This window comes from Kitasatospora sp. CB01950 (assembly GCF_001905465.1).
Classification (GTDB): Bacteria; Actinomycetota; Actinomycetes; order Streptomycetales; family Streptomycetaceae; genus Kitasatospora.
Genome location: NZ_LISX01000003.1, coordinates 261,402 through 319,072 on the forward strand (window position 1 = coordinate 261,402; position 57,671 = coordinate 319,072).

Below are 57,671 nucleotides of genomic sequence, written 5' to 3' on the forward strand. Positions count from 1 at the left end.
ACCGTGCCGGCCGCGAACACCGCCGCGCCGAACGCGGGCCAGCCGGCGGCGGGCGGCAGCAGCACCAGCGCGGACGCGGCGGCGAAGGCCAGCAGCTGCGGGTGCGGGCCGTCCGGACCGAACAGCACCGCGGCCGCGAGGGCGCACTGCAGCGCCCACGTCCAGCCGTACCCGGGCGGGCGCACCCCCGGCGGGCGGGGCAGCGAGTGGTGCACCTGGAGGCCGGTGACGATCGTCAACGCGGCCAGGCAGAGCGCGAGTTGACCGCCCGGGAGGGCGAGGTCGAGGAGGAGGGCGACGCCGGCCGCCAGGTAGCCGAGATGGACGGCGATCAGGACGGGCAGCACCGGCGCGGGCATCGGGCCGTCCGGCGCGGGGGCCGTCGGCGGTGGTTCGGGTGTCGCGCGGACCCGGGCGGCGGCCCGGCGGGCGGTGGCCGCGGCGGCGGCGGCGTCACCGTCGGCGGCCAGCCGCAGCACCGCCGCCAGCGGGACGCCGATCGCGGTGTGCAGTTCGCGGGCCGCGCGCTGCCGCTCCCGGGAGACCTGTGCGGCCGCCAACCGGTCGCGGGCGGCGTGGAGTTCGGCGTACAGGTGGAACAGCCGGGTCAGCGCGTACACCGTCAGGCCCTGGGCGAGGGCGTTGCTCGCGCCGTTCGCCGCCCGGTAGCCGCCGTCCCCGGCGAGCGCCGCCGCGCCCGCCACGATCAGTGCGAACAGCACCCAGCGCACCGGCCGGCGCACCAGCAGCAGCACCGAGGCGGCCGCGAAGCCGGGCACGCCCGACCAGGGCGCGAGCAGCAGCTGGGCGGCCAGCGTCCACGCGCCGCGCAGCCGGGTCGTCCACGGCAGGCAGTGCACCGCCTGCACGGCCAGCGCCACCAGCGCGGCGGGCGCGGGCCACCACCCGCCGTAGGCCGGCGCGGCCATCCCGAACATCGCGCCCAGCAGCACCAACGACAGCACCACCGGGCCCGGAAGGCCCTCGTCCTCGTCCTTCGTTCCCCCGAACACCCCGCCATTGTGCCCGAGTTGATCATGCCGTCGGCACCCCGCCACCCCGGCACCCCGGCACCCCGGCACCCCGGCACCCCGGCCGGCCGGTGGACCGCGCGGGCGCGCGCCGGTGCGGCAACGGCGGGAGGGTGGAGAGGAGCCACGGAGTCCGAGGAGGTCGCCATGACTGGGCATGCCCGTTGCGGGCCGGAAGGGGACCCGGAGTTCTTCAAGGATCTGGACGCGGTGTTCGCGAAGCACCCGGACGCCGCGCGACGGTACTCGGTGCGGTGCCTGGCGCTGGAGACCGACCTGTTGAAGGTGGACTTCGCCAAGCAGGTCGGGGTGTCGCGCATCGAGGCGGGCCGGATCGTGACCGAGTTCCGCAACCGCGACGAGTTCGGGAACGACGGCGAGGACGAACCCCTCTGCTGCGAGTTCGCCGGCGAGGCGCCGCACGAGTTCTGCGTCAGGTACTGCGAGCTCTGACCGCCCGGGGGCCCGCACTCGGGGGTTCCGCACCTGGGTTCCGCACCTGGGTTCCGCACCCGGGGGACGTGCAGAATGCATGCCGACGGATGCGCCTGGCACTGCCCCGACCGCCCTGCCCGGAGCCATCGTTGACGCATGATCAAGCGCCGCACCGCCGCCGTCCTCGCCCTCGCCGTCACCGCCCTGCTGCCCGCCGCCGCGCCCGCCCACGCCGCCGTCCCGGCCCCGCTGGGGGAGCTGATCGACCGGACGGTGACGGCGCAGCTGGGCCGCGACCGGATACCGGGCGCCGCCGTGGCCGTGGTCGGCGCCGACGGGAGCGTGCTCACCCGGGGCTACGGCGTCGCCGACACCGCCGCCCGGACGCCCGTCGACCCCGAACGCACCGAGTTCTACCTCGGCTCGCTGGCCAAGCTGTTCACCGCGCAGGCCGCCGCCCAACTGATCACCGACGGGAAGCTCGACCCCGCCGCCGACGTCAACCGGTACCTGCCGCCAGCCAACCGCATCCCCGACACCTACCCCGGCCACCCCGTCACCACCGGCCACCTGCTCACCCACACGGCCGGCTTCGACAGTGACCTGGTCGGCGTCAACTCCGCCACACCCCAAGGCCTTTCGAGCCTGGAGGACAGCCTCGCCGAGCACCGCCCGGCCCGGGTCCGGCCGCCCGGAACCGTCGTCGCCTACGACAACTACGGCGCCGCCCTCGCCGGCTTGGTCGTCGAACGCGTCAGCGGCCGCCCGTTCGCCGAACAGCTCCGCGCGGCCGTCCTCGGCCCGCTCGGCATGACCCGCACCTCCTTCGCCCAACCGCACCCCGACGGCCTGCCACCCGCCCGCGGCTACCGGCCCGACGGCACGGACGGCTGGGTCGAGGAACACGGCCAGTACGGACCTTGGACGCCCAGCGGCCCCGGCGGCGTCACCACCGCCGCCGACATGGCCCGCTGGATGCGCGCCCAACTCGCCCCCGACGCCGCCGCCCGCCTGATGCAGACCACCCACTACCGGCAGCACCCCGACCTGCCCGGCGTCGGATACGCCTGGGAAGGCTGGACGCGCGACGGGTTCACCGGCTGGTTCAAGGACGGCGACCTGCCCGGCTTCCACGGCAACCTGCTGATCCTGCCCGAACAGGGCATCGGCATCTACGTCGTCTACAACGGCGACGGCATCGACGGCAGCGCCAACTGGGACGGCAAGGAGCTGATCCGCGCCGTCGTCGACGCCCTCCCCGGCGCCCGGCCGCCCGCCGCCGGCGGCAGCAGCGGCAGCCCCGCCGACGCCGACCGCGTCGCCGGGACGTACCGGGCCGCCCGGGTCAGCCGCGACAGCCTGATGCGCACCGAGGAACTCTTCGGCTCCGTCACCGTCACCGCCGAAGGCAACGGACTGCGCACCGACGGCCTCGCACTCGACCCCCGGCACCCCGAACAGCACTGGCTGCCGCTCGGCGGCGAGCGCTACCGCGAACGCGACGGACAGGCCGAAATCGCCTTCCACGACGGCGTGTTGAGCGTCTCCGACAACCCGTCCACCGCGTTCGAGGCACTGACCTGGCGCGAGCGGCCCGGCCCGCGCCTGGCCGTCCTGTTCGCCGCCCTGACGGTCCTGCTCGGCGCGGCCGTCGCCGTCCCCGCCACCGCACTCGCCCGGCGACTGCGCCGACGCCCCGCCCACCCGCGACCCGCACAGGCCGCCCGGGCCGCCGCCGCCCTCGCCGGCGTGCTCGCCGCCGGATTCCTCGCCGCGCTGCTCGCCCTGGTCTCCGACGGCAACGCCATGATGGAAGCCGTCCCGCTCGGCACCCCGCTCGCCCTCGCCCCCACCTGGTGGGGCGCGCCCTTCCCGCTCGCCGCCCTCGCCGTCACCGCCGGCGCCGCCGCCGGCTGGCTGCGCCACTGGTGGCGACTGCCCGGCCGCCTCGCGATGACCCTGACCGCCCTGGCCTGCTGCGCGTTCACGGCGTTCCTCGCCCACTACCACCTGATCGCCGGGCCGCTCGGCGCTCTGCTGGGCTGACGCGACCCTGCTGGGCCGGCGCGGGCGGGCGCTCGGGCAGGGGCTTCGGCCGGGGCGTTCGGCGCTCTGGTGGGGGTGACGCGGCCGGGGCCGGCTCAGGCCAGGTGGAGAGGCAGAACGGCTGGCGCCCGACGAGGTGCGCCACGCCCTGCTGCGGCGTACCCGCGAACTCCTGGACGGCAACGCCGGCTGACCGTCAGCGCTGGAGAGTGCCGGCCAGCAGGTCGACGGCGGCGGCGGACGGGGAGCCCGGCTCGGGGATGTACAGCAGGATGCGGTGGTCGCTGCTGTCCGAGGGGCGCAGGTTCTCCAGGCCCAGGTCGAGCTCGCCCACCAGCGGGTGGTGGAAGGACTTGGTGCCGGCCGTGCACTCGCGCACCGGGTGGCGGGCCCACAGCGAGGCGAACTCCGGGCTGTGGATGGCCAGATGACCCACCAGCTCGGCCAGCTGGCGGTCCTCCGGGTACCGCCCGACCGTCAGCCGGAGAGCCGCCACGGCGACCTTCGTCTCGGCCTCCCAGTGCGTGAACAGCTCCCGGGTGTGCGGGTCGAGGAACAGCAGCCTGGCCAGATTGGGACGCTCGGCCGGGAGGTCCGGCGCGGACGGGTCGAGGTGCCCGGCCAGCAGGGCGTGCCCCAGCGGGTTCCACGCCAGGAAGTCGTAGCGGTGGTTCAGGACCACGGCCGGGATGCGGTCCATCGCCGCGATCAGGTGCCGCGTCGACGCCCGGACCTGTTCCGGCCTGGGCGCCGAACTCCGGCCCGCCGACGCCCGGTCGGGACGGGCCAGGGCGCGCAGGTGGGCGTGCTCGTCACCGTCCAGACGTAGCGCGCGGGCCACCGCGTTCAGTACCCCGTCCGAGGCGTTGACGCTCTGGCCCTGCTCCAGCCGCGTGTAGTACGCGACGCTCACCCCGGCGAGCAGCGCCAACTCCTCGCGGCGCAGCCCCGGCACCCGGCGGCGGGTTTCCGTCGCGTTCAGACCTACGTCCTGCGGCTGCAGCAACGCCCGTCGGCTGCGCAGGAACTCACCGAGATCCGCCGAAGTGTCCATACGCATCAGTGTGCCTCGGGGGACCGGGCGAGTCTGCGGCCGAAGGTAACCCTGCGAGTGCCACCCTGCCGGCCGGTGGCCGTCGGGCTCCCGGTGGTCGCTGCGGCCGTGCCGGGGGCCCCGGTGCGGCCCTCGGTGCGGCCCCCGCCGAGGGCCCCGGCGGGGGCCCCGGCCGGGGGCGGGGGCGTGCGGGGCTACACTGGGCGACGGTCGTGACGCCCCGGTGCGTCCCGAGAATGCGGAGGTGAGAGCAGTGGAGTGCAGTAGTCCGGGCCGAAGTCGGCCCCGCTCCGGGCAGTTCTCACCCACTCCCGGCACCCGGAACCCTCGCCCCCGCACCGCCCGCTGAACGCGGGCCCTGCTGTCGCGCGGACCGTCCGGTGTCGCCCGTCCCCCCCCGCCGTGCGGAGGCGTGACGGAACCAGACCCGTGGAGGTACCCGCCATGTCCGACTGGCGTGTGCGCGCCGTGCGCGCGAGCAAGCGACCCTTCAGCCGCAGCCCCCGGCTGGTGGCCGACCACACCGCCGCGCCCGAGCACTCCATGGACCCGCGCTCCGAGCAGAACTCCGACGACCGCGGTCCCGCCTCCGTCGAGGGCTCCGTCGTCGACGCCGCCGTGTACCGCGACGGGCGGCGGATAGAGACACCGGCCGGCCTCGCCGAGATCTACCGCGAACTCCCCGGCAAGCCCGGCACCATGGCCTGGATCGGCCTCTACCGGCCCGCCGAGGCCCAACTCGTCGAAGCCGCCGAGAAGTTCGACCTCCACGAACTCGCGCTGGAGGACGCCATCGTGGCCCACCAGCGCCCCAAGCTGGAACGCTACGGCGACACCCTGTTCGTGGTGCTGCGCGCCGCCCGCTACCTCGACGACGTCGAAGAGGTCGACTTCGGCGAGATCCACCTCTTCGTCGGCCCCGACTTCGTCCTGACGGTCCGTCACTCCCAGTCGCCCGACCTGTCGATGATCCGCGGCCGCCTCGAAGCCGACCCCGACCTGCTCGCGCTCGGCCCCGAGGCCGTCCTGTACGCCGTCCTCGACGCCGTCGTCGACGGCTACGCCCCCGTCATCGCGGGCCTCCAGCACGACATCGACGAGATCGAGACCGAGGTCTTCGGCGGCGACCCCCGGGTCTCCCGCCGCATCTACGAACTCTCCCGCGAGGTCATCGAACTCCAGCGCGCCACCGGCCCGCTCCTGGAGATCATGCGCGCCCTCGAAGCGGGCTTCCAGAAGTACGGCACCGACGAGGAACTCCAGCGCTACCTCCGCGACGTCGCCGACCACGCCACCTACGCCGCCGAACGCGTCGACGGCTTCCGCCAGATGCTCCAGAACATCCTCACCGTCAACGGCACCCTGGTCTCCCAGCGCCAGAACGAGGAGATGAAGCAACTCGCCGAAGCCGGCCACGCCCAGAACGACGAGATCAAGAAGATCTCCTCCTGGGCCGCCATCCTCTTCGCCCCCACCCTCATCGGCACCGTCTACGGCATGAACTTCGAGGAAATGCCCGAACTCAAGTGGGCCTTCGGCTACCCCTTCGCCATCGCCCTGATGGGCGTGGTCTGCGGCGGCCTCTACCTCATCTTCAAGAAGCGCGACTGGCTGTAGGGCCTGCCCGGCCGAAAGCCCGGGAGCGGCCCGGGAGCGGCCCGGGCCCGGTCCGGTCAGTGGCCGAGGACGCCGCGGATCCAGCCGTCCACCGTGCCGGTCAGGTCGTGCCCGCCGGAGGTGTGGTCCAGTCGGAACGTGCGCACCGAGTCGCCGCTGCGGAACATGCCGCGCTTGTCGAACTCCAGCACCACCTCCACCTGGTGGGGCGAGGTGACGAAGGACAGCTCGACCTCGTTGCACCGGCGGGCGAACTGCGGCGCCGCCCGGTACTCGATCTCCTGGTAGAACGGCAGCGTCTGGCCGGTGCCATGGATCCGGCCGGCCTCCAGATCGGCCCGGTGGAAGTGGAAGCCGAGCGCCGCCATCGCCTCCAGCACCCGCTGCTGGACCGGCAGCGGCTCCACCGCGAGCGGGTCGCTGTCCCCCCGGTCCAATTGGCCCGCGATGTCCACGTCGGTACGGACCCCGAGCGCCATGCCCGCCAGGTGGTGGCCCCCGACCGCCGTCAGCGGCGTCTCCCACGGCACCGGCAGCGCGAACGGGACGGCGCGCTGCTCCCCGGAGGCCAGCCGCAGCGGGCCGCAGACCTGCGCCCGGGTGAACTCCCTGACGGCGTGGCTCTCCCCGTTCTCGTGCTCGATCTCGACCCGGGCGACCAGCCCGAGCGTGATGCCGTTGATCTGGGCCTCGCGCTCACCGCCGACCAGGTTCACCTGCCCGTGCACAGTGCCGCCCGGCTGGACGGCCGGGGAGGACAGCACCGTGTCGACGCCGGGTCCGCCGACGCCCAGGGCACCGAGAAGCCGCTTGAACACCATCCGGGGGCACTCCTCACAGATTCGGGTTTCGAACGGCGACAAACGCGTCACATGCTCTGATGTCGCCCGCATGCGGGTCGGGATGTCCAGCGAGTTGGCGGAAGCCGAAGAACGCCGGCACACCGATGAGGACACCGGCAATTGCCAAGCGGAATCCGAGCCTTCCGCCTCTCCCGCTCTCCTTCTTGTCGGGTGTCCCGGCATCCCCGTCCTGAGCAGTTGCCATCCGGTCCCCCTCGGCCCAGCGCTTGTCTCGGCAAACTCATCGTAGGACCCTGGCAAGACTTGGGTAAACACGCCAACTTCCTTGTCCCACAACGCCTTTGCCAGGAGTTCGCTGTGGCACGTCGCAAGACCCGGGCCGCTGGCCCCTCGGACGAGTCGCTGCGCATCGCGCGAACGATCGTCGACTACGAGTCGTGTCTCGACCACGAGGTGCCGCACGCCGTCGCCCGGGGGCTGTGGGCCCACGACATGAACTCGCCCTTCGCGGCCGGTGAGCACGTCTCCGTAGGCGCTGCCGGACTGCTGGAGGAGCGCGCCCGCCGGGAGGCAGTCCAGCGGGCGAGGCGCTCAGCAGGGTTTTCAGCCGGCCGGGACGAGCAGGGCCAGGTCGCCGTCGAGGCGGCGGTAGAGGAGGCGGCCGCGGCGGGTGGTGGGGTCGGTGAAGAAGAGGTACGGGAGTTCGGCGGCGGTGAGGCGGGTGGCGGCCTGCTGCTCCGTCAGGGGCGGGGCCGGGTGCGGGCTGAGGGTGAGCGGTGTGGCGGGCCGCTGCGGTGGTGCGGCGGGCCGGGTGCGGGCCAGGCGGTAGCCGGTCGGGCCGACCCGGTGGACCACGGCGTCGGTCTCGGTGGCGGGGTCGGTGAACAGGTGCACGTCGTAGTCCATGGCGTCCAGGGTGCGGACCGCCGCGTCGGGTGAACACCACACCAGCGAAGGCGACTTGACGCGGACGATGCGCTCGCTGCCGGTCGCGGGCAGGTCGACGGCGCGGGCGGTCGCGGAGGGCCAGGGCCGGGGCCGCCAGCTCGCGGAGACGGCGCGGATGCGCTGGCGCAGTTCGTCGGCGAGCCGGTCGGCGGCCTCGCCGATGCCGCGCGCGGCCAGCTGCACCCGGACCCGGCGTCCGTCCACCTCGGCGTTGACCTGGGCGAGCACCCGTCCCGGCGCTCCGGCCAGGCGGATCCGGACGGCTTCGACCAGCGCGGAGCCGTCCTGCGCGACGGTGGCGATCCGGGCCCGGGCGAGGGCGGCCGCCTCGCCCGGCAGTCCGGCCGGGTGCAGGGTGATCGACTCGGCGACGTCCATGGCTGTGCTTCCTCCAACGCGGGGGGTCAGTGCGGGCGGGTGCGGTTCAGGGCGACGAGCAGGATCAGCAGGCACAGCCCGACCGACCCGGCGACGGTCACCACCGCGGAGCCGGTCGGCCCCGGGCGTCCGGCGAGCAGCGTCGCGGCGGCGGTCGCGGCGGCCACCGCGAGTCCGCCCGTCACCCAGCCGACGGTGGCGGCGGACGGCCGCACGCCCCGGACGGTGGGCAGGTCGTACGGCAGGGAGCCCCAGGCACGGTCCTGTTCGCGCCGGTCGGCGCGCCGCTCGACGGCGGCCAGGACGCGCAGCGCCGCACCCGACAGCGCGCCGGTCAGGGCCGCGCCGAGCGGAACGTGCCAGCTGAGCGGGGCGGTGAGCAGCACCGCGGCCGCGGCCAGGCCGGCCCACCACAGCAGGCAGCCGGCGGCGGCGAGGCGGGCGGTGCGCGGACGGTCCGCGCCGGCCCGCAGGTCGAGCAGCGCGGGCAGGTACCAGGCGCTGCCGGCGGCGGTCACGGCGGCGGTGCCGAGGGCCAGGACGGGGTGGGCCATGGCGGGTTCCTCCAGAGCTGAGGGGGTGCCGTCCCCGCCCCGCCCGGACCGGGAGATACGGCGGGGCGGGGACGGCGTTCGATGGCCCGTCGGGCTGTGGTCCGACGGACGGTGGAGCCGGTCAGTCCTCGGAGGAGGACGCGGCGAGGCGACGGCGCTCGCGCTCCGGCAGGTCGAACGTGGCCGGGGTGACGTCGCCGAGGTGCGGCGCGGGCTTGCCGTGGTTCTCCAGGTAGTCCAGCGCGGCGATCTCCGGGTGGTGCAGGTCGAACGCGGGGGACTCCGAGCGGATCTTCGGCAGCTTGGTGAAGTTGTGGCGGGGCGGCGGGCAGGAGGTCGCCCACTCCAGCGAGCGGCCCCAGCCCCACGGGTCGTCCTCGGTGACCTTCTCGCCGTACTTGGCGGTCTTCCACACGTTGTAGAGGAACGGCAGGATCGACAGGCCGAGCAGGAACGAGCCGATGGTGGAGAAGGTGTTCAGCGCGGTGAAGCCGTCGGCGGCCAGGTAGTCGGCGTAGCGGCGCGGCATGCCCTCGGCGCCCAGCCAGTGCTGGACCAGGAAGGTGGTGTGGAAGCCGATGGTGAGCGTCCAGAAGGTGATCTTGCCGAGGCGCTCGTCCAGCATCTTGCCGGTGAACTTGGGCCACCAGAAGTGGAAGCCCGCCATCATCGCGTACACCACGGTGCCGAACAGCGTGTAGTGGAAGTGCGCGACCACGAAGTACGAGTCGGAGACGTGGAAGTCCAGCACCGGCGCGGCCAGCAGGACGCCCGTCAGACCGCCGAACAGGAAGGTGACCAGGAAGCCCGTCGCCCACAGCATCGGCGTCTCGAAGGACAGTGAGCCCTTCCACATGGTGCCGACCCAGTTGAAGAACTTCACGCCGGTCGGGACCGCGATCAGGAAGGTCATGAACGAGAAGAACGGCAGCAGGACTTGGCCGGTGACGTACATGTGGTGCGCCCACACGGTGACCGACAGGCCGGCGATGGCGATGGTGGCGGCGATCAGGCCCGAGTAACCGAACATCGGCTTGCGGCTGAACACCGGGATGATCTCCGAGACGATGCCGAAGAACGGCAGCGCCAGGATGTACACCTCCGGGTGGCCGAAGAACCAGAACAGGTGCTGCCACAGCATCGGCCCGCCGTTCATCGGGTCGAAGACGTGCGAGCCGAATTTGCGGTCCATCTCCAGGGCGAGCAGCGCGGCCGCCAGCACCGGGAAGACCATCAGCACGAGCAGCGAGGTCAGCAGCACGTTCCAGGCGAAGATCGACATCCGGAACATGGTCATGCCGGGCGCGCGCATGCAGATGATCGTGGTGATGAAGTTGACCGCGCCGAGCACGCTGCCGAAGCCGCTGAACGCCACGCCCATGATCCACATGTCGGCGCCGACGCCCGGCGAGTGCACCGCGTCCGACAGCGGCGCGTAGGCGAACCAGCCGAAGTCCGCCGCGCCCTGCGGGGTGAGGAAGCCGGCCGCCGCGATCAGCGAGCCGAACATGAACATCCAGTACGACAGCATGTTCAGCCGCGGGAACGCCACGTCGGGCGCGCCGATCTGCAGCGGCATGATCCAGTTCGCGAAACCGGTGAACAGCGGCATCGCGAACAGCAGCAGCATCACCGAGCCGTGCATGGTGAACGCCTGGTTGAACTGCTCGTTCGACAGGATCTGGGTGCCCGGGCGGGCGAGCTCGGCGCGCATCACCAGCGCCATCACACCGCCGATCAGGAAGAACCCGAACGCGCTGACCAGATACATCGTGCCGATCGTCTTGTGATCGGTGGTGGTGAGCATCCGCACCAGCGCGCTGCCCGGTGTGCGCCGGGGTACGGCCTCGGCCGTGTCCCGACTCGCCTCAATGGCAGCCATCGGCCGCCCTCCTTCGTCCTTGCCGAACCTGGTGGCGCCGCCGCCCGACCGGCCGTCACCTGCCTTGACAGGAGACCGGTGACGTCGTCCGGATCCGGGCGGCGGCGCAGTGCCGGACCGCTCGGTCCGGGGGTGCTTCCGGGGAGTGGAGCAACCCCCGCCGAGCGGCGGCGCTCCATGCTCGTTCCTGCGCAAGGCCCCGGACTTGGGCCGATGGTCCCGCCCGGGACGGCCGGGCGTCCCCGGTCCCCGGGCCCCCACGAGCCGAACGGCCCGGGGGCGGGAGGGACTGACGGACCGCCAGGCTGCGGCGGTTGTCGGCGGCGGTCGGCGGCGGTCGGCGGGTGCGCGGTGGTACGCGGCGGTGGCGCGGTGATCAGGTACCTGGTCGCGAACGGTGCGCAAACATGCACGTATCGGACGCAAGAGGGCGTAGTCGGACGAGAAGCGGTCGGAAAGAGACACGCCTGTGCGTCGGAGGGAAGTGGCGGTGCGTCAGGCCGCGACGGGGTGCGCGTGGTGGTGGCGCGCGTCCGTGTTGTGCAGGGTGCGCAGGCCGGCCGTCAGCAGGGCCGGGTCCTGGCGCAGCCACAGCCGGACGGCCGCGCCCAGCGCCGCGCACGGCGAGCCCGGGCGGACGCCGCTCAGGTCCGTCATCCGGTCGGCGAGCGCCGGGAGCAGTTCGGCGAGCTCCGGCGGCAGCCACACCGTCAGCGCGCAGGGGGCGAACCGACGGAGCTCGTCGGCGAGTTGGGGCGTGCCGCCGGTGAGTACGGACGGCAGGACGTCCAGCAGGGCGTCCGCCACCACCTCGGACACGTCGCCGCGGTGCCCGTGCGCCAGGCGCCGCAGCAGCGTCCGGTCGGCGGTGGTGAGTCGGACAGCCAGCATGACCTCGTCGGATTCCATCGCACGGCCTCTCCGGGCACCCACGCCCAACCCGACCGGCCCGCGGCATGCGGGCCGGAAACACACAAAACGCCGACCAGATGGCCAGGGTTGTCACTGTCCCCAAGCCGGAAACCGCGGCGGAAGGGCCGAACGGCCCCGTTCGGCGGGGCCTGACGGCGAACCGGCCGGTGGGCCGGGTGGCGAAACCGGCCGGTGGGCCGGGCGGCCGGCTCTGGTGAACCGGCCGACGAGTCCGGCGGTGGGCCGGGTGGCCGGTCGCGGCGGACCGGCCGGTGGAACGAGCGGCGGGCGGCCCGGGAAGCGGGCGGTCGGCCGCGGCGGGGCGGCCCCTCAGCGGGAGCCGCGGGTCGCGCCGTCGTAGCGGATCCGGTGGTCCGGCACACCCGCGTCCAGCAGCAGCGAACGTGCGCCGGCGACCATCCCGATCGGGCCGCTGAGCAGGGCCAGGCCCGGCAGGCTCTGGTGGCCGCGGAGCAGCGCGGCCAGGCCCTCCAGGTCCGGTCCGAGCACCGGCGTCAGCTCCAACCACGAGCGGTTGGCGGCGAGTTCGACCATTGCCGGCCAGTCGTACAGGTCCTCCCGGCCGCGCGCCGCGACCACCAGGCGCACCCGCCGGCCGCGCGCCCGGTGCGCCGCCGCGAACTCCTCCACCAGGGCCTTCATCGGCGCCAGGCCCGTCCCCCCGCCGATCAGCAGCAGGTCGCGGTGCACGTCCGACCCGTCGCCGTCCAGCGAGAGTTCGCCGCGCGCCGGGCCCACCCGGACCTGGTCGCCGACACCGGTGCCGTCCACCAGCGCCGCGCTCAGCCCGCCCGGCGAGGTCCGGCGGACGTGGAACTCCAGCACCCGGTCCTCGCGCGGCGCGCACGCCACCGAGTAGGTGCGCCAGGTGTGCGGCAGCAGCGGCGACTCCAACGCCGCGTACTGGCCCGCCCGGTACGGGTACGGCTCGCCGGTGCGCACCCGCAGCACCGCCAGGTCCGGGCGGCGCCGCTCGTGGCCGACCACCTCGCCGTGCCAGAACGGCGGCTCGGTGGACGCGGCCTCCGCGCCCGCGACCATCGCCGCCACCGAGAACCGCAGCATCCGCAGCCACGCCGCCTCGACCTGCCCGGTCCAGGCCCGCCCGCCGCGCACCCGCAGTGCGGTGGTCAGCGCCTCCTCGAACGCCTCGTAGTGCGCCGGCCACACCCCGAGCTTGCGATGGTCCGCGCCCAACGCCCGTAGCTTGCCGTCGAGTTCGTCCGGCCGGTCGAGGTGGTCGATCAGGTGCTGGAACATGTGCCCCAGGTGCTGGCGCTGGAACTCCATCGACTCCGGGAACAGCCGCCGCAGGTACGGTCGGCGGAGGAACATCGCGTCGTACAGCACCTCGATCAGGGAGTCGAACGGCAGCAGCGGCGTGAGGTGACGGACGATCAAGTCCCGGTCTCCGGGCTCGGGCGGCTCCACCGACGGCCGCTGTGGGCCGGACGACCGGCCGGGCGGGGCGAGGATGCTGCGACGCAAGCGCATCGCGTGGTGGCGGGCGAGCAGCCGGTCGTACTCCGGGCTGAACGCGTCCTCGTCGTAGGCGCCGACGGTGAGGACGTGGGCGGCGGTGAGGGCGGTGGGGGTGGCGGTGCGCGGAGCGCCGCTGCTGATGAACTCCATGAACGCCAGGCTAACCACACGTGTAGACGAGATGATCATGGACTGTTCGGCCGCCCGAAGCCGGGACGTTCGGCCCTTGACCTGCGACGATACGGGCGGCTGCGGGCGGTCGCGGGCGGCTCGGCCCGGGAGCATGGGCACGCGCGGGGGCGTGTCCTACGCTGGAGTGCATGTCGAACCCCGATGGGCTGCTCGTCCAGATCGCCTCGATGGTCGAATCCGAGCACAGTAACCAGATGTCCCTCACGGTGGTGGTCCCCGGCGCTGTCATCACCGGCAGGCTCGCCCCGGTGGCCCTGTGGTGGGAACGCGTGGCCGACGTCCTGGAGGCCTCCGACCACCTGAAGCCCTTCGCCGCCCTCTTCGCCCCGCCCGTCGAAGGCCCGCCGGCCCGCCCCACCCACCTGCACCTGCACCGGGCGAGGATCCTCCAGGGCAACTTCGGCCTCCCGCACACCGGCGGCATGTACCGCATCGCCATCGGTGACATCAGCGCCTGGTCGGTCGGCGACCTCAGCTACTCCGACGCCTGACCGTCCCGGCTACGGGTCCGGCCGGCCGGTTCCGGCGCCGGCCGCGACGGGCTCGCGGGCGGGGCGGGCCGGCCGGTTCCGGTGCCGGTCGGGTGACGGCCGGGAGCCGTTCAGGCATCGGTGGGGGGGGGGGGGGGGGGGGGGCGAGCCGGGCGACCACGTCCGGCACGCGTCCCGCGCCGTCCTCCTTCGCCATCCGGGCGGCGGCCGGACGTCGGTCCGCTCCATCTCGACGGCCCGCTCGGCGACCTCCACCGGCTTCTGCAACTGGGCGATCTGCGCGTTGAGTTGGCGGTGGGCGGGCCCGGCCGGGCGATTCGACGGATCCGCGAGGTGGCCTTCGCGCAGTGCCGTGCCACCGGACGAGGTCGGGTGCTGTGCTCAGGCCCGCCCGGGTTCCGACAGCAGCCTGGCGTTCCGGCGGACCCAGTCGCCGATGCCGGTGGCCGGGCGGCCGGTGACCTGCCGGACGCCGTCGGCGTGGCGGTCGTAGCGGTTCTCGGCGTGCAGGCGGGCCATGGTGGAGATGTGCTGGAAGGCGTGTTCCGGCAGGCCGAGCGGCCTCAGGTCGCGCTCGATCCACTCGTCCAGCGGGACGTCCGTGTACGCGACCGGCCGGCCGAGCGCGGCGGAGACCTCGGCGGCGATGGCCGGGCCGTCCAGCGTGCGGGGGCCGGTCAGTTCGTAGGCGCGGCGGAGGTGCGGCTGCGGGTCGGCCAGGATCTCGGCGACGACCTCGGCGACGTCCGCCGCCGCCACGGGGGACGTCCGGGCCGTCGGACCGAGCGGGAGTCGGACGGCGTCGGCGGTGGCGACGGCGGACAGGCCGGCCCGGAACAGCGGGTTCTCGAGGAACACGGTCGGCCGGACCTCGACCACCGGGAGCCCCGACCAGCCGAGGGCCTGCTCCACCAGCCACTGCTGCCGCTGTTGGTGCGACTCGCCGGTGTCGGACACCCCGAGCTCGGAGACCGTCAGCTGCGACATGTTGACGAACACCTCCAGCCACGCCGTCTCGCGCGCCACGGCCGCCGTGGTGAGGGCGGCCTGCAGGTACTGGTCGGACACCCCCATGCCGAAGTAGACCCGCGCGCAGCCGGTCAGCGCCCCGGCCACGTCGCCGGTGCGGGTCAGGTCACCGACGACGACCTCCGCACCGGTGGCACGCAACGCGCGCGCACGTTCGTCGTCACGGCGCACCAGGGCGCGGACCGGCAGCCCGCGTCGTCGCAGCGTCTCGACCACGGACCGGCCGACGGCGCCGACGCGACCGGCGGCGCCGGTGACCAGGATCGGTTGCACAGTATCTGTCCTCCGTAGCACAGGAGTTGACGTTGCGTCAGGTTGATGCGGTGGTGGTGACGCGAACGGGTTGGAGTGGCCGACCGTCCGTGCCCCCGCTCCCGGTGGCGGCGTTGGGAGCGGTGGACCCGCGTGGAGACCACGCGGGTCCACCCTCCGACGGTCAACGAGGAAGGACACGGAGATGGCCACGTACAACACGGAGATCCACACGGGTGGCGGCGGCTGGCAGGACGACGCGCCGCTGACCCTCAGCATCGCCAACCGGAACGACGTCGCCCCCGGCGACGGCGCGCCCGCGACGGGCACCACCGTCACGTGGAACGGCGACGCGGGCAGCGGCAGCGTCACCTTCTTCGACAACGGCAGCAGCTTCCAGGGCACCGCGCAGTTCCCCAACGAGGGCCCCGTCGGCTACCGCGGCACCCTGGCGGACTGACGGCCGACCGCGTGACGGGCTGACAGCCGGCCGCGCGGCTGCGGCCCAACGCATGCGAGCCGCCCGGCGATCGGCCGGGCGGCTCCCCTCCCCAGCACACTGGCCCTGGTTGCAGCAACGTTCACCGGCGCCATGTCCCGTAGCGCCTGAAGCACCTTCTTCCGAGAGGTTCACCTCACGTGGTGCGCACCGTGCTGGGCCCGGTCAGAAGAGGCTGGTGTACACGTGCTGCCAGTCCGTGACGGCCTGGGCGATCGCGGAGGTGGCGCCGATGGCGGTCAGGGCCAGGCGGGTCCTGTTGCGGAGGCGGTGTTCGGTCGGGTTGGCGGCGGCGTCCGAGACGTCGGCGAGGCTGTGCAGGAGGTCGGCACGGGCCTGGTCGGCGAGGGCGGGCTCCTGCTGGATCGCGGCCTTGAGGGCGTCGATCGCCGCCGCCGCGTGGTCGTCGACCGGCTATGCGAACGTCATGAGGGCGCCGAGGGAGACGTTCGGGCCGGCCGTGACCCACGGGTCGGGGGAGGGGCCGCGGACGGGGCCGAAGTGGACGGGGACGGGGCCGTTGGTGCCGCAGGCCGGGTAGCCGTCGACGTCGGAGATGGCGACGGAGCCTCCCGGGGTGGAGAAGCCGGCGGCGCTGATCGCCTCGGTGCTCTGCCACAGGCCGGCGGTGGAGAGGTGGGCGAGGGTGACGGTGCCGTCGGTGGCGACGTAGCCGATGGCGGTGCCGGAGGCGTTCTTGGCGGCGGAGAGGACGGCGCCGTCCGGGACGGTGCCCGCCGGGGCGGTGGTGTTGGGCTGGAGGGCGCCGCTGCGGCCCGCGCCGGCGCTGATCGTCGCCTGGTTGAGGCGCCCGTCGCGGCCCGCGTAGAACACCGAGAAGTTGCTCGACGAGGTGCCGGGGGCGATGGCGATGCCCGCGTTCGGTCGGGCGCTGCCGGCCGGGGCGATGGTGTACGTGGTCATGTTGCCGCTGGCCTGCGACGTCCAACTCACCGTCACCGCACCGGAGTCGCCGACGGTGAGGATGCCGGCGCGGCCGGCGATCGGGTAGGTGGCGGACTCCGTGGCGGTCGGGTAACCGGCGGAGGGCGGGAGTTGGCGCCAGTCCACCGCGTACTGGAGGCACGGGTCGGTGAACAGCGAGGCGGTGGCGGTCGGCGCTGCCGCGAGGCCCGCCCAGCCGGCGGTGGCCAACGTCAGCTGGCTGCTCGCCCAGGCCACGGATATCCGGCCGCCGGGCTGGGCGCTGCCCGGGTTGCTGAGGGGGTACGGATCGGTGGTCGGGTGGTCGCCGCAGTACTGGAGGACCGAGCCGTCCGTCGCGGTGAAGTACACGGCGGGCCGGTGGCCGGGCAGCCGTATCGCGGCCACCCGCGCACCGGGCGGGGCGAGCGAGGCCGGGCCGATCCGGGTGGCGGTGGTCCAGCTGTTGGCGGTGGCCGAGTAGTGGTAGCTCCACAGACCGCCGTCGGCCCCGATGTAGTACGCGTCGGCTTCATTGCCGGCCGCGACGGCAGCGGGCGCCGGGCCGGCGAGCAGTGCCGTCGCGGCCAGGATCAGCAGGGTGAGCAGGGCCCGGAGCCGCTGGGCGAGCGGTCTGCGTGGGGTGAGCTCGGGCATGGCGCGTTCCTCTCCAACTCGGGTGCGAGGCACGAAGTTTGACAGTTTCATGGCAATGCATCCAGGGTGCGGGAGGGGCGGGCTCGCGATGCCTGGGGCGCGCGGCGCTACAGCAGGCTGAGCGTCACGTTGATGCAGACGCCCACCACCACGACGGCCAGCAGGATCCGGAGCCAGGGCGGGCGTTCCTTCGGCGGTTGCCAATCGGACATCGGCGGCTCTCCTGTTCGCTGAGCGGTCGGTGCGGCGGAGGACCGTCCGTCCGCCGTGCAGCGAAACTAACGCCGCCGGGCCGGCCTGCGCACTCGCGCGGACTACCGTCTTTGAGGTGCACTTTTCTGCACCCTCCCGGCGGGTGCTGCGCTCAGTGGGAGCAGCGCTCAGCGGGGTGCCGCGCTCAGTCGGCCCGGGTGTCGAGGGAGTTGAGGTAGGTCAGGACGGCCTGCACCCGGCGGTGGCCGCCGTCGGTCGCCGGGAGGCCGAGCTTGGCGAAGATGTTGCCGATGTGCTTGTTCACGGAGGTCTCCGCGATGAACAGCAGCCCCCCGATGGCGCCGTTGCCGTGCCCCTCCGCCATCAGCGAGAGCACCTCGCGCTCGCGCGGGCTCAGCGCGTCCAGCGGGTCGTTCCGGGTCCGGCGCACCATCAGCTGGGAGATCACCTCCGGGTCCATGGCGACCCCGCCGCCCGCCACCCGCTCCAGCGCCTGGAGGAACTCCTCCACCCGCCCGACCCGGTCCTTGAGCAGGTACCCGACGCCCGACGCGCCGTGGCTCAACAGCTGGGCGGCGCGGACGTGTTCGACGTACTGGGAGAGCACCAGCACCGGCAGGTCGGGCAGCTGCTCCCGGGCCGCCACCGCGCCGCGCAGCCCCTCGTCCCGGTACGTCGGCGGCAGGCGGACGTCCAGCACGGCGATGTCCGGACGGTGGTCGAGCAGGGTCGGCAGCAGCCCGTCGCCGTCCTCCACGGTCGCGCAGACCTCGTGGCCCACGCTCGTCAGCAGCAGCGCCAGGCCCTCCCGCAGCAGGGCGTTGTCCTCGGCGATCACGATCCGCACGGCAGCTCCACTCGAAGTTCGGTCGGCCCGCCGGGCGGGCTCTGCAGGTCGGTGACGCCGTCGAACGCGGCGACCCGACGCCGGATGCCGCTGATCCCACTGCCCGGCTCCGGCCCCGGGCCGGCCCCCGCGCCGCCCCTGCCGTCGTCCCGCACGCAGATCCGGATCCCGTTGCCGGCGATCCGCAGGCGCACCTGGGCGGCCGCGGCCCCGCTGTGCTTGGCGACGTTCGTCAGCGCCTCCGACATCACGAAGTAGGCCGCAGCCTCCACCGCGACCGGCGCCCGACTTCCCCCGGCGTCCTGCTCGACGTCGAGACTGGTGGGCACCGGGCAGGCCGCCACCAGCGAACGGGCCGCCTCCGCCAGACCGTGGTCGACCAGCACCGGCGGATAGATCGAACGGACCGCCCCGCGCAGCGACTTGACCGCCTGATCGGTCAAGTCCCGGGCCTGGTCGATGAGTTCCGGCAGCTTCTCCGGATGGCTGTGCAGCACCTGCTTCATCACCGCCAGCCGCAGCGCCACCGACACCAGCCCGGCCTGCGCCCCGTCGTGCAAGTCCCGCTCGATGCGCCGCAGTTCGGCCGCGTGCGCCTCCAGCGCCTCGGCCCGGGTGATGGTCAGCTCCACGACCCGCTCGGCCAGCGAGGTGCGGCGCTTGCGCGGACCGAGCAGCGCCCGCGTCAGCAGCGCGTGCAGCTGCGCCCACCACGGCAACAGCCAGCCGGCCAGCGCGCCGTAGGCCGCGCCCGCCAGGCACGCCGCCAGGGCAGCCCCCCACGAGTCGATCTCCCAGACCATGAACTGCGGGGGCTCGGGCGCCAGTTGCCACCACAGCGGAACGGTCAGCCAGCTCGCCGCCCCCGTGCACAGCCCCAGAACCAGCGCTGCGCCGACCGTGCCGAACACGGCATGCGCGAGCAGCCACAGCAGGTCGGTCCAGGTCGCCCGGTCCGCGAGCATCGTCTGCGCCCGGGCCAGCACCCCGCCCTCCACCCGCCGGTACGACGACGGCACCTCGCAGCCCAACCACCGCCCCGCGCGCAGCCGATGGGCATCCGCCACCCGCCGCAGCCGGGCCAGCGCGAGCGGCACCAGGGCCAGCCCCGGGCCCACCAGGCTCAGCGCGAACACCGCCAGGAGCGCATACAGGCCGAACAGCGCCAGCACCGCCGTCCCGCCGACCGCCAGCAGGTACCGCAACGACCGGACCGCCCGCCGCACGAACTCCGCCTGCCCCGAACGCCGTTGCTGCCGGGCAGCGCCCTCGCTCGTCGTCAACGCCCCCCACCACCCCTTTTCCGCCCACGCTACCAGCGACGGACGGCGGGCCGCCGCCGGGCGAAGGTGCAGTCGACTGCACCCGAGGACTCCAGCGAACGCCGTGTTCTCCGACGCCTCCCGACTCCCACCGTCGGCAGCGACCCGTCGTCGGCGGGGTGCGGGAGAGGAGACACGATGACGCGCAGCGAGGCAGCGGAACAGCCGGTCGGTGAACGAACCCCCGTCACGCCCGGTCCCGGCTCGGGTGTGATGTCGTGTGCGGTGACGTCGGTTCCGCAGGTGTCGCAGGTGTCGCAGGTGAGTCTGGCGTGGGCCTCGCCGGTGCAGTCGCGATGCCGGTAGCGCGCGGGCGGCCCGTCGGGGGCCAGGTAGGCGTCGCCCCAGTCCCTGATCGCCATGAGGATGGGGTGGATGTCGTGGCCCTTGCGGGTCAGGCGGTATTCGACGTGGTCGCCGTCGTCGGCCTGCCGGCGGGCCAGGATGGTGCTCGGCCAGCGGGGCGAGCCGGTCCTGCAGCCGGCTGCGGGAGATTCCGAGTGTGCTCTGAAAGGCGTTGAACCGGAGGATGCCGGCGAACGAAGCCTTCAGGATCAGCAGCGTCGGGCTGTTCGCGGGTGGTGCGGAACGCGTTGACCGGGTGGTCGGGGCCGGGGTGGCCGAAGGAGATGCCGGCCACCATGCGCCGGTTGTCGGGGATGCCGACGTGGTCTCAGATCCGCGCCGCCCCGGACCAGGCCCTGGTCCGGGGCGGCGCGGACGCCGGGGCGGCGCGTCAGTCGTTCTCGGCGAAGCCGTTCTCCGCGGCGTGCTTGTCCTCGTAGGAACGGTCCGGGTCGTACTTCCCCTGCAGTTCCTCCCACGTCCTGGGACGGTTGTGGCTCAGGTGGGCGATGACGTTGCCGGAGTACTTGCCCTGCTCCGTGGTGCACTCGCGGCACGGCCCCTCCAAGGCGTCCGGAACGCCTTGCTTCAGCTCGGTGGCGGTGGAGCCGCAGGGCCCTTGGTCGAGGAGGCACTTGACGTGAGCCCCGGCGTCGCGGTCGCCGGCATCGGTCGAGAGCTCCTCGTAGCGGGCGTTGTCGCTCGCGGTGGCGAGGCGGTGGGTCGCGGCGGGGTTGTCCTGGTGGGGCGCGAAGGCGGTAGTTGCGGCGAGGGCCGGGACGGCGAGGGCGGCGACGAGGAAGGCTGTTCTCGATGGCACGGGAACTCCGATCGGAGGCGGTATCAGGTCCGGGCGCGGTTACGGGCGGGTGACGGTGAACTCCGCCGGGCCGTCCTGGGTGGCGACCAGGCCGGTGATGGAGGTGACCCGGGTCCCGTCCGCGCAGATCAGGTTGGTGCTGACGCCCTCTCCGGAGTAGGAGCTGAAGAAGATCTGTCCCCGCCCTGTCGGGTCGGTCCGCACTTCGAAGTCGGCGGTGGTCTGGCGGCTCTGTCCGGCCGTCACGATGTCCACGCTGAGCATGTTGTCGTCCGCCTTGACGGGGGCGACGGTCATGGCCCTGGAGACGCCGTCCAGCACGGCCGTGCCGACGAACGGGGCGTCCACGACCAGCGCCCCGACGTAGTCGGTGTAGCGGCCCCCGCAGCTGTAGGTGACGGCGGACGCCGGCATGGGGGCGGTGGCGAGTGCGAGCGCGGCGGCCGTGCAGCACGCGGCGCCCGTCAAGGCACGGTGCATGGCGAGTTCCTTCCTCGGGTTGTCGCGCCGGTGGCGCGGAGCTGAGGTCCATCGAAGGCGGGTCCTCGCCAAGGCGCAGGACTGCAAGGGCCGAACGGCCGAAGGCCGAAACGGGCGCGGTGACCGGTGTCGGTCCGTCCGGAGCAGCGGGGCGGCGTTGCCGTCGAGGGCGGCGAGCGGTCGGCACCGCTGCGACGCGATGAGGAGCGCGATCGAACTCCGGGACCTAGGGTGACGGTCAGTTGCTGAGTATGATAATTGGACGATAGGAGAAGCAAGTGACCGGATCATTTCGTGCTGCGGGGGTTCCGCTCGGGCTGGCCTCGCTGGTCGCCGCCTGCACCGGAATCTCCGCCGGCGCGCCGGCCGTGGCGGCGGACCTCACCAGGACGGAGGTCGTCTGCACGGCCCAGGCCGAGGAGGACTACAGCCCCGCCATCACCAGTTCCGTCCACGACAGCGCGATCACCGGAACCATCAAGCTCCTCAGCTGCACGGAGAGCCTCATCGACGTGGACACCGGGGCCACCATCTCCGCGACTTCGCACACCGGAACCCTCGCTGATCCGGTGGCCCTCGGCACGTTCGACAACGTGGTCCTGAAGGACGGCACCTGCACCAGCCTGCCGGTGTCGCCGCCGTCCATCAGCGGCCAGGTCGACTTCACCTGGTACGACCCGACCGGCGGGACCGGCGTCCTGCAGATCAACAACCCGCTGACCAGCACGGTGGACGGCGACATCGTCTTCGCCGCCACCCACGACGACTTCACCGCGACCAGTACCCGGTACCCGGGTTTCCACATCGTCGCCGCCGGCCTGGGCGATCCCATCCACGAGGGCTCCTGCGCTCCCGGCCAGAGCGGCGTCACCAAGGTCACCGGAGCCATCCAGTTCACCTTCACCTCGCCCTGACCCTTCCGCCGTTTCCGTGCGCGGCACCTGGACGCCCGCACGGAACGACAGGTCCGGGCAGACCCGCCTTCAACGGCCGTCAGCACGCCTGGGCGTGCCGGCGAACGGTGGCCCACACCTGATCGACCGTCGCTTCGGACGCGTAGGGCGACCCGAACACGGCCCGCAGCACGGGGCGCCCCTCCACCTCGGCGGGAGTGCACACCAGGCCGGTGTCGGCGGCCAACCGGGCGGTCAGGGCGCGGGTCTGTTCGTCGGTGCCGTATCGGAAGGCGACCAGGCCCAACTCGTGTGCCACGAGGTGGAATCCGGGTTCCCGCTCGATCGCGCGGGCCAGGCGGTCGGCCAGGCCCACATCGTGGCGGATGGCGGCCCGCAGGCCTTCGAGGCCGTGGGCGCGCAGGACGTACCAGAGCTTCAGGGCGCGCATGGGGCGTCCCAGCGGGATCTGCCAGTCCCGGAAGTCCACGACGGCACCGGACTCCGAGGCGGGGTTGTGCAGGAAGGCCGGACGGATCGCCATCGCCTCGGTCAGCGACGCCCGGTCGGAGGTCCACAGGATGTCGCAGGGAGTGCCGGTGCGCATCCACTTGTGCGCGTTGACGGCGTAGGAGTCGGCGCCGTCCAGGCCTTCGTTGACCGCGCGGTGCTCGGGGCACAGGGCGGCGGAGCCGGCATAGGCGCCGTCCACATGCAGCCACACGCCGTACCGGCGGCAGACGTCCGCGACGGCGGGCAGTGGATCGAACGCGCAGGTGGCCGTCGTCCCCGAGGTGGCGACGACCACGGTCGGGACGAGGTTCGCGCGGCGGTCCGCTGCCAGACGGGCCGCCAGCGCGTCGGGGTCCATCGCGCCGGTGCCCGCCGTGGTGGCGATCTCCACCGCTTCGCCGAGCCCCGCGATGCGAACCGCTTTGGGGACACAGGAGTTGGCCTGCTCGCTGCAGTAGGCCCGGTAGCGGCCGTCCACGCCGTCGGTGCGCCAGCCGCCCCCGGAAGCGCGGTGCAGCGCGGCCACGACCGCGACCAGAACCGCGGACGAGGCCGAGTCCTGGATCACCCCGCCACCGGTGCCGCCGCTGTGCAGGAAGGACTCGGGCAGGCCCAGCGCCTTGGCCAGCCAGTCCACGACCACCTGCTCCAACTCGGTGGCCGCAGGCGAGGTCGACCACATCATGCCCTGCACGCCCAGCCCTGCGGTGACCAGCTCGGCCAGTACCGAAGCGGGCGAGTTCGCCGTGGGGTAGTAGCCGAGGAACGCGGGGTGCTGCCAGTGCACCAGGCCCGGGACGATCACCGACCAGGTGTCGGCGAGGATCCGCTCCAGGGGCTCGCCCTGCTCCGGCGCCGAGGCGGGCAGCGCGCCCGCGGTGGCACCCGGTGGACGGGCGGGCTCCACCGGCAGCGCCAGCGACTCCAACGCCGCCCAGTGCGCGGTCAGCCGTGCCACGGCCTCGGCGGCCGCCGACTCGAAGTCTTCACTCACAAGGCCGACCGTAGGCGAGGAACGGCGGTTCCTCCTGTTGGGTCGGAGACATGGAACAACCCGCACTGTGTCTCGCGCCACCGCAGCTCCTGCCCTCCTCCCTCCAGGCCCTGCGCAGTTCCGGGGCCTGCGGCGCGCCCTGCTCCGGTGCCCTGCACGAGCCGCTGGAGGACAGTCAGGAGGCGGACTACGACGCCTTCTTCGGGATCGTCCGCTGCGGCGAGGCGCCGGCCGCCCGTCTCCTCGCCGCCCTGGAACGGACGCTGGCCACCGTGCTGCCGCTCGCGGACGGGAAGGCCGCAGGGCGCTTCGAGCGGGCCATGCGCGGTCTCGGGCTCCCGCTGCCCCCTCCGTCCGGGGACGCGCTCACGGCGGAGGCCGGCCCCCAGGCCCGGTGGATCCACGGACACCGCCTGTTCCTGACGCTCACCCAGGCGGCCGTCGTCGGCCTGCAGCACGCCTCCACCGTGCCCGCGCCGTCCGTGGCGGACGGCGTCGAGGTCGCCGCGGCCTTCCTGCGGGCGAGCTCCGCGGCACTGCGACTGACCGCCTCGTTCACCCGCGACGAGTATCGGACGACCGTGCGGCCCTCGATGGCACCGCCGCAACACTCCGTGCCCGGTTTCAGCGGGCTCTGGTCGGCCGACCACCGAGTCCTGATCGAGAGGCTCCGCAGCTGGGGCGAGGCGCCCCAGCAGCCCGGGGACGGGCGGAGACGGGCGGACCCGGTCCTGCGGAGGGCGCTCGACGAGGTCTACCGCTCGCACATCGGCGTCTGCGCCCGCTTCGTCGGCAACGCCCCCTCGCTCCTGGGCGGCTCGAGCGACTCCCTCGCGACGCTCGGCAGACTCGCCCGCGTTCGGCGCAACCTCATCGACGGGCCGGGACGATGTCCCGAAGACGGACACCGCTACCGGCAGTAGGGGCCGTTGGGTCACCCTCGGCGTCGGACCGGCTGGGCCCGGGCTCAGTGCGGGTGTGGTGGGTTGTCCGGGTCTGAGCCGGTCAGGCGGGCGGCCAGTTCTCGTTTGAGGATCTTGCCGCTGGGGCCGAGGGGGAAGGCGTCCACGAACTCCACCCGGCGCGGGTACTTGTACGGCGCCATCCGTTCCCTGCTCCAGGCGACGATCATGGCGCCGAGGGCCGGGTCCGGCGCCGTGCCGGGGCGGAGCCGCACCACCGCGCACACCTCTTCGCCGTGGACGGGGTGGGGGAGCCCGATGACGGCTGCCTGGGCGATTGCCGGGTGGCGGGCCAGGACGTCCTCCACCTCGCGGGGGTAGACGTTGTATCCGCCGCGCAGTACCACGTCCTTCTTGCGGTCGACGACGGAGAGGTAGCCCTCGTCGTCCTTGACGCCGAGGTCGCCCGAGCGGAACCAGCCGTCCACGACGGCCTCGGCGGTCGCCTCCGGCCGGTTCAGGTAGCCGGCCATCACGTTGTGCCCCCGGATGACGATCTCCCCGGTCTCGCCGGCGGGCAGCAGTTCGATCCTGTCCTCCAGCTCCGCTCTGGCGATCTCGACCTCGACGCCCCAGATCGGCCGGCCCACGGTGCCCGGCTTGAGCGGCCACGCCTTCTGGTTGTAGGCCACCACCGGAGACGTCTCGGTGAGTCCGTACCCTTCGAGGACCGGGCAGCCGAACGTCTCCCGGAACGCGTCCAGGACCGCCACCGGCAGCGCGGCGCCGCCGGAGAACGCGCGGTCGAGCGGGGGCCTGCGGGGGTCGGCGCGGGCCGCGTCGAGGAGCGCCGTGTACATCGTCGGGACCCCCATGAAGACGGTGCAGTCCTCCTGCACCATGAGGTCCAGCGCGCCCGGTCCGTCGAACCGCGGCATCAGCACCAGGGTCGCCCCCGCCCGGAAGCAGGTGTTCATGCCGCAGATCTGGCCGAAGGTGTGGAACAGCGGCAGACAGCCGAGCAGGACGTCGTCCGCGGTGAAGTCGAACGGCGACAGCATGGTCGTGTCGACGTTCATCACCACGTTGAGGTGCGTGAGCAGGGCGCCCTTGGGGCGGCCGGTGGTGCCGGAGGTGTAGAGGACCAGCGCGATGTCCTCGGGGTCGCGCGGCACCTGACGGTCGATCGGGGTGCTCCGCGCCGCGAGCGCGTCCAGCCGCGGCGCGTGGGCACCCCCCTCTTCGTCCGCCATGACGGTGAGCACGGGCGTGCCGGTCGTCTCCGCCGCCCGGCCGCCCTCGGCGAGGAGCGGGGCGGCGCAGATCAGTGCCGCCGCCCCGGAGTCCTTCAGGACGTACGCGATCTCGTCCGCCCGGAGCAGGGCGTGGACCGGGACCGCGACCGCGCCGAGTGCGAGCACGCCGAAGTAGGCCAGCGGGAAGTGCGGTGTGCTGGGCAGCAGCAGCGCCACCTTGTCGTCGGGGCCGATGCCCCGCGCGCGCAGCGCCGCCGCGTACCTCCGCGCCCCGTCCCACAGCTCGCGGTAGGTGATCTTCCGGGTGCCGGACACGATCGCCGGGTGCTCCGGTCGCCGTAGCGCGGACTCGGCGAGGATGGCTGCCACGGAGAGGGTCATGGGGGTTTCACCCGCTCGCTTCCGCGGCCAGCCGCGCCTTGTCCGGTTTGCCGACGCCGGTGAGCGGCAGCGTGGGGCGGACGTGGATCTGCGCGGGGACGTGCTTGGGCGAGAGGGTGGCCCGGACGTGTTCCGCCAGGTCGGCGGGGCCGGCCGTGCCCGCCTCGCGCAGCACCACGGCGGCGTGCAGGTACTCGATCCGGTCCTGGTCCCGGACGCAGAAGGCGGCGGCCTGCACGACATCGGGATGGGCCAGCAGGGCGTTCTCCACCGTCACCGGGTGGATCTTGATGCCGTTGGTCTTGACCACCTCGCCGATCCGGCCGCGCAGGTGGAGGTAGTCGTCACCGTCTACGAAGCCGAGGTCCCCGGTGTGCACCCAGCCGTCCCGTACGGTCCGGGCGGTGAGTTCGGGCTCGGCCACGTACTCCTTCATCGTGAAGGGCGACCGTACGCAGACCTCGCCGATCTCGCCGGGCGGCAGGTCGCGGTGGTCGTCCGGATCGGTGATCCGGACCCAGCCGGGCATCGGGCGGCCGACCGTGACCCGCAGCCGGGGGTCGAGGTGCTCGGCGGGCGAGAGCATGCTGACGAAGCCCGCCTCGCTGGTCGCGTACACCTGGATCAGGACGTCGCCGAAGACCTTGACCGCCTCGGCCAGTCGCTCGGGGGACGCGGGGGAGCCCACGTACGTGACCATCTGGAGGCTGGAGAGGTCGGTCGAGCCCACCTCCGGGCGGTCCATGAGCAGGTACAGCTGGGGAGGGGAGAGCAGCATCCGGGTGATCCTGTGCTGCGCGATGGCGCGCAGCGCGTCGCCCGGGTCGAAGCCGTCCTGCAGGACCACCGAGCCGCCGGACGCGAGCGAGTCGTCGGCCGCTGCGCCGCTGGAGTGGCTGAGCGGGAGGAAGGCCAGGTAGACGGACCGCCAGCGCATCTGGAGTCCGGCGGAGATGAAGCCGTTGCGGGTCCGGAAGTCGAAGGCGATGCCCTTCGGTGCGCCGGTCGTCCCGCTCGTGTAGGTCACCACCGCGGGCCGGTCGAGCCCGATTTCGATGCCGGCCGGATCCAGCGCGTCCGGGTCGCCGGTCGTCAGGTCCAGGACGTCGGGGCCGAGATCGCCGAGGGCGACGAGGGCGAGCGGAGTGCCCAGCTGCTCGCGCAGCTCACGGGCGGTCGCGAGGTTCTCCGCGTCGACGGCCAGGTGCGTCGCACCGGTCTCCCGGAGGATCTTGAGCTTGGCGCCGGCGGCCATGTGGTCCGCCGGATCGACCGCGTTGGTGGTGTGCAGGTGGACCACCGTGGCCCCGACCAGATTCGCGGCGTACCGCAGGACCAGGGTCGGGGCGGTGTTGGTGACGGTCAGGATGGCGACCACGGCCCTGCCGCCGCTCCCGCCGCTCCCGTCGACGTGCCGGTGCAGGGCCTGCGCGGCCGACCGGACCAGGGTGGTCAACTCCGCCGCGGTCAGTGTCCGGTCGCGCCAGGACAGCACCACTTTCTCCGGTTCTGCGGAGATCACCTCAAGGATCTGGCTGACATACGTTCCGTCCGACGGCATAGAGAGCTCCAGTGGCGTCGTTCCGAGGAATTTCCGCACAGCGTACAACGCGAATAGCGGGTCTGTCAGGAACGAATGAGCGAGTGTAATTGTCGCAGGCCGCGCCATCGAAGTGATATCCCGTTCTGGGACAATTCCCTCTACCGGTCCGGCGCCGCATCGGCGCAGTCCTCGGAGAAAAGGGTGGCCATGAACCATTACCTGGAGCTCTTCTCGCGCCATATGAAGGAAGGCGGGTCCGCGGAGGCGAAACGGGAGTTTCTGGAGATCGGCCGGCACGCCGGGAAATTCCCGGCGGCCCGGAGCGTGCGGGGCGGGATCACGTCCGAGATCAGCGTGTGGTGCAGCAACGACTACCTGGGGATGGGCCAGCACCCGCTGGTCCTGGCGGCGACCCGCGAAGCCCTCGACGACCACGGCGCGGGCTCGGGCGGCTCCCGGAACATCGGCGGGACCAATCACTACCACGTGCTGCTGGAGAAGGAACTGGCGGATCTGCACGGCAAGGCCGACGCCCTTCTCTTCACCTCCGGATACACCGCCAATGACGGAGCCCTCACGGTCCTGGCCGGCCGGCTGGGGAACTGCGTCGTCTTCTCCGACGAGATGAACCACGCCTCGATCATCGACGGACTCCGCCACAGCGGCGCCGAGAAGCACATTTTCCGCCACAACGACACGGCGCACCTGGAAGAGCTGATATCCGCCGTCGATCCCGACCGGCCGAAGATGATCGTCATGGAGTCGGTCTACTCGATGGCGGGTGATGTCGCCCCGCTCGCCGAGATCGCCCGGATCGCCCGCGAGTACGGCGCGATGACCTTCCTCGACGAGGTCCACGCGGTCGGGATGTACGGGCCGGAGGGAGCGGGCATCGCCGCGAGCCTGGGCATCGCGGACGAGTTCACCGTGATCATGGGAACCCTCGCCAAGGGATTCGGCACCACCGGCGGATACATCGCCGGTCCCGCCGAGCTGGTCGACGCGGTGCGCGGCCTGTCCCGCTCCTTCATCTTCACCACCGCCCTGCCGCCGGCGGTCGTGGCGGGCGCGCTCGCCGCGGTCCGGCACCTGCGCAGCTCGGACGAGGAGCGCGACCGGCTCCACGAGAACGCGCGACTGGCGCACCGGCTGCTCACGGAACGCGGCATCCCCTTCGTCTCCGACGGGTCCCACATCGTTTCGATCTTCGTCGGGGACGACGCACTCGCCCGGCGGATCTCCGCCCTGCTGCTGGAACGCCACGGCATCTACGTGCAGGCGATCAACGCGCCGAGCGTGCGCACGGGCCAGGAGATCCTCCGGAGCGCACCCGGCGCCGTCCACCAGCCCGCGGAGGTCGAGGAGTTCGTCGCGGCCCTGGACGGGATCTGGCAGGAGCTGGGGGTGGCACGGACTCCGATCCCGCAGCGGTCCGCCGGAACGGACGGCTGACCTGCCCCAACGGGGTGCGCGCGGTGCTCCCGCCGCCCCCGCGACCCGCCCGCTCCCCGTGCCCGCGCCGTGTCGCGGCCTGCGATATCGGGACGCTATGCGGCGTGGGCAAGATCGACGTCGCACGCCCGGCAGCGGCACCCGCCGGACCTGACGAAGGCGTCCCGGCCGACGCGCGACCCGTGGGAGCGGGCACCCCGCCACGATCCGGCGACTGATGGTCCTGACCTCCGTGAAGGAGTCCGAAGTCACGATGACGCACCCCGACGGTACGGAAGCACCGCTGCTGTGGACACTGGCCGGCAGCGGCAAGGAGTCGCTGGCGGCCGGCGCGCGCGGCCTGCACGCGTACCTGGCCGGTCGTGACGACTGGAGCCCCCAGGACATCGCGTTCACCCTCGCGCGCACCGCATCCGAAGGGAGCCGGCGGGCGGCACTGGTGGCGGACGGCCGGGACGGCTTCCTGCAGCGGCTGGACGCGCTCGCCGACGGCAGGAGCATGCCCGGCCTGCTGGAGGGCGCCGCAGGGGCAGACCGCCGGGTCGCCTTCGTCTTCCCCGGACAGGGCGCGCAGTGGCCCCGGATGGCGGTGGACCTGTTGGACACCTCCACGGTGTTCCGCGACCGGATGGACGCGTGCGCGCAGGCCCTGGAACCGTTCGTCGACTGGTCGCCGATCGACGTGCTCCGCGACCCGGACGCGCCGGGCGCACCCGCCGGGGACCGGGCCGACGTGGTGCAGCCCCTGCTGTTCGCCGTGACGGTGTCACTCGCCGCGCTGTGGCGCTCCCACGGCGTGGAACCGGCCGCAGTGCTCGGGCACAGCGTCGGCGAGGTCACCGCCGCCGCGGTCAGCGGCGCACTGTCCCTGGACGACTCCGCGCGGGTGGTGGCCCTGTGGAGCCAGGCCCAGGCGACCCTGGCCGGGCAGGGCGACATGGTCTCCGTGATGGCCCCGGCCGGCGAGATCGAGCCGCGGCTGCGCCGCTGGGACGGCCGCCTCGTCGTCGCCGCGCACAACGGCCCGCGGTCCGTGATCGTCTCCGGCGACCGCGACGCCGCAGCCGAACTCCTCGCCGACCTGGCCTCGGACGGGGTGCACGCACGCCGGATCGCGGTGGGTCTGGCCGCCCACTCCCCGCACATCGATGCGATCGTCCCCCGGATGCGCGCCGACCTCGCACCGATCCGGCCCCGCACACCGCAGCTGCCCTACTACTCCGGACTGACCGGGGGACGGCTGGACGCCCCGGTACTGGACGCCGACTACTGGTGCCGCAACCTCCGAAACCCGGTCAGGTTCCACCAGGCGGCCGGGGCCCTGCTGCAGGACGGACACGGGATCCTGCTGGAGGTCAGCCCGCACACCGTGCTGACCTCCGCCCTCACGGACTGCGCGGAGGAACACGGCGCGCAGGCCGCCGTCCTCGGGACGCTGCGCCGCGACCAGGGCGGTCCGGGCCGGTTCCTGACCTCGCTCGGCGACCTGTACGTGCACGGAGTCACTCCGGAACGGGAAGCGCTGTTCTCCGGGCAGCACGCCCGGGTGCGGGAACTGCCGACGGCTGTCCTGGCGGCGCTCGCGGAACCCGGCCCGACGGACGCGAACGGACCGGACGAGGCGGGCGGTGGTCGGGATGCCGGCACCGCGTTCCGCGCGGAGCTGGCCGGACTGGACGTGCCGGAGCGGCGTGCCGCGCTGGCACGGCTGCTGGACGAGGAGATCGCCGCGCTGACCGGGCGGTCCGATCCGGTCCCCCCCGACCTGGCCTTCCTCGACCTGGGATTCGACTCCGTCACCGCCGTCGAGCTGCGCAACCGGCTGAGCGCGGCGACGGCACTGCACATCCCGGCGACGGTCGCCTTCGACTGCCCGACCCCGACAGCCCTGATCGCGTACCTCTGCGCCACGATCGGCGGCGAGCGACCCGACACGGACTCGGGCACGGACGTGTACGGGCCGGTGCGGCGGGCCGAGGACGACGACCCCGTGGTGATCGTCGGCATGGGCTGCCGCTACCCCGGCGGGGTCGGCAGCCCCGACGAACTCTGGGAGCTGGTGTCGGCAGGCGCCGACGCCGTCTCCGCGCTGCCCGACGACCGCGGTTGGGACACCGCCGGACGGTACGACCCCGCACCGGGCACACCGGGCCGGTACTACCAGCGGGAGGCGGGCTCGCTCGCCGGCGCGGCCGACTTCGACGCGGAGTTCTTCGGCATCTCGCCGCGCGAGGCCCTGGCCATGGACCCGCAGCAGCGGCTGCTGCTGGAGACCACCTGGGAAGTACTGGAGCGCGCCGGGATCGACCCGGCCACCCTGCGGCGGACCCCGACGGGCGTCTACGTCGGGGCGATGACCATGGACTACGGGCCCCCGCTCGAACAGGGCGCCGACGAGGGCGGCCACCTGCTGACCGGCAACACCGGAAGCGTCGTGTCGGGCCGACTGGCCTACACCCTCGGCCTGGAGGGCGCGGCGGTCACCGTGGACACGGCGTGCTCGTCCTCGCTGGTGGCCCTGCACCTCGCGGTCCGGGCGCTGCGGTCCGGCGAATGCTCGCTGGCGCTGGCCGGCGGCGTGACCGTGATGTCCACGGTCGGCATGCTCGTGGAGTTCAGCCGCCAGGGCGGTCTGGCCCCGGACGGCCGCTGCAAGGCCTTCGCGGCAGCCGCCGACGGCTTCGGCCTGGCCGAGGGCGCGGGGATGCTGCTGCTGGAGCGCTTGTCGGACGCGCGGCGCAACGGGCACCCGGTGCTGGCCGTCGTCCGGGGTTCGGCCACGAACCAGGACGGTGCGAGCAACGGCCTGACGGCCCCCAACGGTCCGTCGCAGCAGCGGGTGATCCGGGCGGCGCTGGCGGACGCGGGGCTGGCGGCGTCGGACGTGGACGTGGTGGAGGCGCACGGCACGGGGACGCGGTTGGGCGACCCGATCGAGGCGCAGGCGCTGCTGGCCACGTACGGGCAGAACCGTCCGGCGGACCGTCCGGTGTGGATCGGCTCGCTGAAGTCCAACATCGGCCATGCCCAGGCTGCGGCCGGAGTGGGCGGTGTCATCAAGTCGGTGCTGGCGCTGCGGCACGGTGTGATGCCGAAGACGCTGCATGTGGACGGCCCGACGCCCGAGGTGGACTGGTCGGCGGGAGCCGGCCGACTGCTGACGGAGGCCCGGGCGTGGGACGACACGGGCCGCCCGCGACGGGCCGGTGTGTCCTCCTTCGGCATCAGCGGGACCAACGCCCACGTGATCCTGGAGTCCGCGCCGGCCGAGGCTCCGGCCGGGGCGGCGGTGGGTGCCCGGCGTCCCGGGCCGATGGTGTGGCCGGTGTCGGCGCGCAGCGCGGAGGCCCTGCGGGCGCAGGCTGGGGCGTTGGCGGCGCGGGTGGCGGCGGAGCCCGGGCTCGACACGGCGGACGTGGGCTGTTCGCTGGCGGTGGGGCGTGCGTCCTTCGAGCACCGTGCCGTGGTGGTGGGCACCGACCGGAGCGAGTTGCTCGACGGTGTGAAGGCGCTGTCGCAGGGCGCTGCGATGTCCGGCGGCGGGTTGGTGTCCGGTCGTTCGGTGCTGGTGTTCCCGGGTCAGGGTTCGCAGTGGGTGGGGATGGCTGCGGAGCTGCTCGGTGAGTCGGAGGTATTCGCGGGGCGGATGGCGGAGTGCGGGCGGGCTCTGGCGCCTTACGTGGATTGGTCGTTGGGGGAGGCGCTGGGCTCGGAGCAGTTGCTTGCACGCGTCGACGTGGTGCAGCCGGTGCTGTGGGCCGTGATGGTCTCGCTGGCGGAGGTTTGGCGGTCGTTCGGCGTCGTTCCGGACGCCGTGGTGGGCCACTCGCAGGGCGAGATCGCGGCCGCTGTGGTGGCGGGCGGTCTGAGCATCGACGACGGGGCGCGGGTGGTCGCTTTGCGTTCCCTGGCGATCCGCGCGTTGGCGGGCCGGGGTGGGATGGCGTCGGTTCCGCTGCCGGTCGAGTCGGTGCGGGAGCGGATCGCGCCGGCGTTGTCGGTGGCGGCGGTGAACGGTCCGTCGTCGACGGTGGTGTCGGGTGACGCGGACGCGGTCGCGGCCTTGGTGGACGAGCTTGTGGCGGAGGGCGTGCGGGCGCGTCTGATCGAGGTCGACTACGCGTCGCACTCCGCGCACGTGGAGGAGATCCGCGAGGAGTTGCTGTCCGACCTGGACGGGATCACCCCCGTGTCGGGTTCTGTGCCGTTCTATTCGAGCGTGACCGGCGGCCTGCTGGACACGAAGTCCCTGGACGCCGAGTACTGGTACCGCAACCTCCGGGAGACCGTCGAGTTCGAGCAGGCGACCCGCTCGCTCCTCGCGGCCGGGCACCGGTTCTTCGTCGAGTCCAGCCCGCATGCGGTGCTGGGTGTGGCGGTGGGGGAGTCGGTGGAGGCCGCGGGTGTGGGTGCCGTGGTGCTGGGGACCTTGCGTCGTGGGGAGGGCGGCCTGGCGCAGGTGTTGCGTGCGGTGGGTCGTGCGTGGGAGTGCGGGCTGGGAGTGGACTGGTCGGGTGCATTCCCGGGGGCGCGGCGGGTCGATCTGCCGACATACGCCTTCCAGCGCAGCCGCTACTGGCTGACGGCCCCCGCCGCCGTCCCCGCCGCTCCCGCCGAAGACCACTGGGACGACCCGGAACTGCAGGACCCCGCCCAGCTCGCCGAAACCCTCGGGGTCGGCCGGGAAGCCCTGGACGAAGTCCTGCCCGCGCTGGCGACCTGGCGTTCCGTCAGGAACCGTGAACGGAGGGCGGATTCCTGGCGCTACCACGTTGCCTGGGCACCCCTGTCGGTCGCGCCGGCGGATGATCTCCCCGGTCGCTGGCTCGCCCTGCGTCCCGAGGGCGACGACGCGGCGGCCGTCCTGGACATCCTCGGCGAGGCCGGAGCCGACCTCCTCCCGTGCGTCGTCGCCGATCCGGGCGCGACCCGCGAACAACTCGCCGCCCTGCTCACGGAGACCGCCGGGGAGCAGCCGATCGCCGGCGTGCTGTCCCTGCTGTCCTGGGAGGAGCGCCCCCATCCCGAACACCCCGACCTGCCCGGCGGTCCGGCGCTGACCCTCGCGCTGGCCCAGGCGCTGGAGGACGCGGGCATCGACGCCCGGCTCTGGACGCTGACGAAGGGAACGGCCGTCCTGGGCGGCGCGGAGCGGCCCGGACACGTCGGTCAGGCCGCGTCCGCCGCCCTGGGCCGGACGCTGGCACTGGAGCACCCGCATCGCCGCGGCGGTCTGATCGACCTGCCCGAGGTGCTGGACATACGGGCCGCCCGCCGCTTGTGCGCGGTGCTCGGGGGAGCCGCGGCCGACGAGGAACAGGTGGCGGTGCGCTCCACCGGGGTCCACGGACGCCGGCTCCGGCCCGCGTCGTCCGTGCAGCCGAAAGCGCGAAAGGCCGGCTCGGCGCGACCGCGATGGCAGGGCACGGTCCTCGTCACCGGTGGCACCGGTGGCGTCGGCTCGCACACGGCGCGCTGGCTCGCGGGCCAGGGCGCGGAGCGGCTGCTGCTGGTCAGCCGTCGCGGTGCCGACGCACCCAGTACGGACGCGCTGCGGACGGAACTGACGGCGCTGGGCGCCGAAGTGGCCTTTGCCGCCTGCGACGTCGCAGACCCGGCCGCACTGGCGGCGCTGGTCGCCGACATCCCGGCGCGATGCCCGCTGTCCGCCGTCATCCACGCGGCAGGCGTCCTCGACGACGGTGTGCTCGACGCGCTGGACCCCGCTCGGCTCGCCGTGGTGCTGCGCGCCAAGCTGACCGCCGCACGGAACCTGCACGAGGCCACCGCGGGTCTCGACCTGTCGGCCTTCGTGGTGTTCTCGTCCGTGATGGGCGTCGTGGGCAACGCCGGGCAGGGCAACTACGCGGCCGCCAACGCGGCCGTCGACGCACTCGTCGCCGCCCGCCGGGCCGCCGGGCTGCCCGGCACGTCCGTGGCCTGGGGCGCCTGGGCCGGGCCGGGCATGCTGGCGGACGATGTCGCCGCACGGCTGCGGGACTTCGGCATGCCGGTGATGGAGCCCGAAACGGCCGTCACCGCGATCGGCCGGGCACTCGCGGAGGACGACGAGCTGGTCGTGGTCGCCGATGTCGACTGGAGGCGCTTCACCACGGGCCGGGGCCGGTGGACCGCCGCCCTGCTCGAGGGGATACCGGACCCGGCTGCCGAGCGGCCCGTCCCGGACGCCACCGCACCGTCGGCGGCCCGGGAGGGCGGCGGCTCCGCCGACGCCCTGCGGCAGCAGATCGCCGTACTGCCGCGCCACGAGGACCGGGTCAGGACCCTCACCGAACTGGTCCGCACCCACGCGGCGACGGTCCTGCGCCACCTCGGCGTCGACACGGTCCAGCCCGGAAAGGCGTTCTCCGCGCTCGGCTTCGACTCGCTGACGGCGGTGGAACTGCGCAACCGGCTCGCCGCCGTCACCGGACTGGCCCTGCCCGCCACCGTCCTGTTCGACCACCCCACACCGTCGGCACTGGCCGACCGGCTGCTCGCGGACCTGGACCTGGACCTGCCGGACGCGGCGAGCAGCACCGTCGATGCCGAACCGGGCCTGGCGGCCACGCCCGCCGGCAACGAGCCGATCGCGATCGTCGGCATGGGCTGCCGCTTCCCCGGCGGGGTCGCCGGGCCCGAGGACTTCTGGCACCTGCTCTCGAAGGGCACCGACGCCGTCGGCGACTGGCCGTCGAACCGGGGCTGGGACACCGAGGGGCTGTACGACCCGGACCCCGACCGCGCCGGCACCACGTACAGCATGCAGGGCGGCTTCCTGCACGACGCCCCCGAGTTCGACGCGGAGTTCTTCGGCATCTCGCCGCGCGAGGCCCTGGCCATGGACCCGCAGCAGCGGCTGCTCCTGGAGACCGCCTGGGAGGCGGTCGAGGGCTCCGGGCAGGACCCGACCGCGCTGAAGGACCGGCAGGTCGGCGTCTACATCGGCACCAACGGCCAGGACTACTCCGCGCTGCTCCAGGGCGCCGAGGGAGTGTCCGAGGGCCATCTGCTGACCGGGAACACGGCCAGCGTGCTGTCCGGGCGGCTGTCCTACGTCCTCGGCCTCCAGGGGCCCTCGCTCACCGTCGACACCGCGTGCTCCTCGTCGCTGGTGGCGCTGCACCTGGCCGTGCAGGCACTGCGGCGCGGCGACTGCGAGCAGGCCTTCGCGGGCGGGGTGACGGTGATGAGCACCCCGCGGCTGTTCGTGGAGTTCAGCCGTCAGCGCGGGCTCGCCGTCGACGGACGGTGCAAGGCGTTCTCGGCGGACGCGGACGGCACGGGCTGGGGCGAGGGCGCCGGAGTGCTGCTGCTGGAGCGCCACAGCGACGCCCTGCGCCATGGCCACCCCGTGCTCGCGCTGATCAGCGGCACCGCCGTGAACCAGGACGGCGCCAGCAACGGACTCACCGCCCCCAACGGCCCGTCCCAGCAGCAGGTCATCCGCGCCGCGCTGGCCGACGCCGCGCTGCGCGCCGACCAGATCGACGCGATCGAGGCCCACGGCACCGGCACGAAGCTCGGCGACCCCATCGAAGCGCAGGCGCTCCAGGCCGTCCACGGGCCGGCGCGCCCGGCGGACCGGCCGCTGTGGCTCGGCTCGGTGAAGTCGAACATCGGGCACACCCAGGCGGCGGCCGGGGTGGCCGGGGTGATGAAGATGGTGCTGGCCATCCGCCACGGCGAACTGCCGGGAACCCTGCACGCCGGGACGCCGAACCCGCACGTCGACTGGTCCGACGGCGCCGTCCGCCTGCTCACCGCGCACACTCCGTGGCCGGAGACCGGGAACCCGCGCCGGGCGGGCGTGTCGTCGTTCGGCATCAGCGGCACCAACGTGCACGCGATCATCGAGCAGGCGCCTGCCGTCGCGGTCGCGCCCGCCCCGGACCGGACCGACACCTCGGCCCCGGCCGCCCCGGACACCGCCGCCACCGCGACGACGGCCACCGCGACGCCCACCGCGCGCCGGGCCGCCCCGGCCGTGCCGCTGCTGCTCTCGGCCAGGACACCGGAGGCCCTGCGGGCACAGGCCGGCCGGCTGGTGGGCCGGCTCGATGCCGACCCGGACGCCGAACTGGCGGACGTCGCCTACTCGCTCGCCACGGGACGAGCCCCGCTCGAACACCGGGCCGCCGTCCTGGGACGGGACCGGGCATCCGTCCGGCGCTCGCTCACCGCACTCGCGCGCGGCACGGCAGCGGGCCACCTGCTCACCGGAGGCGCCGTACGCTCCGGCCGGACCGCCTTCCTCTTCCCGGGACAGGGCAGCCAGCGGGCCGGAGCCGGTGCGGAGCTCTACCGCGACGACCCGGTGTTCGCCGACGCCCTCGACGAGGTGCTGACCGGCCTCGATCCGCACCTCGACCTGCCCCTGCGCGACATCCTGTTCGCCGAGCCCGGAACCCCCGGCGCGGCGCTGCTCGACCGCACCCGGTACACCCAGCCCGCGCTGTTCGCCCTGGAGACGGCGCTGTTCCGGCTCGTGCAGCACTGGGGTGTGCAGCCCGACCTGCTGATGGGGCACTCCATCGGCGAACTCGCCGCCGCCCACGCGGCGGGCGTGCTGGACCTGTCCGATGCCTGCGCGCTGGTGGCGGCCCGGGGACGGCTGATGGACGAACTGCCCGAGGGCGGAGCGATGGTGGCGGTGGAGGCCACCGAGGAGGAAGTGCGCCAGGCCATGCTGGACGACCGCACCGGGCACCCCGTCCCGGAGACGGAGACGGAGACGGCGACGGAGACGGAGACGGCGACGGAAGCGGACCGCGACCCGGGCCGGGACGCGGTGGACATCGCCGCCGTCAACGGGCCCACCTCCGTGGTCCTGTCCGGTGACGCGGACGCGGTACTGCGGCTGGCCGGGGCGTTCCGCTCCCGCGGACGGCGCACCCGCCGCCTGAGCGTGAGCCACGCGTTCCACTCCGCCCGGATGGACGGGATGCTCGACGCGTTCCGGGACGTGGCCGAGTCGCTGACCTACCGCGCGCCCGGCATCGAGATCGTCTCCAACCTGACCGGGCGTACGGCCACGGCCGCGGAACTCCGCTCCCCCGAACACTGGGTGCGCCACGTCCGGGGCACCGTGCGCTTCCTGGAAGGGGCCCGCCGGCTGCAGGCCGAGGGCGCGACGACGTACCTCGAACTCGGACCGGGCGGCGTGCTGTCCGGCATGCTCCACGCCTGCCTCCCCGACGCCGCCCCCACCTCCGGCGGCCCCGGCGGCCCCGACGGCCCCGGGACGGTGCCGCTGCTGCGCGACGGCCGTGGCGAGGCCGACGCGGTCCGCAGCGCACTCGCCTCGCTGCACCTGCGCGGCGCAGCGGTGGACTGGTCGGCGGGCTGGAGCGGCACCGACGTGCGGCGGGTCGACCTGCCCACCTACGCCTTCCAGCGCCGGCGCTTCTGGCCGGTGGCCGCGCCGGACCCGGCCCCCGCCGCCCGGCGCTCCCGCCGGGAGGCCGAGGTCCCCGCCGGCCCCAGCCGCTACCGCATCGCATGGGAGCCGCTCACCGCGCCCGCGGAGCCCCGCCTCTCCGGCCGCTGGCTGCTCGTCACCCCGGACGGACCCGGCGCCGAGGACACCGCACTCGCCTGCGAACAGGCGCTCGCCGGACACGGCGCCGACGTGGTCGTGATGCAGGTCGGGGCCGCCGTCGAACGCGCCGAACTGGCCGCGCTGCTCCGGGAGTTCGGCTCCTTGGAGGGCGTCCTGTCGCTGCTGGCCCTGGCCGAGGGACCCCACCCGGGCCTGCGAGCGCTCGACGCCTGCCTGACCGGGACCCTGCTGCTGCTCCAGGCCCTGGGCGACAGCGGCATCGACGCACCCCTGTGGTGCGCCACCCGCGGCGCGGTGGCGGCCGACGGCACGGAGAAGGTCCGCCCCGAGCAGGCCCAGGTGTGGGGCCTGGGCCGGGTGGCGGCACTGGAACACCCGCTGCGCTGGGGCGGCCTGGTCGACCTGCCGGACCTGCTGGACGGGCCCGCGCTGGACGGACTGTGCGCGGTGCTGGCCGGACGGGACGGCGAGGACCAGGTGGCCGTACGCGTGCCGGCACCGTTGGGCCGCCGGCTCGTCCTCGCGCCGGAGCCCGCGACACCCGCGCCCGCGCCGTGGACGCCGCGCGGCACGGTCCTCGTCACCGGCGGCACCGGAGGCCTCGGCGCCCAGGTGGCGCGCTGGCTCGCGGAGCGCGGCGCGGAACACCTCGTCCTGCTCGGCCGGCGGGGCCCCGAGGCCCCCGGAGCCGACGCGCTGGTCGACGCCCTGGCGGCGCTCGGCGCCCGGAGCACCCTGCTGGCCTGCGACGTCGCCGACCGCACCGCACTGGAGCGGGTCGTGGAACGGCTGCGCGAGGAGGGCGACACCGTACGGGCCGTGGTGCACACCGCCGGACTCACCTCGGACACCCCGCTGATGGACTGCACGCCGGAAGAACTGGCCTGGCTGACGGCGGCCAAGACGCGCGGCGCGGCCCACCTCGACGCCCTGTTCGAGGACCGCCCGCTGGACGCCTTCGTGCTGTTCTCCTCGATCTCGGGTACCTGGGGCAGCGGCGGCCAGGGCGCCTACGCGGCGGCCAACGCCTACCTGGACGGCCTCGCCGCGGCGAGGCGCGGCCGGGGCCTGACGGCGACCTCGGTGGCCTGGGGCCCCTGGGCCGGCGCGGGCATGGCCGAGGGCGCCGTCGGCGACGGCCTGCGCCGCCACGGCCTGGTGCCGATGGCCCCAGCCGCGGCGCTCTCCGCGCTCGGCCTGGCGCTGGCCCTGGACGAGGGCGAACCGGTCGTCGCCGAGCTGGACTGGAGCCGCTTCGCGCCGATCTTCGGCTCGGTCAGGGACAGTGCGCTGCTGCGCGGCCTGTCGGCCGCCCCGGAGCCCCGGGCGGCGGCCGACGGCCCCACGGACGCGGACACCTCCGCCGGGTCCGGACCCGGTACGGGCGGCGACCCGGCGTGGCTGCACCGGCTGCGCCGACTGTCCGAGCCCGAGGGCCGCAAACTGCTGACCGAACTGGTGCGGAGCGAAGCGGCCGCCGTGCTGGGCCACGAGTCGGCCGCCGGCCTCTCGGCCGACCGCCCGTTCCGCGAGCTGGGCTTCGACTCGCTCACCGCCGTCGAACTCCGCAACCGGCTGGTCGCGGCCACCGCTCTGCCGCTCGCGTTCACCACCGTCTTCGACCACCCGACGGCAGCCGCCCTCGCCGCATACCTCTTCGCCGAGCTGGGCGGCACCGAACCGGACGCCGATGGCACGACCGGCACGACCGGCACGGCCGCGACGGACTCCGCAGCCGCCGCCGGCGGCGCGGCCGGGCCCGCGGCGGCCGACGAACCCCTGGCGATCGTCTCGATGGCCTGCCGGTTCCCGGGCGGCGTCCGCTCGCCCGAGGACCTGTGGCACCTGGTGGCCGACGGAGTGGACGCGGTCGCCGCGCTGCCCGCCGACCGCGGCTGGCCGCTGGACACCCTCTACGACCCGGACCCCCTGCACCCGGGCACCTTCTACACCACCGGCGGCGGATTCCTGGACGGCGCGGCCGAGTTCGACGCGGAGTTCTTCGGCATCTCGCCGCGCGAAGCCCTGGCCATGGACCCGCAGCAGCGACTGCTCCTCGAAACCAGCTGGGAGGCACTGGAGCGGGCCGGACTCGACCCCGCGTCGGTCCGCGGCAGCGAGGGCGGCGTCTACGTGGGCGTCGCCGCCCAGGGCTACGGCACCGGCCCGCAGAACCCGTCCGACGGGATCGAGGGGCACCTCCTCAGCGGCACGGTCACCAGCGTCGCCTCCGGCCGCGTCGCCTACACCCTCGGACTGGGCGGCCCCGCCGTGACCGTGGAGACGGCCTGCTCGTCCTCGCTGGTGGCACTGCACCTGGCCGGCCAGGCCCTGCGCGCCGGCGACTGCTCGTTCGCCCTGGTCGGCGGTGCCGCGGTGATGGCGAGCCCGGACGTCTTCGTCGAGTTCAGCCGCCAGCAGGGCCTGTCGCCCGACGGCCGCTGCCGCTCCTTCGCCGAAGGGGCGAACGGCACGGGCTGGGGCGAAGGGGTGGGCGTCCTGCTCGTGGAACGCCTCTCCGACGCACGCCGCCTCGGACATCCGGTGCTCGCCCTCGTCCGGGGCACCGCGGTGAACCAGGACGGTGCCAGCAACGGCCTCACCGCTCCGAGCGGCCCCGCGCAGCAGCGGGTGATCAGGACCGCGCTGGCCGCGGCAGGGCTGTCCGGCGCCGACGTCGACCTGGTCGAGGGGCACGGCACCGGTACCGTGCTCGGCGACCCCATCGAGGCGCAGGCCCTGCTGGCCACCTACGGCCAGGACCGGCCCGCCGACCGCCCGCTGTGGCTGGGGTCGCTGAAGTCCAACATCGGGCACACCCAGGCCGCCGCCGGAGTCGCCGGGGTCATCAAGACGGTGCTCGCCCTGCGCAACGGCGTGCTCCCCGGCACCCTGCACGCACAGGAGGCGTCCAGCCGGGTGGACTGGTCGGCCGGCGCGGTCCGGCTGCTCGCGGACGCCCGCCCCTGGGACGCCCCCGACGGGGACCGGCCGCGCCGGGCCGGCGTCTCCGCGTTCGGCATGAGCGGCACCAACGCCCACGCCGTCCTGGAGGAAGCACCCGCCGCCGACGCCCGCCCGCTGCCCGACGGCACGGACGGCGAACCGGCCGAGGACACCGGGACCACCGTTCCGTGGCTGCTCTCCGCCATGACGCCCGCGGCCCTGCGCCGACAGGCGCGCCGACTGGGCGAGCACCTGCGGGCCGACCCCGACGGGGGCGCCGCCGCACCGGCCCGCGCGCTCGCCACCACCCGCCCCGCCCTGCCCTTCCGGGCAGCAGCCGTCGGCCGCGACCGCGAGGCGCTCCTCGACCGGCTGGACGCCCTCGCGGCGGGCGAACCCGCGCCCGACGCCGTGCTGGACCGGGCGCGCGGCGGCCGTACGGCCTTCGTCTTCCCCGGCCAGGGCTCGCAGTGGGCCGGCATGGCCGTGGCGGCGCTCGACGCCTCCGCGCCGTTCGCCGCCGCCATCGCCGCCTGCGAACGGGCGCTCGCCCCGCACACCGACTGGTCCCTGACCGAGGTGCTGCGCGGCGCGCCCGGCGCACCGACGCTCGACCGCGTGGACGTCGTCCAGCCGGTGCTGTTCGCCGTGATGGTCGCGCTGGCCGCGCACTGGCGCGACACCGGGGTCACCCCGGACGCGGTCGTCGGACACAGCCAGGGCGAGATCGCCGCCGCCCACGTCGCCGGAGCACTGTCGCTCGACGACGCGGCCCTCGTGGTGGCACGGCGCAGCCGGGCGCTGCTGAGGCTGGCGGGACGCGGTGGCATGGTGTCGGTCGCCGCCTCCGCCGAGCGGACCACGAGCCTGCTGCCCGCCGGCGGACGCCTCTGCGTGGCCGCGGTGAACGGCCCCGACGCCGTGGTCGTCGCCGGGGAGCCCGAGGAGCTGGCGGCCCTGCTCGCGGCCTGCGACCGGGAAGGCGTACGGGCCAGGGCGATCCCGGTGGACTACGCGGCCCACTCGGCGCAGGTCGCCGAGATCGAGGACGAACTGCGCGAAGCCCTCACCGGGATACGCCCCCGCGCCTCGGCCGTCCCGCTCTACTCGACGGTGACCGGCGAACCCGTCGCCGGAGAGTCGCTCGACGCCGCCTACTGGTACCGCAACCTGCGCGAGCAGGTCGACTTCGTCGGGGCGACCCGCGCCCTGCTCGACGCGGGTCACACCCTGGTCGTCGAGGTCAGCCCGCATCCGGTGCTGCTCGCCGGGATCGGGGCGGTGGCCGCGGAGGCCGGACGGGAGGTGTCGGCGGTCGGCACGCTGCGGCGCGGCGACGGCGGCCGGGACCGGTTGCTGGCCTCGCTGACCGAGGCGTGGGCGGCCGGCGGCGGCCCGGTGGACTGGTCGCCCTGGACGGGTACCCCCGGGCCGGCCGGCCCGGCACCCGTCCTGCTGCCGACGTACCCCTTCCAACGCGACCGGTACTGGCTGCCCACACCGGGCCGGACGGCCACTGCGGCCACCACTGCGGCGCCCGCCGAGGACACTCCGCAGACCGCGGGCGACGAGGACGGCACCCCCGCCGCACGACTGGCCGCCCGGCTGGCCCCGCTGGACCGGCGGGCACGCCGCCAAGCGGTGCTCGACCTGGTCGTCCGGCACGCCGCCGCAGTCCTCGGCCATTCCGGAACCGGCCCGGTGCGCCCGGAACGCGCCTTCTCCGAGATCGGCTTCGACTCGATGCTCGCGGTGCGGTTCAGGAACGCGCTGTGCGAGGCCACCGGGCTGGCCGTCCCGCCGACGGTGGTCTTCGACCACCCGACGCCCGAGGCGCTCGCCGCCCACCTGGACGCGGAGCTGTCCGCGGCGCCCGAACCGCCCTCGCCGCTGCTGGCCGAACTGGACCGGCTGGCCGCGCTCCTGTCGGCCGTCCCGCCCGGAGCGGCCGACACCGACCGGGTCGGCGAACGACTGAACGAACTGCTGCACGGCTGGGGCCGGCGCGCCGGCGCACCGGGCGGCGAGGCACCACCGCCAGGACCGGTGGACGACACCGCCACCGCGATGGAAACGGCGACAGCGGACGAGCTGTTCGCCCTGCTCGACAACGACTTCGGAAACGCCTGAAAGAGAGCTGGCACTGATGTCCGACGACAAGAAGCTGCTCGACTACCTCAGGCGCGCCACCGCAGACCTCGGTGACGCCCGGAGGCAGCTGCGCGAGGCCGAGCAGGCCCGCCACGAACCGATCGCCATCATCTCCATGGCCTGCCGCTATCCCGGCGGCGCCAACACGCCCGAACTGCTGTGGGACCTGGTCTCCCGGGGCACCGACGCGATCTCCGCCTGGCCGGTCAACCGCGGCTGGGACCTGGAGGGCCTCTACGACCCGGACCCCGAGCGGCCCGGCACCTCCTACACCCGCAACGGCGGCTTCCTGCACGACGCCGCCGAGTTCGACGCGGAGTTCTTCGGCATCTCGCCGCGCGAGGCCCTCGCCATGGACCCGCAGCAGCGGCTGGCCCTGGAGACCGCCTGGGAGGCGGTCGAGCGGGCCGCGATCGACCCCCGCACGCTGCGGCGCACCGGCACCGGTGTCTTCCTCGGGGCGATCGGCAACGGCTACGGCGCGGGTTCGCGCCACCTCCCCGAGGTCCAGGGCCTGCTGGACACCGGGACCGCGAGCAGTGTGGTCTCCGGCCGGATCGCCTACACCCTGGGCCTCGAAGGGCCCGCGGTGACCGTGGACACGGCCTGCTCCTCCTCCCTGGTCGCCCTGCACCTGGCGATCCGGGCCCTGCGGGCCGGCGACTGCACGCTGGCCCTGGCCGGCGGGGTGTCGGTGATGGCGACGCCCGACCCGTTCGTGGCGTTCAGCCGCCAGCGCGCACTGTCGGCCGACGGCCGCTGCAAGGCGTTCGGGGCCGACGCGGACGGAACCGGCTGGTCCGAGGGCGCCGGCGTCCTGCTGCTGGAACGGCTGTCGGACGCGCGGCGCAACGGGCACCCGGTGCTGGCCGTCGTCCGGGGTTCGGCCACGAACCAGGACGGTGCGAGCAACGGACTGACCGCGCCGAGCGGCCCGTCGCAGCAGCGGGTGATCCGGGCGGCGCTCGTGGACGCGGGTCTGACGGCGTCCGAGGTGGACGTGGTGGAGGCGCACGGCACCGGCACCACCCTCGGCGACCCGATCGAGGCGCAGGCCCTGCTGGCCACGTACGGCCAGGGGCGGCCCGCCGAACGGCCCCTGCGGCTGGGCTCGTTGAAGTCGAACATCGGCCACACCTCGGCGGCGGCCGGAGTGGGCGGCGTCATCAAGATGGTGCTGGCGATCGAGCACGGCGAACTGCCCAGGACCCTGCACGCGGACCGTCCGACGCCCATGGTGGACTGGACGTCGGGAGCCGTGGAAGTCCTCTCCGAGGCCCGGGCGTGGGACGACACCGGCCGCCCGCGCCGGGCCGGCGTGTCCGCCTTCGGCGTCAGCGGCACCAACGCCCACCTGATCGTGGAACAGGCCCCGGCGGAGGAAGCCGAACCGGTGGCCGACACCGCGGCCGGCGGCGACGCGTACCCGCTGCCCTGGGTGCTGTCCGGGCGTACCGACGAGGCGCTGCGCGACCAGGCGGCCCGGCTGCTGGCACACCTGAGCGCCGACCCCGCACCCCTGCGGGCCGCCGACACCGGCCGCGCCCTCGCCCTCACGCGTACCGCCTTCGAACGGCGCGCCGTGGTGGTGGGCACCGACCCGGACCGGCTGCTCGACGGCGTGAAGGCGCTGGCGGAGGGCCGCACGGTGCCCGGGCTGGTGCGGGGCGACGGCGTGTCGTCCGGCCGCTCGGTGCTGGTGTTCCCGGGTCAGGGTTCGCAGTGGGTGGGGATGGCTGCGGAGCTGCTGGGCGAATCGGCTGTGTTCGCGAAACGGATGGCGGAGTGTGAGCGGGCTCTGGCGCCGTATGTGGATTGGTCGTTGGCGGAGGCGCTGGGCTCGGAGGCGCTGTTGGCGCGCGTCGATGTGGTGCAGCCGGTGCTGTGGGCCGTGATGGTCTCGCTGGCGGAGCTGTGGCGTTCGTTCGGCGTGGTTCCGGACGCCGTGGTCGGTCACTCGCAGGGCGAGATCGCCGCCGCTGTGGTGGCGGGCGGTCTGAGCATCGACGACGGCGCCCGTGTGGTGGCGTTGCGTTCCCGGGCGATCCGCGCGTTGGCGGGCCGGGGTGGGATGGCGTCGGTGCCGCTGCCGGTGGAGGCGGTGCGGGAGCGAATAGCGGGCCGGTTGTCGGTGGCGGCGGTGAACGGCCCGTCGTCGACGGTGGTGTCGGGTGATGCCGACGCGGTCGCGACACTGGTGGAAGAGCTTGTGGGGGAGGGGGTGCGGGCGCGTCTGATCGAGGTCGACTACGCGTCGCACTCCGTGCATGTGGAGGAGATCCGCGAGCAGTTGCTCGCCGACCTGTCCGGCATCACCCCCGTCCCGGGTGCGGTGCCGTTCCACTCGACGGTGACGGGCGGCCGGCTGGACACGAAGTCCCTGGACGCCGAGTACTGGTACCGCAACCTCCGGGAGACCGTCGAGTTCGAGCAGGCCACGGCGGAGTTGCTGGCGGAGGGCTTCCGGTTCTTCGTCGAGTCCAGCCCGCACCCCGTGCTCACCTTCGGTGTCCAGCAGACCGCCGACGAGGCGGACATCGCCGGCTCCGCGCAGGGCCCCGCCGTGGTCGTGGGCACGCTGCGGCGCGGCGAGGGCGGCCTCGACCGCTTCCTGACGTCCCTGGGAGAGGCCCACGCGGGCGGCCTGTCGCCCGACTGGGACCGGGTGTTCGCCGGACACCGTCCGGACGGCGTCTCCCTGCCCACCTACCCCTTCCAGCGTCGCCCGTACTGGCTGGAGGACACCGTCCCCGCGGCGGGTGGTCCTGCCGGAACGTCCTCGGACGGCGACGACTTCTGGGAGGCCCTGGGCGGGGGCGACCTGGACCGGTTCACCACGACCCTGGGGGTGACGCCCGAGGACCCGCTGAACGTGGTGCTCCCCGCGCTCGCCACCTGGCGCACCGAGCGCACCGAGCGTTCGGTGGTCGATTCCTGGCGCTACCGGGTGACCTGGCGGGCCCTGCCCGAGGGCCCCCCGGTCGCATTGGACGGCAACTGGCTCGTGCTGTCGTCGGACGGTCGGCCCGAGGACGGGGCGCGCCGATCGGAGGCGACCGTCCACGTCATGGAGCAGGCCGGGGCTTCGGTGGTCCACGTACGGATCACCGAGGCGGAGGCCGACCGCGCCGTGCTGGCCGACCGGGTCCGCGCCTCCCTCGGCGCGCTGCCCGGCCCGGTGACGGGAGTGCTGTCGCTGCTGGGCCTCGACGAGCGCCCGCACTCGGCGCACCCCTCCGTCCCGCTGGGCACCGCGCTCAACCTGGCCCTGGTGCAGGCCCTCGGCGACGCCGGGATCGACGCGCCCCTGTGGTGGGCGACCCGGGGTGCGGTGTCGGTCGGGGGCACGGACACCGGGAGCGCGGTCAGCGCCGCGCAGAACCTGCTCTGGGGTCTGGGCCGGGTCGCCGCGCTGGAGTTCCCGCAGCGCTGGGGCGGTCTGATCGACCTCCCGGAGGTCCTGGACACGGACACCGCCCCGCAGCTGTGCCGGGTGCTGGCCGGCGGCGCCGGGGACGAGGACCAGGTCGCCGTACGGGCCACCGGCTGCCACGGCCGGCGGCTGGTCCGGTCCGCCCTGGGCGACACCGCGCCGCAGCGCAGCTGGCGGCCCGGCGGCACCGTGCTGATCACCGGCGGCACCGGCGGAATCGGCGCGCAGATCGCGCGCTGGCTGGCCCGGCGCGGAGCCGGGCACCTGGTGCTGGTCAGCCGGCGCGGCACGGACGCGCCGGGTGCGTCGGAGCTCTCCGAGGAACTGGCCGCCCTCGGCGCCCGGGTCACCCTGGCCTCGTGCGACGTCGCCGAGCTGGAGGCCCTGCGCGAGCTGAAGGACGGCCTCGAACAGGACGGCCACCGGATCAGCACCGTCTTCCACGCCGCAGGGGCCGGGCTGCTGGTGCCACTGCCCGACACCGACGCGGACGAGTTCGCCGACACCCTCCACGCCAAGGTCGGCGGGGCCAGGAACCTGGACCTGCTCTTCGACCGGGACACGCTCGACGCGTTCGTGCTGTTCTCCTCCATCTCCGGGGTGTGGGGCAGCGCCGTCCACGGCGCCTACGCCGCCGCCAACGCCTACCTCGACGGCCTCGCCGAGGACCGCAGGAGCCGCGGCCTCGCCGCGACCTCCGTGGTGTGGGGCATCTGGAGCCCCGAGGGCGGGGCCGGCGGGATGGCGGCCGAACTGGCGGAGGAGACCCTGCGCGGCCACGGCGTGCTCTTCATGCCGCCCGCGGTCGCGATCACCGGGCTCCAGCAGGTCCTGGACCACGACGAGACGGTGGTCGTGGTCGCCGACATCGACTGGGACCGCTTCGCGACGGTCTTCACCTCGGCCCGCCCCAGCCCGCTGATCGGGGAACTCCCCGAGGTGCGCACCGCGCTGGCCGCCGAACCGGAGGCCGACGGGACCGGGGCCCAGGGAACGCCCTCGGCGCTGCGCGACCGGCTGGAGCCGCTCCCGGCGGCCGAGCGGACCCGGGTGCTGGTCGACCTGGTCCGCACCCACGCGGCCGCCGTCCTCGGCCACGACTCGCCGGACGCGGTCGCCCCCGGCCGGGCCTTCCGCGACCTGGGCTTCGACTCCCTGACCGCCGTGGACATGCGCAACCGGCTCAACACCGCCACCGGCCTGCGGCTCCCGGTCACCGTCGTCTTCGACTACTCGTCGGCGACCGCGCTCGCCCGGCGGGTGGAGACCGGACTGCTGGGCGCCGCCGAGGAACCCGCCACCGTCCGGCAGCCCCCGTCGGCGGCACCCGCCACGGACGACGACCCCGTCGTGATCGTCTCCATGAGCTGCCGCTACCCCGGCGGCGTACGCACCCCCGAGGACCTGTGGCGCCTGGTCGCCGACGGGCGCGACGCGGTCTCCGGGCTGCCGTCCGACCGGGGCTGGGACCTCGACGCGCTGTACGACGCGGACCCCGACCGGCCCGGCCGGAGCTACGCCGCCGCAGGCGGATTCGTCGGGGACGCGGACCGGTTCGACCCCGGGTTCTTCGGCATCTCGCCGCGCGAGGCCCTGGCCATGGACCCGCAGCAGCGACTGCTGCTCGAAACCTCCTGGGAGGCGATCGAGCGGGCCGGCATCGACCCGGCGTCCCTGCACGGCACCCCGACCGGCGTCTTCGCCGGCGCCTCCTACCAGGGCTACGGCGGCACCCTGCGCGACGTCCCCGAGGAACTGGAGGGCCTGTTCATCGCGGGCATCTCCACCAGCGTCCTGTCCGGGCGGGTCGCCTACCAACTCGGCCTCCAGGGGCCCGCAGTGACCGTGGACACGGCCTGCTCCTCGTCGCTGGTGGCGGTCCACCTCGCCGCGCAGTCGCTGCGCTCGGGAGAATGCGCGCTGGCCCTGGCGGGCGGCGCCACGGTGATGGGCACCCCGCTGTCGTTCACCGGCTTCAGCCGGCAGCGCGGGCTCGCCGAGGACGGGCGCTGCAAGTCCTTCGCCGCCTCGGCGGACGGCTTCGGCATGGCCGAGGGCGTGGGCCTGCTGCTCCTGGAACGCCTCTCGGACGCCCGCCGCAACGGCCACCCGGTGCTCGCGGTGCTGCGCGGCTCGGCGATCAACCAGGACGGCGCGAGCAACGGGCTGACCGCGCCCAGCGGCCTGGCCCAGCAGCGGGTGATCCGCGACGCGCTGGCGAACGCCCGGCTGTCGGCCGCCGACGTGGACGCCGTCGAGGCGCACGGCACCGGCACCCGGCTGGGCGACCCGATCGAGGCCGACGCGCTGCTGGCCACCTACGGCCAGGACCGGCCGGCCGACCGTCCGGTGTGGCTCGGGTCGCTGAAGTCGAACATCGGGCACACCCAGGCCGCCGCCGGGGTCGGCGGCATCATCAAGATGGTGCTGGCCATGGGCCACGGCGAGCTGCCGCAGACTCTGCACATCGACCGGCCGTCCCCGAACGTCGACTGGACGGCGGGCGCCGTCGCCCTGCTGACCGAGGCCACCCCCTGGCCGGAGACGGGACGGCCGCGCCGGGCCGGCGTGTCCTCGTTCGGCCTGAGCGGCACCAACGCGCACGTCGTCATCGAGCAGCCGCCCGCCGAGCCCGAGCTCGCACCCGTACCCGCACCCGTGCCCGTACCCGGGTCGTCCGCCGTCCCGTGGGTGCTGTCCGGGCGGACCGCCGAGGCGGTGAAGGCCCAGGCGGAGCGGCTGCACGCACACCTGACGGAACACCCGGAGCTGTCGTCCGTCGACGTCGGCCACTCCCTGGCCACCACCAGGACCGCCTTCGAGCACCGCGCAGCCGTCGTCGGCGACGACCGCGCGGCCCTGCTGGGCGGCCTGGCCGCGCTGGCCGCGGGAGACCGCGCACCCGGCCTGGTCGAAGGCACCGTCGCCCGATCCGCCAGGACCGTCTTCGTCTTCCCCGGCCAGGGATCGCAGTGGGCCGGCATGGCCCGGGAACTGCTCGACCACGCCCCGGCCTTCGCCGACCGGATCGCGGCCTGCGCACGCGCCCTCGCCCCGCACCTGGACTGGTCGCTGCTCGCGGTCCTGCGGGACGAGCCCGACGCGCCCCCGCTGGACCGGGTGGACGTGGTGCAGCCGGTGCTGTGGGCGGTGATGGTGTCGCTGGCCGAGCTGTGGCGGGCGCACGGGATCGTCCCCGACGCCGTGGTCGGCCACTCCCAGGGGGAGATCGCCGCCGCCTGCGTGGCCGGCGCGCTCTCGCTGGACGACGCGGCCCGGATCGTCGCCCTGCGCAGCCGGGCCCTGCTGGCCCTGACCGGACGCGGCGGCATGCTGTTCGTGCCGCAGCCGGTCGAAGCCGTCCGCGAAGCACTGTCCGCCCACGACGGGGCACTCGACGTCGCCGCGGTCAACGGGCCGACGTCGGTGACGGTCTCCGGCGACCCGGCGGCACTGGAACGACTGCGCGAGCAGTACTCCGAGGCGGGCGTCCTGACCTGGCCGGTCCCCGGCGTGGACTTCGCCGGGCACTCGCCCCAGGTGGAGGAGCTCCGGGAGGAACTGCTCACCCTCCTCGGCGGCACCGCGCCGCGGACCTCCGACATCCCGTTCTACTCGACGGTCAGCGGCGGCCCCGTGGACACCCTGGGCCTGGACGCCGCGTACTGGTACGAGAACCTGCGCCGGCCGGTGGAGTTCGGACGGGCGGTCGACGCGCTCATCGCCGACGGACACACCACCTTCGTCGAGTGCAGCACCCACCCCGCGTTGACCGTCTGGCTCCAGCAGGCCGTCGAAGCGGCCGGAGCCGGCGACGGAGCCGTCGTCGGCACCCTGCGCCGCACCGAGGGCGGCCCCGGCCGCTTCCTCGCCGCGCTCACCGAACTCCACGTCCGCGGACTGCCGGTGGACTGGGGCACGGTGTTCGCCGGAACCGGCGCGCGCAAGCAGCCCCTGCCCACCTACGCCTTCCAGCAGCAGCGCTACTGGCTGGACACCACCGCCGGCCGGCCCGCCGACGCCCTGACCGGCACCGACGCCACGACCGGCGCGGGCCCGGCCGACTCCGGCTTCTGGGAGGCGGTCGACCACGGGGACCTGGACGCCCTCGCCACCCTCCTGCGGGTCGAGGACGGGGAACTGAGGGCCTCCCTCGCCTCGCTGGCACCCACCCTCGCCGAGTGGGCGCGCGGCCGGGCCGACGACCGGACCGCCGACAGCTGGCGCTACCGGGTCGCCTGGAAGCCCCTGCCGGCCTCCGAGCGGCCCCGGCTCACCGGCAGCTGGCTCGTCGTCGCCCCGGCCGGCACCGCCGAGGACCCGGCCGTCGCGTTCGCCGTGGACTCCCTGCGCGGACACGGCGCCACCCCCGTCCTCGTCGAGGCGGGCCCCGACGCGACCGACCGGACCCGGTTCGCCGCCCTGCTCCGCGACACCCACGACCGCACCGACGGGCCGCCCGCCGGAATCCTGTCGCTGCTCGCCCTGGCCGAAGAACCGCACGGCGACGGCTCGGCGCTTCCCCGCGGCCTCACCCTGACGGTCGCGCTCCTCCAGGCCCTGGGCGACCTCGGCACCGACGCCCCGCTCTGGTGCGCCACCCGCGGCGCGGTGTCGGTCGGCCGCTCCGACCGGATCGACAGCACCCTCCAGGCCCTGGTCTGGGGCCTCGGCGGAGTCGCCGGCGTCGAATACCCGCAGCGCTGGGCCGGCCTGGTCGACCTGCCGCGACAGCTCGACGACCGGGCCGCGACCCGGCTCGCCGAAGCCCTGACCGACCCCGACGGCGAGGACCAGGTGGCGGTACGCGCCACCGGCCGCTACGGCCGCAGGGTCGTCCACGCCGCACTCGGCGACACCGCCCCCGTACGCGACTGGACGCCCGAGGGCACCGTCCTGATCACCGGCGGCACCGGCGGCCTCGGCGCCCAGATCGCTCGATGGCTCGCCCGCACCGGCACCGCGCACCTGCTGCTCACCAGCCGGCGCGGCGCACAGGCCCCCGGGGCCGACGCCCTGCTGGCCGAACTGCGCGGACTCGGCGCCGACGCCACCGCGGTGGCCTGCGACGTCGCGGACCGCGACGCACTGGCGGAACTGCTCGCCGGCATTCCGGCCGAGCGCCCGCTGCGCGCCGTCCTGCACACCGCGGGCGTCCTCGACGACGGGGTGATCGACTCGATCACCCCCGAACGCGCGGCCGGCGTCCTGCGCCCCAAGCTCGACGGCGCACGCAACCTCGACGAGCTCACCCGTGAACTCGACCTGGCCGCCTTCGTGCTGTTCTCCTCGCTCGCCGGCACGCTCGGCGGCACCGGCCAGGGCAGCTACGCCGCCGCCAACGCCTACCTCGACGCCCTGGCCCGGCAGCGCCGCGACCTCGGACTGTCCGGCACCTCGGTGGCCTGGGGCCTGTGGGGCGGCGACAGCCTCGCCGCCGGAGCGGTCGCCGAACGGCTGATCCGCGACGGCCTGCCCGCGATGGATCCCGCCACGGCCACGACCGCGCTGCGCCAGGCCCTCGGCCACGACGACACGGCGGTCCTCGTCGCCGACTTCGCCTGGGACCGCTTCACCCGGGCGTACACCGCGCTCCGGCCCAGCGCCGCCCTCGGGGACCTGCCCGAGGTACGGGACGCGCTCGCCGCCGCGGCCGAGTCCCGGAGCACCGCCGACGCCGCCGAGTCGCAGGCCCTGCGGCTGGCCGCGCTGCCCCCGGCGGAACGGGACCGGGCCCTGCTGGACGTGGTCCGCTCCGAGGTCGCCGCCGTGCTCGGCCACCCCGGGCCCGAGGCAGTGGGACCCGACCAGGCGTTCAAGGACATCGGCTTCGACTCGCTGACCGCCGTCGAACTGCGCAACCGGCTCGCCGCAGCCACCGGCCTGCGCCTGCCGGTGACCCTGGCCTTCGACTACCCCACGGCCACGGTCCTGGCCGGACACCTGCGCACCGAACTGCCGGGCGCGCCCGCCGCCGAGACGTCCGACGCCCCCGGGCAGCCGACCGCGGCCGCCGCGGTGCCCGAGGACGAGGCGATCGCCGTGGTCGCCATGAGCTGCCGCTACCCCGGCGGCGTCAGCACCCCCGAGGAACTGTGGGAGCTCGTCGCGGGCGGACAGGACGCGATCACCGGCTTCCCCACCGGACGCGGCTGGGACCTGGACGGCCTCTACGACCCCGACCCGGACCGGGTCGGCAGCACCTACGCGCGGGAAGGCGGCTTCCTCCACGACGCCGACCGCTTCGACCCGGCCTTCTTCGGGATCTCCCCGCGCGAGGCGCTGACCATCGACCCCCAGCAGCGGCTGCTGCTCGAACTCTCCTGGGAGGCGTTCGAGCGGGCCGGCATCGACCCGCTGTCGCTCAAGGGCAGCGCGAGCGGCGTCTTCGTCGGATGCAGCCACCACGACTACGGGTCGCGCGTCACCGAACCCTCCGAGGAGTTCGAGGGCTACCTCGGCATCGGCAGCGCGGGCAGCGTGGCGTCCGGGCGGATCTCCTACAGCCTCGGCCTCGAAGGGCCCGCGGTGACCGTCGACACGGCCTGCTCCTCGTCGCTGGTCGCGGTCCACCTCGCGGCCCGGTCGCTGCGGGCCGGCGAATGCTCGCTGGCGCTCGCCGGCGGGGTGACCGTGATGTCGACGCCGGGCGCGTTCGTGGAGTTCAGCCGGCAACGGGTGCTCGCCGAGGACGGCCGCTGCAAACCGTTCGCCGCCGCCGCCGACGGCACCTCCTGGGCCGAGGGCGCCGGACTGCTCGTCCTGGAACGCCTCTCGGACGCCCGGCGCAACGGCCACCCGGTGCTCGCCCTCGTCCGCGGCTCCGCCGTCAACCAGGACGGCGCCAGCAACGGCCTGACCGCCCCCAACGGACCGTCCCAGCAGCGCGTCATCCGGGCGGCCCTCGCCGACGCCGGACTGACCGCCGCCGAGGTCGACGCGGTGGAGGCGCACGGCACCGGCACCCGGCTCGGCGACCCGATCGAGGCCCAGGCACTGATGGCCACGTACGGCCGCGAACGCGGCGCGCAGCAGCCGCTGTTGCTGGGGTCGCTGAAGTCGAACATCGGGCACAGCCAGGCCGCCGCCGGAGTCGCCGGCATCATCAAGATGGTGCAGGCCATGCGGCACGGGACACTGCCGCGCACCCTGCACGTCGACACGCCGACCCCGCACGTCGACTGGTCGGCCGGCGCGGTCCGGCTGCTCACCGACGACACCCCGTGGCCGGAGACCGGCCGCCCCCGGCGGGCCGCAGTGTCCTCGTTCGGAGTCAGCGGCACCAACGCCCACACCATCCTCGAACAGCCCACCGAACCGGCCCTGGAGACCACCTCCGACGCACCCGTCGCCCTTGCCGCGCCCGCCCTGCCCTGGCTGCTCTCCGCCCGTGGCGCGGACGCGCTGCGGGAGCAGGCCGCCCGGCTGCTCCGGCACGTGGAGCAGACCCCGACCCTCGCCGTCGCGGACCTGGGCCGCTCCCTGGCGCTGAACCGCAGCGCCTTCGAGTACCGGGCCGCCCTCACCGGCACGGACCGGCAGACCCTGCTCCAGGGGCTCACCGCCCTCGCCGCCGGCGAGCCGTCGGCGGACCTGGTGAGCGGTGTCACCGGCCCGGCCGCGAAGACCGCCTTCCTGTTCGCCGGCCAGGGCAGCCAGCGCACCGGCATGGGCGCCGGACTGTACGCGCGGTTCCCGGTCTTCGCCGACGCCTTCGACGCGGTCTGCGCGGAACTCGACCCGCTGCTCGACCACCCGCTGCGGGAGGTGATCGACGCGGCCCCCGGCGACCCCGGCCACGGCCTGCTGGACCGCACCGAGTACACCCAGCCCGCCCTGTTCGCCCTCGGCGTCGCCCTGTTCCGCCTCGTCGAGCACTGGGGCGTGCGCCCCGACCGGCTGCTCGGCCACTCCGTGGGAGAGCTGGCCGCCGCCCACGTCGCCGGGGTGTTCACCCTGCCCGACGCCGCGGCGCTGGTGGTCGCGCGGGGACGGCTCATGCAGGCCCTCCCGGCGGGCGGCGCGATGGTCGCCCTCGCCGCCGGGGAGGAAGAGGTGCTGCCGCTGCTCGCGGGCCGCGAGAGCGACGTCGGCCTCGCCGCGGTCAACGGCCCGGCCTCGACCGTGATCTCCGGCGACGCGGCGGTGGTGGACGAGATCGCCGCCGTGCTCGCCGCGCGCGGCCGCAAGACCCGACGACTGCGGGTCTCCCACGCCTTCCACTCGCCCCTCATGGAGCCGATGCTCGCCGAGTTCCGCGAGGTCGCGGCACGGATCGTCCCGGGGGAGGCCGCCATCCCCGTCATCTCCGACCTGACGGGCGAGCCGGCCACCGCCGAGCAGCTCGGCTCACCGGACTACTGGGTGGAGCACGTGCGCGGCACCGTCCGCTTCCAGGACGGCGTACGCCACCTGGAGCGCGACGGCGTCACCGCGTTCCTCGAACTCGGACCCGACGGCGCGCTCACCGCCATGGGCCAGGACTGCCTGACCGGCGCCACCGGCAGCCCCGTGCTGGTGCCCCTGCTGCGCAAGGACCGGCCCGAAGCCCCCGCGGCGACGGCCGCCCTGGCCCGGCTGCACGTCACGGGCGTCCCCGTGGACTGGAGCGCCGTCCACCCCGGCGGCCCGTCCCGCTCCGCCGCCGACCTGCCGACCTACGCCTTCCAGCGGGCCGGCTACTGGCTGCCGGCCGGCCCGGCCACGGCCGGCCTGCCCGCCGCCGGACTGCTGACCGTCGACCACCCGCTGCTCGGCGCCGGAACGGAACTCGCGGACTCCGACGGCTTCCTGTTCACCAGCAGGTTCTCGGTCCGCAGCCACCCCTGGCTGGCCGACCACGGCGTCTACGAGGGCGTGCTGTTCCCCGCCACCGCGTTCCTGGAACTCGCGGTCCGCGCGGGCGACCAGGTCGGCTGCGACCAGGTCGAGGAACTGACCCTGGAAGCGCCGCTGGTGCTCCCGGCGGGTGGAGCCGTCACACTCCAGCTCACCGTCGGAAGCCCGGACGCCTCCGGCACCCGCCCGCTGAGCATCCACGCCCGGGCCGCCGACGACGGCCCCGACGCCCCCTGGACCCGGCACGCGAGCGGCCTGCTCGGCACCGCCGCAGCCCCCGACCGGGCGGACCCGGTCGACCCGGCGGACCCCGAGGCCTGGCCGCCGCCCGGAGCCGTCCCCCTCGACACGGAAGGCCTGTACGACCGCTTCGCGGGCGGCGGATTCGCCTACGGCCCCGCGTTCCAGGGCCTGCGCGCGGCCTGGCGGCTCGGCGACGAGGTGTACGCCGTCGCAAGCCTGCCGGAGGAGCAGCAGCCGGACGCCGCCGCGTTCGGCCTGCACCCGGCGCTGCTCGACGCCGCCCTGCACGCGCTGGTGTTCGACGTACTGGAGGGACCCGCGCAGGGCTGGCTGCCGTTCTCCTGGAACGGGGTGCGCCTGCACGCCTCCGGCGCCACCGAACTCCGGCTGCGGCTGACCCCCACGGGTCGCGACGCCGTCGCCGTACGGGCGACCGACGCCGCCGGGCGGCCGGTGGTCTCGGCCCGCTCCCTCGTCCTGCGGCCCGTCTCGGCCGACCGCTTCAAGGCCGCCCGCGCCGGACACCACGAGGAACTGTTCCGCCCCGAGTGGCAGGCCCTGCCGGAGCGCGTCGCGACGGGCACCGTCCCCGGCCCGGAGTCCTGGACCGTGCTCGGCGCCGGGACGCCCCTGCCCTCCGGCGCCGCGCCGCTCCCCGGCCGTACGGTCGCCGACCTCGCCGCGCTGTCCGCACTGCTCGACGCGGGCACTCCGCCGCCCCGGCTGGTTCTGGCGGCTTGCCCGCCCGTCCCGGCCGGTGTTCTCCGCGGCGCGGTCCACGACGGCCTCGGTACGGTCCTCGCCCTGCTGCGCGACTGGCTGGCCGAGGAGCGCCTGACCGGCTCCAAGCTGGTCCTGGTCACCGCGGGCGCGGTCCCGGTGACCGGCGACGACGTACCGGACCCGGCCCTGGCCGCGCTCTGGGGCCTGGTCCGCTCGGCGCAGACCGAGAACCCCGACCGCTTCGTCCTGCTGGACCTGGACGCCGAGACCCCGCCGGTCGTGCTCGCCGAAGCCCTCGCCTCCGGGGAACCCCAGCTCGCGATCCGGGCCGGGGCCGTCCACGTCGCCCGGCTGGCCCGCGTGCCGCTGGCCGCCGCCGGGCGCACACCCGGCTGGGGCGGCGACGGAACCGTCCTGATCACCGGCGGCACCGGCGCCATCGGCGCCCACGTCGCCCGCCACCTGGCCGCCGAACACGGCGTCCGGCACCTGCTGCTGACCAGCCGCAGCGGCCCCGCCGCCGACGGCGCGGCGGAACTCCTCGCCGAGCTCGCCGCGCTGGGCGCGCACGCCGAGATCGCCGCCTGCGACGCCGCCGACCGCGACG

28 protein-coding genes (2 of these 28 cut by a window edge) are annotated in these 57,671 nt (G+C 74.4%); 10 read left to right on the top strand and 18 right to left on the bottom strand.

The window, feature by feature from the left end; genetic code table 11:
- A protein-coding gene (locus tag AMK19_RS09835; RefSeq protein ID WP_073810151.1) for a sensor histidine kinase crosses the window boundary here: on the bottom strand, positions 1–1,013 show its 5' portion. It extends 658 nt beyond the left edge of the window; only the first 1,013 of its 1,671 coding nucleotides appear in the window; it begins with the start codon at positions 1,011–1,013; its stop codon lies beyond the left edge, outside the window.
- A 165-nt stretch (positions 1,014–1,178) separates the two neighbouring features.
- On the opposite strand from AMK19_RS09835, the gene AMK19_RS09840 reads away from it, so the two are divergent.
- On the top strand, positions 1,179–1,484 hold the full coding sequence (locus AMK19_RS09840; RefSeq protein ID WP_143200136.1) for a hypothetical protein: 306 nt from the start codon (positions 1,179–1,181) through the stop codon (positions 1,482–1,484).
- A gap of 138 nt (positions 1,485–1,622) precedes the next feature.
- Positions 1,623–3,512 carry a serine hydrolase domain-containing protein gene (locus AMK19_RS09845; RefSeq protein WP_073810154.1) on the top strand — a complete coding sequence of 630 codons (1,890 nt, stop codon included), beginning with the start codon at positions 1,623–1,625 and terminating at the stop codon, positions 3,510–3,512.
- 196 nt (positions 3,513–3,708) lie between these two features.
- On the opposite strand, the gene AMK19_RS09850 is transcribed toward AMK19_RS09845, so the two are convergent.
- Positions 3,709–4,566 (bottom strand): helix-turn-helix domain-containing protein, encoded by an 858-nt coding sequence (locus AMK19_RS09850; RefSeq protein WP_073810155.1) that lies wholly within the window; start codon positions 4,564–4,566, stop codon positions 3,709–3,711.
- A gap of 444 nt (positions 4,567–5,010) precedes the next feature.
- On the opposite strand from AMK19_RS09850, the gene AMK19_RS09855 reads away from it, so the two are divergent.
- Positions 5,011–6,183 carry a magnesium and cobalt transport protein CorA gene (locus AMK19_RS09855; protein ID WP_073810157.1) on the top strand — a complete coding sequence of 391 codons (1,173 nt, stop codon included), beginning with the start codon at positions 5,011–5,013 and terminating at the stop codon, positions 6,181–6,183.
- Between the two features lie 56 nt (positions 6,184–6,239).
- Here AMK19_RS09855 and AMK19_RS09860 read toward each other — a convergent pair whose 3' ends face one another.
- From AMK19_RS09860 to AMK19_RS09885, 6 genes are all read right to left on the bottom strand, one after another.
- Complete coding sequence (locus AMK19_RS09860; protein WP_073810158.1) at positions 6,240–7,004, bottom strand: sporulation protein; 765 nt, start codon at positions 7,002–7,004, stop codon at positions 6,240–6,242.
- A gap of 585 nt (positions 7,005–7,589) precedes the next feature.
- On the bottom strand, positions 7,590–8,312 hold the full coding sequence (locus AMK19_RS09865; RefSeq protein WP_073810160.1) for a sigma 54 modulation/S30EA ribosomal C-terminal domain-containing protein: 723 nt from the start codon (positions 8,310–8,312) through the stop codon (positions 7,590–7,592).
- Between the two features lie 26 nt (positions 8,313–8,338).
- Positions 8,339–8,866, bottom strand: coding sequence for a hypothetical protein (locus tag AMK19_RS36465; RefSeq protein ID WP_073810161.1), 528 nt, complete (start codon positions 8,864–8,866; stop codon positions 8,339–8,341).
- Positions 8,867–8,987: 121 nt separating this feature from the next.
- Positions 8,988–10,748, bottom strand: a complete 1,761-nt coding sequence (gene ctaD, locus AMK19_RS09875; protein ID WP_073810163.1) for an aa3-type cytochrome oxidase subunit I — start codon at positions 10,746–10,748, stop codon at positions 8,988–8,990.
- A 495-nt stretch (positions 10,749–11,243) separates the two neighbouring features.
- Positions 11,244–11,657 carry a hypothetical protein gene (locus AMK19_RS09880; RefSeq protein ID WP_073810164.1) on the bottom strand — a complete coding sequence of 138 codons (414 nt, stop codon included), beginning with the start codon at positions 11,655–11,657 and terminating at the stop codon, positions 11,244–11,246.
- Positions 11,658–11,990: 333 nt separating this feature from the next.
- Positions 11,991–13,313 carry a globin domain-containing protein gene (locus AMK19_RS09885; RefSeq protein ID WP_083646627.1) on the bottom strand — a complete coding sequence of 441 codons (1,323 nt, stop codon included), beginning with the start codon at positions 13,311–13,313 and terminating at the stop codon, positions 11,991–11,993.
- A gap of 170 nt (positions 13,314–13,483) precedes the next feature.
- On the opposite strand from AMK19_RS09885, the gene AMK19_RS09890 reads away from it, so the two are divergent.
- Positions 13,484–13,846: a hypothetical protein gene (locus AMK19_RS09890; protein WP_073810165.1), complete on the top strand. Its 363-nt coding sequence runs from the start codon at positions 13,484–13,486 to the stop codon at positions 13,844–13,846.
- Between the two features lie 381 nt (positions 13,847–14,227).
- Here the strand turns inward: AMK19_RS09890 and AMK19_RS09895 are convergent, their stop codons facing one another.
- The gene (locus tag AMK19_RS09895; RefSeq protein ID WP_073810166.1) at positions 14,228–15,148 is read right to left on the bottom strand and encodes an NmrA family NAD(P)-binding protein; all 921 of its coding nucleotides are present in this window, start codon (positions 15,146–15,148) and stop codon (positions 14,228–14,230) included.
- A gap of 184 nt (positions 15,149–15,332) precedes the next feature.
- On the opposite strand from AMK19_RS09895, the gene AMK19_RS09900 reads away from it, so the two are divergent.
- Positions 15,333–15,587 carry a hypothetical protein gene (locus AMK19_RS09900; RefSeq protein WP_073810168.1) on the top strand — a complete coding sequence of 85 codons (255 nt, stop codon included), beginning with the start codon at positions 15,333–15,335 and terminating at the stop codon, positions 15,585–15,587.
- 453 nt (positions 15,588–16,040) lie between these two features.
- Here the strand turns inward: AMK19_RS09900 and AMK19_RS38010 are convergent, their stop codons facing one another.
- The 6 genes from AMK19_RS38010 to AMK19_RS09930 form a co-directional block, all read right to left on the bottom strand.
- Positions 16,041–17,207 (bottom strand): hypothetical protein, encoded by a 1,167-nt coding sequence (locus tag AMK19_RS38010; protein WP_073810169.1) that lies wholly within the window; start codon positions 17,205–17,207, stop codon positions 16,041–16,043.
- A gap of 397 nt (positions 17,208–17,604) precedes the next feature.
- Positions 17,605–18,267: a response regulator transcription factor gene (locus tag AMK19_RS09910; RefSeq protein WP_073810171.1), complete on the bottom strand. Its 663-nt coding sequence runs from the start codon at positions 18,265–18,267 to the stop codon at positions 17,605–17,607.
- The gene (locus AMK19_RS09915; RefSeq protein WP_073810173.1) at positions 18,255–19,550 is read right to left on the bottom strand and encodes a sensor histidine kinase; all 1,296 of its coding nucleotides are present in this window, start codon (positions 19,548–19,550) and stop codon (positions 18,255–18,257) included. The genes AMK19_RS09910 and AMK19_RS09915 overlap by 13 nt, the downstream gene beginning before the upstream one ends.
- Positions 19,551–19,579: 29 nt before the next feature.
- Positions 19,580–20,035 (bottom strand): winged helix-turn-helix transcriptional regulator, encoded by a 456-nt coding sequence (locus tag AMK19_RS38595; RefSeq protein WP_443135001.1) that lies wholly within the window; start codon positions 20,033–20,035, stop codon positions 19,580–19,582.
- A 290-nt stretch (positions 20,036–20,325) separates the two neighbouring features.
- The gene (locus AMK19_RS09925) at positions 20,326–20,754 is read right to left on the bottom strand and encodes a hypothetical protein (RefSeq protein ID WP_073810176.1); all 429 of its coding nucleotides are present in this window, start codon (positions 20,752–20,754) and stop codon (positions 20,326–20,328) included.
- A 39-nt stretch (positions 20,755–20,793) separates the two neighbouring features.
- On the bottom strand, positions 20,794–21,234 hold the full coding sequence (locus AMK19_RS09930; RefSeq protein ID WP_073810178.1) for a hypothetical protein: 441 nt from the start codon (positions 21,232–21,234) through the stop codon (positions 20,794–20,796).
- 278 nt (positions 21,235–21,512) lie between these two features.
- Here AMK19_RS09930 and AMK19_RS09935 point away from each other — a divergent pair, with 278 nt between their 5' ends.
- Entirely contained in the window at positions 21,513–22,148 is a 636-nt protein-coding gene (locus tag AMK19_RS09935) for a hypothetical protein (protein WP_073810179.1), read from the top strand.
- 79 nt (positions 22,149–22,227) lie between these two features.
- On the opposite strand, the gene AMK19_RS09940 is transcribed toward AMK19_RS09935, so the two are convergent.
- On the bottom strand, positions 22,228–23,634 hold the full coding sequence (locus AMK19_RS09940) for a pyridoxal phosphate-dependent decarboxylase family protein (RefSeq protein WP_073810181.1): 1,407 nt from the start codon (positions 23,632–23,634) through the stop codon (positions 22,228–22,230).
- 50 nt (positions 23,635–23,684) lie between these two features.
- Here AMK19_RS09940 and AMK19_RS09945 point away from each other — a divergent pair, with 50 nt between their 5' ends.
- Positions 23,685–24,557, top strand: coding sequence for a hypothetical protein (locus AMK19_RS09945; protein WP_073810183.1), 873 nt, complete (start codon positions 23,685–23,687; stop codon positions 24,555–24,557).
- Between the two features lie 44 nt (positions 24,558–24,601).
- Here AMK19_RS09945 and AMK19_RS09950 read toward each other — a convergent pair whose 3' ends face one another.
- Positions 24,602–26,173, bottom strand: a complete 1,572-nt coding sequence (locus AMK19_RS09950; RefSeq protein ID WP_073810184.1) for a long-chain-fatty-acid--CoA ligase — start codon at positions 26,171–26,173, stop codon at positions 24,602–24,604.
- A gap of 7 nt (positions 26,174–26,180) precedes the next feature.
- Positions 26,181–27,734 carry a class I adenylate-forming enzyme family protein gene (locus tag AMK19_RS09955; RefSeq protein ID WP_073810186.1) on the bottom strand — a complete coding sequence of 518 codons (1,554 nt, stop codon included), beginning with the start codon at positions 27,732–27,734 and terminating at the stop codon, positions 26,181–26,183.
- Positions 27,735–27,923: 189 nt separating this feature from the next.
- Between AMK19_RS09955 and hemA the strand changes: the two genes are divergently transcribed.
- The 3 genes from hemA to AMK19_RS09970 all read left to right on the top strand — a co-directional run.
- On the top strand, positions 27,924–29,168 hold the full coding sequence (gene hemA, locus AMK19_RS09960; protein WP_073810187.1) for a 5-aminolevulinate synthase: 1,245 nt from the start codon (positions 27,924–27,926) through the stop codon (positions 29,166–29,168).
- 253 nt (positions 29,169–29,421) lie between these two features.
- Positions 29,422–43,806: a type I polyketide synthase gene (locus AMK19_RS09965; protein ID WP_073810834.1), complete on the top strand. Its 14,385-nt coding sequence runs from the start codon at positions 29,422–29,424 to the stop codon at positions 43,804–43,806.
- Between the two features lie 16 nt (positions 43,807–43,822).
- On the top strand, positions 43,823–57,671 hold the 5' portion of the coding sequence (locus tag AMK19_RS09970; protein WP_073810189.1) for a type I polyketide synthase. It continues 1,139 nt past the right edge of the window; only the first 13,849 of its 14,988 coding nucleotides appear in the window; it begins with the start codon at positions 43,823–43,825; its stop codon lies beyond the right edge, outside the window.

Excerpts from the sequence above, each read along its gene's own strand:
- AMK19_RS09840 (WP_143200136.1), top strand. The coding sequence starts at position 1,179 with ATGACTGGGCATGCCCGTTGCGGGCCGGAAGGGGACCCGGAGTTCTTC.
- AMK19_RS09845 (WP_073810154.1), top strand. The coding sequence starts at position 1,623 with ATGATCAAGCGCCGCACCGCCGCCGTCCTCGCCCTCGCCGTCACCGCC.
- AMK19_RS09850 (WP_073810155.1), bottom strand. The coding sequence starts at position 4,566 with ATGGACACTTCGGCGGATCTCGGTGAGTTCCTGCGCAGCCGACGGGCG.
- AMK19_RS09855 (WP_073810157.1), top strand. The coding sequence starts at position 5,011 with ATGTCCGACTGGCGTGTGCGCGCCGTGCGCGCGAGCAAGCGACCCTTC.
- AMK19_RS09860 (WP_073810158.1), bottom strand. The coding sequence starts at position 7,004 with ATGGTGTTCAAGCGGCTTCTCGGTGCCCTGGGCGTCGGCGGACCCGGC.
- AMK19_RS09865 (WP_073810160.1), bottom strand. The coding sequence starts at position 8,312 with ATGGACGTCGCCGAGTCGATCACCCTGCACCCGGCCGGACTGCCGGGC.
- AMK19_RS36465 (WP_073810161.1), bottom strand. The coding sequence starts at position 8,866 with ATGGCCCACCCCGTCCTGGCCCTCGGCACCGCCGCCGTGACCGCCGCC.
- ctaD (WP_073810163.1), bottom strand. The coding sequence starts at position 10,748 with ATGGCTGCCATTGAGGCGAGTCGGGACACGGCCGAGGCCGTACCCCGG.
- AMK19_RS09880 (WP_073810164.1), bottom strand. The coding sequence starts at position 11,657 with ATGGAATCCGACGAGGTCATGCTGGCTGTCCGACTCACCACCGCCGAC.
- AMK19_RS09885 (WP_083646627.1), bottom strand. The coding sequence starts at position 13,313 with ATGGAGTTCATCAGCAGCGGCGCTCCGCGCACCGCCACCCCCACCGCC.
- AMK19_RS09890 (WP_073810165.1), top strand. The coding sequence starts at position 13,484 with ATGTCGAACCCCGATGGGCTGCTCGTCCAGATCGCCTCGATGGTCGAA.
- AMK19_RS09900 (WP_073810168.1), top strand. The coding sequence starts at position 15,333 with ATGGCCACGTACAACACGGAGATCCACACGGGTGGCGGCGGCTGGCAG.
- AMK19_RS38010 (WP_073810169.1), bottom strand. The coding sequence starts at position 17,207 with ATGCCCGAGCTCACCCCACGCAGACCGCTCGCCCAGCGGCTCCGGGCC.
- AMK19_RS09930 (WP_073810178.1), bottom strand. The coding sequence starts at position 21,234 with ATGCACCGTGCCTTGACGGGCGCCGCGTGCTGCACGGCCGCCGCGCTC.
- AMK19_RS09945 (WP_073810183.1), top strand. The coding sequence starts at position 23,685 with ATGGAACAACCCGCACTGTGTCTCGCGCCACCGCAGCTCCTGCCCTCC.
- AMK19_RS09950 (WP_073810184.1), bottom strand. The coding sequence starts at position 26,173 with ATGACCCTCTCCGTGGCAGCCATCCTCGCCGAGTCCGCGCTACGGCGA.
- AMK19_RS09955 (WP_073810186.1), bottom strand. The coding sequence starts at position 27,734 with ATGCCGTCGGACGGAACGTATGTCAGCCAGATCCTTGAGGTGATCTCC.
- hemA (WP_073810187.1), top strand. The coding sequence starts at position 27,924 with ATGAACCATTACCTGGAGCTCTTCTCGCGCCATATGAAGGAAGGCGGG.
- AMK19_RS09965 (WP_073810834.1), top strand. The coding sequence starts at position 29,422 with ATGACGCACCCCGACGGTACGGAAGCACCGCTGCTGTGGACACTGGCC.